This window comes from Photobacterium piscicola (genome assembly GCF_046058925.1).
Classification (GTDB): Bacteria; Pseudomonadota; Gammaproteobacteria; order Enterobacterales; family Vibrionaceae; genus Photobacterium; species Photobacterium piscicola.
Genome location: NZ_CP175534.1, coordinates 1,787,818 through 1,845,488, shown reverse-complemented (window position 1 = coordinate 1,845,488; position 57,671 = coordinate 1,787,818). Strand labels below are relative to the sequence as shown.

62 protein-coding genes and 1 pseudogene (2 of these 63 only partly in view) are annotated in these 57,671 nt (G+C 37.2%); 27 read left to right on the top strand and 36 right to left on the bottom strand.

Features of this window, described 5'->3' with window-relative positions; translation table 11 throughout:
* From ACJZU6_RS08845 to ACJZU6_RS08795, 11 genes are all read right to left on the bottom strand, one after another.
* Positions 1–226, bottom strand: partial view of a hypothetical protein gene (locus ACJZU6_RS08845; protein WP_036794941.1) — the start only. It extends 245 nt beyond the left edge of the window; only the first 226 of its 471 coding nucleotides appear in the window; its start codon is at positions 224–226; its stop codon lies off the left edge, out of view.
* Between the two features lie 17 nt (positions 227–243).
* On the bottom strand, positions 244–387 hold the full coding sequence (locus ACJZU6_RS08840; protein ID WP_408900109.1) for a hypothetical protein: 144 nt from the start codon (positions 385–387) through the stop codon (positions 244–246).
* Positions 388–448: 61 nt separating this feature from the next.
* The gene (locus tag ACJZU6_RS08835) at positions 449–838 is read right to left on the bottom strand and encodes a hypothetical protein (RefSeq protein WP_408900108.1); all 390 of its coding nucleotides are present in this window, start codon (positions 836–838) and stop codon (positions 449–451) included.
* Positions 825–1,361, bottom strand: a complete 537-nt coding sequence (locus tag ACJZU6_RS08830; RefSeq protein ID WP_408900107.1) for a lysozyme — start codon at positions 1,359–1,361, stop codon at positions 825–827. The genes ACJZU6_RS08835 and ACJZU6_RS08830 overlap by 14 nt, the downstream gene beginning before the upstream one ends.
* Positions 1,339–1,554, bottom strand: coding sequence for an HP1 family phage holin (locus ACJZU6_RS08825; RefSeq protein WP_065172720.1), 216 nt, complete (start codon positions 1,552–1,554; stop codon positions 1,339–1,341). The genes ACJZU6_RS08830 and ACJZU6_RS08825 overlap by 23 nt, the downstream gene beginning before the upstream one ends.
* A gap of 127 nt (positions 1,555–1,681) precedes the next feature.
* Positions 1,682–5,356, bottom strand: a complete 3,675-nt coding sequence (locus ACJZU6_RS08820; RefSeq protein ID WP_408900106.1) for an SIR2 family protein — start codon at positions 5,354–5,356, stop codon at positions 1,682–1,684.
* Between the two features lie 71 nt (positions 5,357–5,427).
* On the bottom strand, positions 5,428–6,015 hold the full coding sequence (locus ACJZU6_RS08815) for a hypothetical protein (RefSeq protein WP_408900105.1): 588 nt from the start codon (positions 6,013–6,015) through the stop codon (positions 5,428–5,430).
* A complete protein-coding gene (locus tag ACJZU6_RS08810; RefSeq protein WP_408900104.1) occupies positions 6,012–6,737 on the bottom strand; it encodes an ATP-binding protein in 726 nt (241 codons plus the stop codon). The genes ACJZU6_RS08815 and ACJZU6_RS08810 overlap by 4 nt, the downstream gene beginning before the upstream one ends.
* Positions 6,734–7,612, bottom strand: coding sequence for a hypothetical protein (locus ACJZU6_RS08805; protein WP_408900103.1), 879 nt, complete (start codon positions 7,610–7,612; stop codon positions 6,734–6,736). The genes ACJZU6_RS08810 and ACJZU6_RS08805 overlap by 4 nt, the downstream gene beginning before the upstream one ends.
* Positions 7,613–7,659: 47 nt before the next feature.
* Positions 7,660–8,229, bottom strand: coding sequence for a toxin YdaT family protein (locus ACJZU6_RS08800; protein ID WP_408900102.1), 570 nt, complete (start codon positions 8,227–8,229; stop codon positions 7,660–7,662).
* Between the two features lie 52 nt (positions 8,230–8,281).
* Entirely contained in the window at positions 8,282–8,509 is a 228-nt protein-coding gene (locus ACJZU6_RS08795; RefSeq protein WP_060999130.1) for a helix-turn-helix transcriptional regulator, read from the bottom strand.
* A 101-nt stretch (positions 8,510–8,610) separates the two neighbouring features.
* On the opposite strand from ACJZU6_RS08795, the gene ACJZU6_RS08790 reads away from it, so the two are divergent.
* The 5 genes from ACJZU6_RS08790 to ACJZU6_RS08770 all read left to right on the top strand — a co-directional run bounded on the left by ACJZU6_RS08790 (position 8,611) and on the right by ACJZU6_RS08770 (position 11,941).
* A complete protein-coding gene (locus tag ACJZU6_RS08790) occupies positions 8,611–9,279 on the top strand; it encodes a LexA family transcriptional regulator (RefSeq protein ID WP_060999132.1) in 669 nt (222 codons plus the stop codon).
* A gap of 165 nt (positions 9,280–9,444) precedes the next feature.
* Positions 9,445–9,645 carry a hypothetical protein gene (locus ACJZU6_RS08785; protein ID WP_408900101.1) on the top strand — a complete coding sequence of 67 codons (201 nt, stop codon included), beginning with the start codon at positions 9,445–9,447 and terminating at the stop codon, positions 9,643–9,645.
* A 13-nt stretch (positions 9,646–9,658) separates the two neighbouring features.
* The gene (locus ACJZU6_RS08780; RefSeq protein WP_408900100.1) at positions 9,659–10,042 is read left to right on the top strand and encodes a hypothetical protein; all 384 of its coding nucleotides are present in this window, start codon (positions 9,659–9,661) and stop codon (positions 10,040–10,042) included.
* Positions 10,043–10,052: 10 nt separating this feature from the next.
* On the top strand, positions 10,053–10,394 hold the full coding sequence (locus ACJZU6_RS08775; protein ID WP_082968126.1) for an AlpA family transcriptional regulator: 342 nt from the start codon (positions 10,053–10,055) through the stop codon (positions 10,392–10,394).
* Between the two features lie 182 nt (positions 10,395–10,576).
* Positions 10,577–11,941 (top strand): class I SAM-dependent methyltransferase, encoded by a 1,365-nt coding sequence (locus ACJZU6_RS08770; RefSeq protein WP_408900099.1) that lies wholly within the window; start codon positions 10,577–10,579, stop codon positions 11,939–11,941.
* 66 nt (positions 11,942–12,007) lie between these two features.
* Here ACJZU6_RS08770 and ACJZU6_RS08765 read toward each other — a convergent pair whose 3' ends face one another.
* From ACJZU6_RS08765 to ACJZU6_RS08755, 3 genes are all read right to left on the bottom strand, one after another.
* A complete protein-coding gene (locus ACJZU6_RS08765) occupies positions 12,008–12,829 on the bottom strand; it encodes a restriction endonuclease (protein WP_408900098.1) in 822 nt (273 codons plus the stop codon).
* A 443-nt stretch (positions 12,830–13,272) separates the two neighbouring features.
* Entirely contained in the window at positions 13,273–13,890 is a 618-nt protein-coding gene (locus ACJZU6_RS08760; protein WP_408900097.1) for an HNH endonuclease, read from the bottom strand.
* Between the two features lie 343 nt (positions 13,891–14,233).
* On the bottom strand, positions 14,234–15,397 hold the full coding sequence (locus tag ACJZU6_RS08755) for a tyrosine-type recombinase/integrase (protein ID WP_408900096.1): 1,164 nt from the start codon (positions 15,395–15,397) through the stop codon (positions 14,234–14,236).
* Between the two features lie 179 nt (positions 15,398–15,576).
* Between ACJZU6_RS08755 and sbcB the strand changes: the two genes are divergently transcribed.
* The 7 genes from sbcB (at position 15,577) to purT (ending at position 22,283) form a co-directional block, all read left to right on the top strand.
* A complete protein-coding gene (sbcB, locus tag ACJZU6_RS08750) occupies positions 15,577–16,998 on the top strand; it encodes an exodeoxyribonuclease I (RefSeq protein ID WP_408900095.1) in 1,422 nt (473 codons plus the stop codon).
* A 165-nt stretch (positions 16,999–17,163) separates the two neighbouring features.
* Positions 17,164–17,685 carry a hypothetical protein gene (locus tag ACJZU6_RS08745; protein WP_408900094.1) on the top strand — a complete coding sequence of 174 codons (522 nt, stop codon included), beginning with the start codon at positions 17,164–17,166 and terminating at the stop codon, positions 17,683–17,685.
* Between the two features lie 121 nt (positions 17,686–17,806).
* Complete coding sequence (locus ACJZU6_RS08740; protein ID WP_327762885.1) at positions 17,807–18,151, top strand: CidA/LrgA family protein; 345 nt, start codon at positions 17,807–17,809, stop codon at positions 18,149–18,151.
* Positions 18,148–18,834 (top strand): CidB/LrgB family autolysis modulator, encoded by a 687-nt coding sequence (locus ACJZU6_RS08735; protein ID WP_080157535.1) that lies wholly within the window; start codon positions 18,148–18,150, stop codon positions 18,832–18,834. Before ACJZU6_RS08740 ends, ACJZU6_RS08735 begins: the two co-directional genes overlap by 4 nt.
* Before the next feature lie 215 nt (positions 18,835–19,049).
* On the top strand, positions 19,050–19,937 hold the full coding sequence (cdd, locus tag ACJZU6_RS08730; protein ID WP_408900093.1) for a cytidine deaminase: 888 nt from the start codon (positions 19,050–19,052) through the stop codon (positions 19,935–19,937).
* A gap of 132 nt (positions 19,938–20,069) precedes the next feature.
* Entirely contained in the window at positions 20,070–20,945 is an 876-nt protein-coding gene (locus ACJZU6_RS08725; protein WP_408900092.1) for a DMT family transporter, read from the top strand.
* Positions 20,946–21,107: 162 nt separating this feature from the next.
* Positions 21,108–22,283, top strand: a complete 1,176-nt coding sequence (purT, locus tag ACJZU6_RS08720; RefSeq protein ID WP_408900091.1) for a formate-dependent phosphoribosylglycinamide formyltransferase — start codon at positions 21,108–21,110, stop codon at positions 22,281–22,283.
* 77 nt (positions 22,284–22,360) lie between these two features.
* Here purT and ACJZU6_RS08715 read toward each other — a convergent pair whose 3' ends face one another.
* The 3 genes from ACJZU6_RS08715 to ACJZU6_RS08705 all read right to left on the bottom strand — a co-directional run bounded on the left by ACJZU6_RS08715 (position 22,361) and on the right by ACJZU6_RS08705 (position 23,718).
* On the bottom strand, positions 22,361–22,999 hold the full coding sequence (locus ACJZU6_RS08715) for a thiopurine S-methyltransferase (protein ID WP_408900090.1): 639 nt from the start codon (positions 22,997–22,999) through the stop codon (positions 22,361–22,363).
* A gap of 65 nt (positions 23,000–23,064) precedes the next feature.
* Complete coding sequence (locus ACJZU6_RS08710) at positions 23,065–23,346, bottom strand: hypothetical protein (protein WP_408900089.1); 282 nt, start codon at positions 23,344–23,346, stop codon at positions 23,065–23,067.
* A 78-nt stretch (positions 23,347–23,424) separates the two neighbouring features.
* Complete coding sequence (locus ACJZU6_RS08705; RefSeq protein WP_005367981.1) at positions 23,425–23,718, bottom strand: hypothetical protein; 294 nt, start codon at positions 23,716–23,718, stop codon at positions 23,425–23,427.
* Positions 23,719–23,956: 238 nt separating this feature from the next.
* On the opposite strand from ACJZU6_RS08705, the gene ACJZU6_RS08700 reads away from it, so the two are divergent.
* The gene (locus ACJZU6_RS08700; RefSeq protein WP_408900088.1) at positions 23,957–24,364 is read left to right on the top strand and encodes a nitrous oxide-stimulated promoter family protein; all 408 of its coding nucleotides are present in this window, start codon (positions 23,957–23,959) and stop codon (positions 24,362–24,364) included.
* A 147-nt stretch (positions 24,365–24,511) separates the two neighbouring features.
* Here ACJZU6_RS08700 and ACJZU6_RS08695 read toward each other — a convergent pair whose 3' ends face one another.
* Both ACJZU6_RS08695 and ACJZU6_RS08690 read right to left on the bottom strand, forming a co-directional pair.
* Positions 24,512–24,880 (bottom strand): spore gernimation protein, encoded by a 369-nt coding sequence (locus ACJZU6_RS08695; RefSeq protein WP_080157549.1) that lies wholly within the window; start codon positions 24,878–24,880, stop codon positions 24,512–24,514.
* Positions 24,881–24,959: 79 nt separating this feature from the next.
* Complete coding sequence (locus ACJZU6_RS08690; RefSeq protein ID WP_408900087.1) at positions 24,960–25,649, bottom strand: pseudouridine synthase; 690 nt, start codon at positions 25,647–25,649, stop codon at positions 24,960–24,962.
* A gap of 347 nt (positions 25,650–25,996) precedes the next feature.
* Here ACJZU6_RS08690 and ACJZU6_RS08685 point away from each other — a divergent pair, with 347 nt between their 5' ends.
* Complete coding sequence (locus ACJZU6_RS08685) at positions 25,997–26,770, top strand: class I SAM-dependent methyltransferase (RefSeq protein WP_080157553.1); 774 nt, start codon at positions 25,997–25,999, stop codon at positions 26,768–26,770.
* 99 nt (positions 26,771–26,869) lie between these two features.
* Here ACJZU6_RS08685 and hpf read toward each other — a convergent pair whose 3' ends face one another.
* Positions 26,870–27,259, bottom strand: coding sequence for a ribosome hibernation-promoting factor, HPF/YfiA family (gene hpf, locus ACJZU6_RS08680; protein ID WP_045040496.1), 390 nt, complete (start codon positions 27,257–27,259; stop codon positions 26,870–26,872).
* A 487-nt stretch (positions 27,260–27,746) separates the two neighbouring features.
* Between hpf and ACJZU6_RS08675 the strand changes: the two genes are divergently transcribed.
* Positions 27,747–29,108: a phosphatidylserine decarboxylase family protein gene (locus ACJZU6_RS08675; protein ID WP_107277171.1), complete on the top strand. Its 1,362-nt coding sequence runs from the start codon at positions 27,747–27,749 to the stop codon at positions 29,106–29,108.
* A 50-nt stretch (positions 29,109–29,158) separates the two neighbouring features.
* Here ACJZU6_RS08675 and ACJZU6_RS08670 read toward each other — a convergent pair whose 3' ends face one another.
* Together ACJZU6_RS08670 and ACJZU6_RS08665 are read right to left on the bottom strand one after the other, a co-directional pair.
* Positions 29,159–29,533, bottom strand: coding sequence for a hypothetical protein (locus tag ACJZU6_RS08670; protein WP_080157556.1), 375 nt, complete (start codon positions 29,531–29,533; stop codon positions 29,159–29,161).
* Between the two features lie 112 nt (positions 29,534–29,645).
* The gene (locus ACJZU6_RS08665; RefSeq protein ID WP_080157558.1) at positions 29,646–30,167 is read right to left on the bottom strand and encodes a hypothetical protein; all 522 of its coding nucleotides are present in this window, start codon (positions 30,165–30,167) and stop codon (positions 29,646–29,648) included.
* Between the two features lie 557 nt (positions 30,168–30,724).
* Here ACJZU6_RS08665 and ACJZU6_RS08660 point away from each other — a divergent pair.
* The gene (locus tag ACJZU6_RS08660) at positions 30,725–30,952 is read left to right on the top strand and encodes a hypothetical protein (protein ID WP_080157559.1); all 228 of its coding nucleotides are present in this window, start codon (positions 30,725–30,727) and stop codon (positions 30,950–30,952) included.
* A gap of 59 nt (positions 30,953–31,011) precedes the next feature.
* Here the strand turns inward: ACJZU6_RS08660 and ACJZU6_RS08655 are convergent, their stop codons facing one another.
* A complete protein-coding gene (locus ACJZU6_RS08655; protein ID WP_080157561.1) occupies positions 31,012–31,608 on the bottom strand; it encodes a sugar O-acetyltransferase in 597 nt (198 codons plus the stop codon).
* A 215-nt stretch (positions 31,609–31,823) separates the two neighbouring features.
* Here ACJZU6_RS08655 and ACJZU6_RS08650 point away from each other — a divergent pair, with 215 nt between their 5' ends.
* Together ACJZU6_RS08650 and ACJZU6_RS08645 are read left to right on the top strand one after the other, a co-directional pair.
* Positions 31,824–32,963: a cytochrome-c peroxidase gene (locus ACJZU6_RS08650; protein ID WP_408900086.1), complete on the top strand. Its 1,140-nt coding sequence runs from the start codon at positions 31,824–31,826 to the stop codon at positions 32,961–32,963.
* 10 nt (positions 32,964–32,973) lie between these two features.
* Positions 32,974–33,462, top strand: coding sequence for a hypothetical protein (locus ACJZU6_RS08645; RefSeq protein ID WP_408900085.1), 489 nt, complete (start codon positions 32,974–32,976; stop codon positions 33,460–33,462).
* Between the two features lie 59 nt (positions 33,463–33,521).
* Here ACJZU6_RS08645 and ACJZU6_RS08640 read toward each other — a convergent pair whose 3' ends face one another.
* Positions 33,522–34,901 (bottom strand): lytic polysaccharide monooxygenase, encoded by a 1,380-nt coding sequence (locus tag ACJZU6_RS08640; protein ID WP_408900084.1) that lies wholly within the window; start codon positions 34,899–34,901, stop codon positions 33,522–33,524.
* Between the two features lie 484 nt (positions 34,902–35,385).
* Between ACJZU6_RS08640 and ACJZU6_RS08635 the strand changes: the two genes are divergently transcribed.
* From ACJZU6_RS08635 to ACJZU6_RS08625, 3 genes are all read left to right on the top strand, one after another.
* A complete protein-coding gene (locus ACJZU6_RS08635) occupies positions 35,386–36,036 on the top strand; it encodes a 2OG-Fe dioxygenase family protein (RefSeq protein WP_408900934.1) in 651 nt (216 codons plus the stop codon).
* The gene (locus tag ACJZU6_RS08630) at positions 36,026–37,270 is read left to right on the top strand and encodes a cysteine desulfurase-like protein (protein WP_080157570.1); all 1,245 of its coding nucleotides are present in this window, start codon (positions 36,026–36,028) and stop codon (positions 37,268–37,270) included. The genes ACJZU6_RS08635 and ACJZU6_RS08630 overlap by 11 nt, the downstream gene beginning before the upstream one ends.
* A gap of 217 nt (positions 37,271–37,487) precedes the next feature.
* Positions 37,488–38,060, top strand: a complete 573-nt coding sequence (locus ACJZU6_RS08625; RefSeq protein ID WP_080157571.1) for a DUF2913 family protein — start codon at positions 37,488–37,490, stop codon at positions 38,058–38,060.
* A 142-nt stretch (positions 38,061–38,202) separates the two neighbouring features.
* Here the strand turns inward: ACJZU6_RS08625 and ACJZU6_RS08620 are convergent, their stop codons facing one another.
* Both ACJZU6_RS08620 and ACJZU6_RS08615 read right to left on the bottom strand, forming a co-directional pair.
* Complete coding sequence (locus tag ACJZU6_RS08620) at positions 38,203–38,553, bottom strand: hypothetical protein (protein WP_080157572.1); 351 nt, start codon at positions 38,551–38,553, stop codon at positions 38,203–38,205.
* A 161-nt stretch (positions 38,554–38,714) separates the two neighbouring features.
* Positions 38,715–38,861: pseudogene (locus ACJZU6_RS08615) on the bottom strand (alpha/beta hydrolase); the annotation flags it as partial.
* Positions 38,862–39,272: 411 nt separating this feature from the next.
* Between ACJZU6_RS08615 and ACJZU6_RS08610 the strand changes: the two are divergent.
* Positions 39,273–39,743 (top strand): cell division inhibitor SulA, encoded by a 471-nt coding sequence (locus ACJZU6_RS08610; protein ID WP_235865899.1) that lies wholly within the window; start codon positions 39,273–39,275, stop codon positions 39,741–39,743.
* Between the two features lie 200 nt (positions 39,744–39,943).
* Positions 39,944–41,362, top strand: coding sequence for a basic amino acid/polyamine antiporter (locus ACJZU6_RS08605; protein ID WP_080157573.1), 1,419 nt, complete (start codon positions 39,944–39,946; stop codon positions 41,360–41,362).
* Positions 41,363–41,452: 90 nt separating this feature from the next.
* On the opposite strand, the gene ACJZU6_RS08600 is transcribed toward ACJZU6_RS08605, so the two are convergent.
* The 6 genes from ACJZU6_RS08600 to ACJZU6_RS08575 form a co-directional block, all read right to left on the bottom strand.
* Positions 41,453–42,778, bottom strand: coding sequence for a GGDEF domain-containing protein (locus tag ACJZU6_RS08600; RefSeq protein ID WP_080157574.1), 1,326 nt, complete (start codon positions 42,776–42,778; stop codon positions 41,453–41,455).
* Positions 42,779–42,988: 210 nt separating this feature from the next.
* Complete coding sequence (locus ACJZU6_RS08595; RefSeq protein WP_080157575.1) at positions 42,989–44,269, bottom strand: DEAD/DEAH box helicase; 1,281 nt, start codon at positions 44,267–44,269, stop codon at positions 42,989–42,991.
* A 140-nt stretch (positions 44,270–44,409) separates the two neighbouring features.
* The gene (nagK, locus tag ACJZU6_RS08590; protein ID WP_408900083.1) at positions 44,410–45,318 is read right to left on the bottom strand and encodes an N-acetylglucosamine kinase; all 909 of its coding nucleotides are present in this window, start codon (positions 45,316–45,318) and stop codon (positions 44,410–44,412) included.
* Positions 45,319–45,480: 162 nt separating this feature from the next.
* Positions 45,481–46,209, bottom strand: coding sequence for a tRNA-uridine aminocarboxypropyltransferase (locus ACJZU6_RS08585; protein WP_107276353.1), 729 nt, complete (start codon positions 46,207–46,209; stop codon positions 45,481–45,483).
* A 100-nt stretch (positions 46,210–46,309) separates the two neighbouring features.
* Entirely contained in the window at positions 46,310–47,335 is a 1,026-nt protein-coding gene (locus ACJZU6_RS08580) for a GGDEF domain-containing protein (protein WP_080157578.1), read from the bottom strand.
* The gene (locus ACJZU6_RS08575; RefSeq protein ID WP_080157579.1) at positions 47,332–48,312 is read right to left on the bottom strand and encodes a response regulator; all 981 of its coding nucleotides are present in this window, start codon (positions 48,310–48,312) and stop codon (positions 47,332–47,334) included. The genes ACJZU6_RS08580 and ACJZU6_RS08575 overlap by 4 nt, the downstream gene beginning before the upstream one ends.
* 309 nt (positions 48,313–48,621) lie before the next feature.
* On the opposite strand from ACJZU6_RS08575, the gene ACJZU6_RS08570 reads away from it, so the two are divergent.
* The 4 genes from ACJZU6_RS08570 to ACJZU6_RS08555 all read left to right on the top strand — a co-directional run bounded on the left by ACJZU6_RS08570 (position 48,622) and on the right by ACJZU6_RS08555 (position 52,995).
* The gene (locus ACJZU6_RS08570) at positions 48,622–48,978 is read left to right on the top strand and encodes a glutathione S-transferase N-terminal domain-containing protein (RefSeq protein ID WP_080157580.1); all 357 of its coding nucleotides are present in this window, start codon (positions 48,622–48,624) and stop codon (positions 48,976–48,978) included.
* Positions 48,979–49,147: 169 nt separating this feature from the next.
* Complete coding sequence (locus tag ACJZU6_RS08565) at positions 49,148–49,840, top strand: DUF3334 family protein (RefSeq protein WP_408900082.1); 693 nt, start codon at positions 49,148–49,150, stop codon at positions 49,838–49,840.
* 201 nt (positions 49,841–50,041) lie between these two features.
* Positions 50,042–51,064: an acyltransferase gene (locus tag ACJZU6_RS08560; RefSeq protein WP_408900081.1), complete on the top strand. Its 1,023-nt coding sequence runs from the start codon at positions 50,042–50,044 to the stop codon at positions 51,062–51,064.
* 272 nt (positions 51,065–51,336) lie between these two features.
* Positions 51,337–52,995 carry a chitinase gene (locus ACJZU6_RS08555; RefSeq protein WP_408900080.1) on the top strand — a complete coding sequence of 553 codons (1,659 nt, stop codon included), beginning with the start codon at positions 51,337–51,339 and terminating at the stop codon, positions 52,993–52,995.
* 122 nt (positions 52,996–53,117) lie between these two features.
* Here the strand turns inward: ACJZU6_RS08555 and ACJZU6_RS08550 are convergent, their stop codons facing one another.
* The 4 genes from ACJZU6_RS08550 to ACJZU6_RS08535 form a co-directional block, all read right to left on the bottom strand.
* On the bottom strand, positions 53,118–54,659 hold the full coding sequence (locus ACJZU6_RS08550) for a GTPase family protein (RefSeq protein ID WP_408900079.1): 1,542 nt from the start codon (positions 54,657–54,659) through the stop codon (positions 53,118–53,120).
* Positions 54,656–55,828: a GTPase gene (locus tag ACJZU6_RS08545; RefSeq protein ID WP_327766484.1), complete on the bottom strand. Its 1,173-nt coding sequence runs from the start codon at positions 55,826–55,828 to the stop codon at positions 54,656–54,658. Before ACJZU6_RS08545 ends, ACJZU6_RS08550 begins: the two co-directional genes overlap by 4 nt.
* A gap of 160 nt (positions 55,829–55,988) precedes the next feature.
* A complete protein-coding gene (locus ACJZU6_RS08540) occupies positions 55,989–56,678 on the bottom strand; it encodes a potassium channel family protein (protein WP_080157586.1) in 690 nt (229 codons plus the stop codon).
* A 13-nt stretch (positions 56,679–56,691) separates the two neighbouring features.
* Positions 56,692–57,671, bottom strand: the 3' portion of a protein-coding gene (locus tag ACJZU6_RS08535; protein ID WP_080157587.1) for a lipocalin-like domain-containing protein. The gene runs 130 nt beyond the window's last position; the window shows 980 of its 1,110 coding nt (coding positions 131–1,110); its start codon lies off the right edge, out of view; the stop codon is at positions 56,692–56,694.

Here is a 57,671-nt window from a genome sequence, read left to right as displayed (position 1 = left end):
GTAACTCAGCTGCAGTTTTAAACCCCATTAAATCGGGTGCATCTGATTCTTTACGCGGTTGTTGGCATAGGTACGGCGCGACTTGCACCACATCATAAAGTGGCGTGTTGCCCTTATAAGCGACAGGAGAAACCCCTGCCGCTTTTAAGTTCTTACGAATGGTTGAACGGTGTTTACCAAACTGTTCAAGTTCGGTGGTATTCCAAAAACGTTTTTCATTATTCATGGCACTCTCAATCGTGGTTATGGATCTCCCTCTGTAATGGGTAATGCCGCACAGTGTATTGGGTCATTATAACAACGGCGTAGGTTTTCAATTTGTGCCGCACACAGCGAGAAATGATGTAACCACACCGGATCACGTTTAGCGGCTTCACCCCAAGTCATGGGCGGTTTATGAAATGGTTGTTTACAGCTAATCAAATACGCTGCAGGTGGTTTGATGTATTCAATTTTGTATTGAGTGACCACTTGCGGGCTTGGTGTAGTACAACCACTGACCAGCGTTAGGGATAGGCAAATCAGCACACTTTTCATGAGCAATATCCTTATCGATTTGACGTTGTGCTTTTAACGCTCGTTGTTGCCATTGCTGACGTTGACGCTCGTTATGCTCGGCGGCTAATCGTTCTTGGTGAGATGCTTGCTCTAAACGGGTAATGGTAGATTGCATCGACTGATTAACCTTCACTAACTGATTTGATTGGGTTTGTTGCTCCACAACCAGTGCTTGAGCCGCTTCCAGCTTTTGCACTGTCTGTGAATACGTCCACGCCAATATCGATAATGCCGTTATTGCACCAACAGTCCCGATGAGCTTGAACTTACTGATAGCCATACAAGCAAACCTTTTGCTCTGCTAAACGGCGTTTCACGATGCCAGCACAGTGACTGCTATCAAGTCGGCAATCTTTACCATTCACAAATACCCAGCGTGGAAACTCATTACACGCAGCGGTTAACTGCCCTGCTTTAAGTTTCTTGAGATAGGTAGAACTGCGAAAGTTACCAGCCCCGAGGTTAAACACGAATGACACTGCCATATCGTATTGAGGGCCAGCAGCTAATGTCACTTGCCTATCAACCACCTTTTCCGCTGCGCTGATATCTTCAATGTACCAATCAGCAATGGTTTCGGTGGTTGCTTTGTCGCCTTGTTTTACTCCTGTGGTATGGCCTAACCCTGCAGTCCAACGGTCGGCACTGCATTGATAAGCGGATGATGAACACCCCTCTAAATTACTGATAAACGCTAATCCATCAGGGGTGGTTTTTAATTCGTGATGAGTACCAGCTACAACCGCCAGCACACTCGCGACCAAGCAGCCAATAACGCCACTAGTCTTCTTCAATTTGCTCATAGATTTTCTTCACCTCTGGATGGTTTTGCAGGGCTTTGAGGGTTCGATGTCGATAAAACCAGTTAATAAACGCGGTAAATATGGTGGCAAAAATAGAGATGAGCACCCCTATTTCGTTCATGGAAAGACCAGAGGCTACACCGGTTAAACCTGCCCAAAGGTAGGCAAACCAGCTAATAACTTTCTCTCTCATAGGCGAATTTCAGACATAAAAAAACCGCCTCAAAGGACGGTTATGGATTTAATGGAATCCTAAAACGACAAAACCCCACCGAGTAGGTGAGGTTCTGCAATGTGGGGATTTTGCCTAGATTATTAGTTTATGTCAATGTTAAACTACTTGTCTTATATGTTCTTTTTATATAGTCAGACTGCTTTTTAATATAACCTTGAATATCCATACCATCCAAAAAAGATATATCTGTATAGTCAAATGGTTCTAAATCACAACCAGAAAGCACTTTAAATTTATATGATAAATATCTATATGAATATTTTTCAGATAAGTTAACACCTAAATTATACTGTTCAATATATTTATCATTTAAGTTGTTTTTTTTCAAAAAGCACACATAATTATATAGGGCCTTCACATAAAAATATTTGATATGATAGATATCATTAAGAGCTGATTCATATTCTAATTTTATTTTATTTATATCATAACAAGTAACATCATCATTTAATTCTAAACAATGAGCTATCATTAATTTCTTCAAACCACGAGTAAACAAATTGACACTAACAATTGATTTTATTTCATTTAATGAATAAGGGGTAATAAAGTGTCGAGCAAACATTAATTCTATTTTATGCGTATAATTTAACGGATGTAATGTTTCTATAACTATATCTAATTCACGCTCTATCTCCTCCCCCATAACATTTAACGCTTCAAAATAATTACCATCTCTCCTACAAATACCCAACAATTCTTTATCAATAAATCCAGTATAAACAAATGCAGGCTTATATTTATCACTTTCAAATGTTCTCTGTTTAATGAGTGGCATTATCATTTCAATAGTATACCCTTCCATTAAATAAATACTAATAACAGTTTGTAATGTTATACGGTTAGCTTCTATTTTTAGGTCTATAGTGTTTACTTCATTTAATGGAACATACTGATTAACTAAGGATAAAGAGTCTTTGAAATTACAATTAAAATAAAGTGCTGATGCATAAAAAATTTCAATTGCCCTTAAATTTTCTTCCTTAACATTATCACTCCTAGCTCTCAATATTACTTTTTCTAATGTTGGGTTATAAACCTCAACAAAATTAAAAACATTAATGAATATATTAATATCCGTTAAGAAATATAAATAATCATCAAAAGTCAACCCTTTATCAATCAAGTCATATCCCATACCGACAGATAACATAATATTATTAATATTTTTTAATATCATATTCATACATCCACTATGATTGGATTCATGTTCATGATACCTATTAGCTGCTGTATTCATTAAAACTATACTATATTTAACCACTTCCAAGCGATAACTATTTATATTTTTACTTTTGGATGAATTATAATATGAATAACGATTAATAATTGATTGTAATTTCAACGATCCAGATTCATTTTCTAGTAATGATTTATTTACAAGTGACTTAATATCTTTATCTGTGATAACTTTAGACCTATTGGTTATGTCTCCTTGTGCATAAGATTTTTTAACCACTTTTTTAAAATTAGATAGATTAATGCCATCAGGGAAAAAAGATACTAATTCTAAAACTCTAACTTCACTTGGTGAAAGTGTTTTATATGAATATAAAATTGATGCAAGAATTGTTTTTTGTCGATTAATATTTACATCACTATTTTCATTGAAAATGTCATTATTTTCCATTTTAAATATATTCTCTTCCAATTCTTCTTTTAATTCATAAAAATCAATGCCAGAAGGAAGATTTGAAGCAATTAACTTAATTGCTAAAGCATTTCTATCAAGTAAGTTTTCTAATATATTAACCTTAATATATTTTTGTTCTTTTTTAGTTAAGAACTTATTGTTTGTATATTTATTAAAAAGGGCTAAAGCTTCATCCGAATCAAGAGACCTCAATGTATATTCTTCCTCCCATTCTTCACATAATAATTCTCTCGAAGTAATAACAACGGTGGAATATTCTGCAATCTTACTTATAAGCTCATTACATTGAAGTTTAATAGTGGCAGATTTGTTATCAATATTTAAAATAGCCTCATAATTATCTAGAATAATAAGCCTTGATTCTCCTGAATAATTATCTTTCAAATATTTAATTAGATCATCTATATTTTGAAGTGAAAATGAATATGATATTTTCTGTTTAAATAATTCAAATTCATTTATAAATTCACAGTCAATAAATGTAATCCCACTAGAAAATAGCCCTCTCTTAGATAGCTCAACAGCTAATTTTTTTATTATTATAGTCTTTCCTATACCACCACTTCCTTTTATTGTTAAAACTTGAGTTTTATCATTTATTCTTGACATCTCTCGGCTAATATTTGCCAAATCATTTTTTCGCCCAATAAAATTGGTAACTGTTGCTTTGTCAATATCGTTTAAATTAGATTCATTTAATATATAAATGTTATTTTTATTATCTGAAACAATATCTATGTTAAATTTAGATTCATTTAAAATTAAAGAGTTTTTATAAAAGTTCAATTTCCCTTTTTTAAAAAACTGATGATATATATGTGCTAATTCTTTAATAACGCTATCTTCTTTATCAATAGCCTTTATAAAAATCATTGGGATTTCGACGTTAGCATAACAAATATCGAGTGGAATATTATCAGTAATAATTATCACACCTTTAATTCTTTCAGGTAAACAATCAGCTAAAGTCTCTAAACTTAAATAATCACTACACGCACTATCATCTTCAATAAGAAATCCATTATTCGTCCATTTTGATAGTATAAAAACATAATCAGCATCCTCATAAAGATTATCAACATTACATGCTTTTATCTCCATTGGTGCTTTAAATTTCTTTAACTGCTTATATATAGCGTCATAACATTGAGGTTTATCCAAAGGATTAGATTCATATATTACAACTTTATCTTTTGTTTTTTCTTTTATTTTTTCTTTTATTTTTATATTATCACGCCTATATCCTGCAAAATTATTTATAGTATCAACCAAGGGCTTCCCAAAATCTAAAAAAAACAACAACTGAATATCAATCTTTGCTTTTTCTAATTTAAGCTTGATTTCTTCACTATCAGACTCTTTAACTAACGCATAATGTGGACCAGTATTTCCTCGAAATAAAGTATTTTGTTTTCCTATAGCAATAAGTAAATCGATATCACTCATTGAACAACCGACAAATAATAATGAATCTGTGGAAATAACATCACCAAGAGTAACTAACGCACTCTTATATATATCTTTTTCATTATTATCATTATATAACAAATGATAACTTTCTGGAGTTAATATAATATGCTCTGGGTCTTCAATATTACCATGAAGGTGCCACAACATATTTTTGTTATTATTAGTTTTAAAATCTCTCAAACTAATTTTATTTGAATTATCAAAAACTAACAGATTAGATGGTTGCTGATGAGCCCACTTCATACAGTTGTCATAATTTAACGTTATATGTCTTGAACTCAATTTCCACAATGCTTTATGTAATTCAGCACTTTCTAAATCTAATTCATTAAAATCAAGATCAAATTGTTTTTTTAAAAAATCATACCATAAGGCTCCATTCAGCCCCTCTTGAGCAATAGTCGCAGCTTGAAGAAGATTACCAATTGCAACAACTGAGCTTACTGCAGTTGCTATATCTTCTTTTCCTTCTAGTACTAATTGATCTGACGCTAGAATGAGAAGATCTTTCCATGACGGAAATACAGGTTCTGATTTTTTATTCCTTACAGACATTGAAACTCCAGCGCCAATAATTGGAACTAGTTTATTTTGTCTAATTTTCTCTTGAAGAGTTTCGGGTACAACTAAAGCCACAATTACACTCCTTTCATATATGCTCATACTTTAACATGAACATAGATGAATAAAATAAACAAACTACCGCTTTATATTCCTATTTCCTCTTTTTCAAGTTCTACCTGCTCTTCCATCGTCATCATTGCAATAGCTCTATTTTCTACTAACCAAACCACCAACTGATTCAACACTACGTTATAACGCTTAAATCGACTATAAGTCACTGGCAGAACTTGTGCGAAATAGGCAAAACGCGTTTCTTGAGTCCATACAATACGCCCCGCTTTACAACATTGGCATTTACAACGATTACGGTTCTTATCCACCACAATCGCACTACCATTACACTCTGGACATACTTGGCCATTCTGTTGAGTCGCTTCAGCAATCGCGGTCGTACATAACGCTGTTAACGCCTTTTCAGGGTAAACCCCACGCCAATCTTCCATTAAGCGTAATGTTTCGCCCCTGGTCGCTATTTGCAGCTGTTTAAGTGCATGAACATCTCTTAGCCCTTCAACAAACAGTACCAACCACCCTACTGGCGATTCATGCCAACATAACCCAACTACCGCCAATTGTTCTTCTGCAGACAATAACGCTTTACCACCACCAGACTGAGGATCATAGTTGATACCTTTAATCGCAAATTTACTCAACAGGGTTTCGATTCTCATGCTGGTTGTGTTCCTTTGTTAATTCTAAAACTTGACCAATTAAACGTTACCCACTTACCGTCTTCCATAATGCGGTCGACAGCTGCGCGGCCTAAGGTTGTTATAAGTTCATCACTCTGAAGGTTGGTAATCACCCCTGTTGGTTTTTCTAGGGTATAACGTTCATCAATGATGCGGTTTATCATTACTCGCTCGTTATTGCTGTTGTGCTGAACGCCCAATTCATCTATCACCAGCAAATCGACATTACTCAGAAAACGAATCAGTGCTGTTTCACTGGTTGCTGAGTCTTGGCGATAAGTATCACGAAATTTAAGCATCAATTCGGCAACGGTGATCACTACCACTGATCGGCGTTGCTGAAGTGCTTGATTGGCAATCGCACACGCTAAGTGGTTTTTACCTGTTCCTGATGTACCCGCAAAGATGAAACCACCACACGCACGCTCATTCAGTAAATTATCGACAAACATTTTTGATTCATTGAACGCATGTTGCTGACCCGCATTCTGAATCACGAAGTTATCAAAGCTACAGTGTTGGTGACGCTTTTTGATACCTGAGCGCCCTAATGCTTTTGATACTCGTGTTTGTTGGTTTTGCTCATAAAGATTCTTAGCGACCACATCGGCTTCACGCTGACGGATGGCTTGCATTTGCTCGTAAGTGTATGGCTTCACATGGGCTGGCATGGTTTGCGCTAAACGTTGCATGATGTTCATCGATAATCCTCCGGTGGACCATATTTGCCATCGCTGGCACCCATTCGTTGTGTGGCTGAGATTTGTTTGTTAGTACGCTCTGCTGCCCACTTGTTGGCATTGCGCATGCCGTTACGCCAAGCAGCTACCCAATCTAAATATTTACAATCACGGGCTTTCATCGCATCCGCCCACTGACAGGTTGCTGCTTGTGCATCCAGTGTAAAACCTTGTGCTGAGTACCACTGCTGCATCGACTCGGTGATGGTGAAATCATCTGCCAGTTCGGTTTTCAATTTACGCTGAACACGAACAGGCTTGGTGTTACGCTCCTGTGGTGCTGGTTGTGGTTGCTCAGTGATTTGAGAATCTTGATAAGCATCCTCGCAAGGGACTACAGGGTTATTGATCTGTTTTATCGGATCTGTATTGGATCTGTTAATGGATTCGGTAATTTTCCCGTTTCCTAGGTTTCGGTGAGATCCCCGAATGGATTCGGTAATATTCCCGTTTCCATTCGGTAAATTTACCGAATCGGAATGTTGACTAAAAAAGATGATTTCCATTAGCTTTGATTCATTGAATTTGTAGTGCACTGTCGGTACACCATTTGCCTTCTTACGGGCTGTTTCTAGGCAATCATTTAAGCGTGTTTTTAGCTTCTTCAATGCATAACGAACTTGGTCGACAGAGAAGCCTAATTCATCCGCCAATTGCTCATGACGCTTATAGAACCAACCATCTGTTCTGGTTGTACGTCCTGACCAAAACACTAACTGAGACAGCACTGCAGCTTGGTTTAAATCACCGTTACAAAAACGAATGTAAACACGCGGAATACTGATATTGGCTTCGTTACCTGATAGCTCGCGTATTGCGTTAAATAACCCTGACATACCGCCCCCGTACCTGTATTGATGTAATATTGATAACTTGATAACACTTATTCATGGCTGCCAACCTTGTGGTTTTTAGCGGCCATTAAGGTTTCTAAATAACCCAGTAAAGGTTTATGAGATCCTTCACTTTCTTGTACTTCACGGTAAGCAGCACGAAGCTGTTCTACGGTGGCGTTATCAGGTAGCAACAATAACGATGACAATGCTTCGGATGATTCTTTGTTAAACATCGCTAGTAGCTGATCACGTTTAGGTGTTTCACTCCCCGTTCCTATTACTGCTACGGAAAACCCAAGTGGATTTAAAAACGCATTAAGTGCATCAGAAGCTCGTTGTTTAGGTAAGGCAACCAAAATAGCCGGTAACAAATCCATCATGGTGGCTTTGGCTTCAATACTGGTTCGTTCTAAATAACGAAAAAAGTTTTGTTGGTTGTTCTTATCATCAGCCCCTACCGGTTTAAGCAATTGCTTTCGTTGGGCATCAACTTCAAACGGTAAATCCATATTGTGATATTGACGGGCAACTTTTTGAGCAATGAACTCTTTACTGACTTCAGTACGCCATCCCTCTACAGCGTTACGCATAACGCTTTTTAGGCTCTGAATTGACATGCGGGTTTTCCTTAACTGTATAAATAACCAGAAGATGGACAATCATCTATAATCAGATTGTTTCGTTACTATTTTGTTTAGGGTTAGGAAATACTTGCTCAAAGGTGCAATTTGCACCTAACTCATTGAGTGCATTCACGATCATCCAACAGGTTTTGAGGTTGGGTTTTCTAATTGATGCTTCAAAATTAGAGATTCGAGATGGACCACTATCTAATTTTCCAGCGAGTTCTGCTTGAGAAATATTAAGCAGTTTCCGTTGCTGTGCGATTTGATTCATTAAAGCTCCTTGGTTACCGTCAAGATACACATTTCGTGAATTATTATCAACTCAAAAATCACAAATTGTGTGTTGTTTAATTTTACGCTTCGTGATATTTTATGAATATGGATAAAAAGACTGAAGTAGGACTGCGTTTAAAGCAGCTCCGTATAAAACAAGGCATTAGCCAAAAAGACCTAGCCGAACTTTGTGGTTGGGGACCTTCGCGTATCAGTAACTATGAGTCTGGATTAAGAAGTATTAATTTAGATGATGCTGACATGTTGGCTAAACATTTAAGCATTAAGCCCTATCAGATTTTATTTGATGATGATGAGCTAACCAGTTTTGCCAATGTCACCACTATTGATATCCAACCGAACTATCAAAAATCATTCCCTGTTTTAAGTTCAATTCAAGCTGGTGCATGGACAGAAGCATGTGAGCCTTACTTGAAAGATGAAATAAGCGAATGGTACGGTACGACTGAGCGCACAAGCCCTAATTGTTTCTGGCTTCGTGTTCATGGTGATTCAATGACATCATCAAGTGGTATCAGTTTTCCAGAAGAAACACTGGTTCTTGTTGATGCCGAACGAGAAGCCCAAAACGGTTCATTGGTTGTAGCTAAATTAACTGATGTGAATGAAGCCACGTTCAAAAAATTAGTTATCGATGCAGGCCAACGATTCTTAAAACCGCTAAACCCTCAATACCCGACTTTACCCATTAACGGTAATTGCAAAATTATCGGGGTTGTTATTGATGCCAAACTAAAACTGTTTTGATCAGTAACACATAAACATGAACCGCCTTCCTGGCGGTTTTTTTATGCCTAAATTTTAATTTCACGATTTGTGTTGACATGGTAAACACGTTTTGTGTATCTTTGTGTTACACAAAACGTGAATTAAATACTTATCATAGCTTCATAATACAAGGATGAATGACCAATGTGTTCTCATTTCGATACTGCTCAAGGGGCAGTAAAACTCATGAAATCACGTAATAGTGATTGGCAAGAATGTTGGGAACTGTTGATCATTCCAAATCCAACAACTGGTTGGGGTGTCTCAAAATCTTATCCACTTGAAACCAACATCACCCAAGAACTTGTCGAGCAATTTGCTCATGAAGCTATTCACTTTCTATAACGTATCTCGACTTATGACTACCAATGATAAAAAACGTGAACAAGCACGTAAACGCGCCCAACGTTTGAGAGATAAACGCAAAACCAATGGCGTGACCAGTTTCCCTCTTCCATTAAATAATATGGAGATCGAACGGCTAAATGAGATCTGTAAATTCTTCTCTTATCCCAATACACCTTGTGATAACGCTGAAGCATTACAACTAATGATCCATCATATTTATGGTGAGATGGAACAAATCAAACAATCACTAGGTACTTGCCAACATTGTGGTGAGTCATTACCGGAAGGATGTGCAAAATTAAAGGCAGGAGGCTTATTTAAAGGTGATGCCCGTTGCTGGCACACCATAAATCGGGTTCGTCTTTCTAATTTTGTTAGTACAATATGCGAATAAGGAATCAAACATGTTCGATTACAACAGCTACCCTACTGTAAACATCTCATATACCACAGAAAACAGCTTAAACGTGACACCGTCACACTATAAAAGTAAACAGGAAAAGCAACTACCTGATTCACCGCCACCAGCAAAAACTTATGCTGAACTTAATGAGCAATCAACACATCTTTTAATTAGTCACGTTGAAGTTTTAGAGATGTTTCAAATAACAAGTCGAGCAACTATTTATAAGTGGCGACAAACACGCGGCTTCCCTGAACCAATTACATTGATGCCATTACGTTGGTTACGTTCTGCTGTTGAAGAATGGAAAGATAATACCAGTCGGTTTGGAAAGCGGTTTTAGATGCAGAGCGATCTTGGTGAAAGATCGCTTTGTTATTTATTACTGTTTAGATTAACTAATAATTATTTCAAATAAAGTCGCTATTAATCTTATTACATTTAACAAGACAGTTTTTATATTTCGATTTAATACATATAGTTATGATATTCTATTAAAAGGAATATTATTAAAAGCATAACTAGATGAAAAATAAAACTAATACACAAACACCACCTATAACAATAACATCAAAAGAATGTAATATTATTTTAAATAGTAGTTCTTCTCATCAAACTCAATCTCAACCAGTAATCTATTATGCTACACTTGATGTGAAAAATAGTAAGGCAACGCCTCTAGAATCTACAAATTTTCAATTATCCGATATTACAGTGATAGTAGGTGCCTTTTCTCTTGTCTTTGCTATTTGGAAGCATTCATCAGATAAAAAAAATGCTCGTACAAAAGCAGAAATAGATAAAATTCAAGAAAGAATAAGAACATTGTACGGCCCACTGAAAGAGCTTAGAGAAGAATCAAAAATGTTGTATGACATATTTGCTGTAGAGCTTAAAGACTCTTATTTTAAATCCAATGGCGAACATTTCAGAACACTAACTTATTTGCGTGAAAATAAAATCACAACACTTAAGCCCTATGACCAAGAAATACTCAAACAAATAGTTGATATTTCAAGGAAAAACATCACATTTATTGAAGATAATGGATGGGCCATAGATTCTTCAGCTTTATCTACCCTATTAGGAAATTTGTGTGCTCATTTTAGAACAATGGAAATTGCAGCTGAAGATAAAATGTTAGGTGCTTCTGATAAGCTTAAAGATATTGTATTTCCTTTAGAGACAGATGGTGCTATTGATAATGAGATAAAAAAAGCTCAAGCTCAAATTAATAATCTTCAACAAAAGGAGTTTACCTTCACTTACTGGTTAAAGAAAATGGTTAAGACAATGACTAAATGTAAAACAATTGAATACTACAATAAAAATGCAGATGCATATTATATGGCAACAAATAATATCGATATGTCAGAAAGCTACAAAATTTTCAGAGAATACTTACCAAGAGGTGCTCGAATTTTAGATGCCGGATGTGGAGTAGGAAGAGATACTCGCTTTTTCATCTCAAAAGGCTATAAAGTACAATCATTCGATAAATCCCAAAGAATGTGTGAGATTACCCGTAAATATCCTTTCGCTTATTGCGAGCAAATGTCATTTTTAGACGTCGATTTCTATGAAGAGTTTGATGCCATATGGGCTAATGCTTCGTTACTTCATGTCCCACAAAAACATTTAACAGAAGCTTTAACACGTTTAGTTCGATCTCTAAAAATTAATGGTTTTTTATTTGCGTCCTTTAAAACTCAAGATAATTATCAGAAAAAAGATCAACGTGAATTTTTCTTTTATACAAAGGATTGTCTAGAGAAAATAATTATAGATAATAGACTAAACCTAAAATTAATTAAGTCATGGAAATCATATAAAGATAATGACTTATCAAAAGAGTGTTTTGAGTCATATATTTGGAAACGTATTAATTAATATTCATTAGTATGACAAAGCCGGTATAAATTCCGGCTTAAAAAATAATATAGATATCCAGATAAACTAATCATCAGTAAAATAATCAGAATCAATTCTAAATGTTGAATATTTTTTTACAGTTGATATTCCAACATCATGCGTAAGCATTAAATCACACAATTCATCTCCGTTGATTAATACAATACTTTTCTGTTGTTTTTCTATATATATCTTAGCTGTTTTTGAAAAAACTGATGTTGTTATAAAAACACCTTTTTGAACATTATCCATAGCACCAACAAAACGCTGTAGATCTGGTCTTCCTATTGTTTTATCAGTATATCTTTTCGCTTGGATATATATTTTTCCTAACCCCAATTTATCTTCTTTAATAACACCATCGATCCCACCATCACCAGACGAACCTTTGACAATACCAGCTCCAGGAAAATTTCCTCCGTATCCCATAGCTAAAAGCAAATCAACAACTAATCGCTCAAAAAAAGCAGGGTCGGATAATAATATTTGTTCTAGCAATAAATTTTTAATATTTGTTCTATGTTCTAAATACGCATCTTGAAGCTTTTCTTCAGGTAACTTATCACTGAATAATTGAGCATGAGTATCTTTAGACGGTACTTTGTTACTCAAGTCTTTGTTTGTTAAAATAAAATACTTAGTGACTTTTCCATTCTTACTATCTATAACAAAATGCTTTGCTGGACTTGCTGAAGGGAAATCTAAACCATAACAATGTTTGCGTAGTTTACTATTTACAATTGCCTCTGGGTTTTTTGCTCCAAATTCATACAACTTACGATTAATAATCTCATTATAAATCTCTTTATACGTTAAAGGGATTTTCACAGCCAAAAGAACGCTTTTAATCGCTTCAACAATCGTCACACTACTTCCCTTTTATTTAAATAAAAAATCATACTACTATATTTAGTACAACCTATTTCAATCACGCTCAGTGTAACAAGTTGAAATTATTATATAACAGTGAATTAGAATAAAAAACTTTTACCTTTAAGGATAGTTACCTTCTGATATGACTTAACAATTTAATATTATATCATTTCAAATAATAAATTTAGCTTCTCAGCATACTACTCATATCTCCGTTGGTTTGGAAAGCAGTTTTAGAAGCAAAGTGATCTCGGTGATAGATCGTTTTTCTGTCTATATGGGTAGGCCTTAAAAAACCATAAAAATACCCTTATTTATTAAGGTAGTACACAAGATACAACAATCCAAACCAAACTCATTACGTCTTCAATATAAATATTAAGCTTAAACTGAAAATGTCAAACGTTGAGAATCATTTCTAAATTATTGTTATACGTTTATTCACGTTTTAACCTAGCAATAGAGTAATATAAACTTTCTATTTTCACACTATTACGATCACTCATATGAAGCTCTCTATGACAATTCGGGCATATTGCGACGCAGTTTTGAATAGTGTCACTCCCACCTTGTGATAAATACTTCACATGATGTACTTCAAGAAACCAACTTCCATCTGACAACTGAAAGGGCCCTCTTTTTAAGCATGATTCACAAGTACCTTCAGCATATGACAACACCCAATCACGAACTTTTCGAGAACGATGATAAACCGTTGTTTCTAAAGTGCCTAACCTTGGATTCAAATTACCTTCTGGCAGTTTCTCTTTTTGAGAGTGGTCACTGTCATCATATAATGTATAAGTATCAGACAATAAAAAATATACGTTTTTTCTATCCTTGTTTTTTTCAACACCGAAAAGCTTCAAAAAATCACCAGACGACTCATTATAACCCTGAGTATGTTTCCTTAAAGTTCTAGCTACTGCACCTTTCGGGTTTACCGCACCAAAATGATAAAGTTCCCATTTGACAATGTTGTCATATATTTCTTCTACTGTAAGAGGGGCGTTTATAGATAGAAGTACATCTGCTATTGCTTCTACAATCTTCATTCATATCTTCTCCTATCAGCTAAAAGTATATGATGCTGCATTAGGATATGAGCACGACCTTTAGCCTTTAAGTTCATTAACCATTGAAATATAGATTATCATCCCCAACATCTTAGATAGCAACTATAAACATAAATTAGGTAACTATATGAATGCGAAATTATTATTTTCAGGTTTTGGCATTTTAGTTAGCGTATTCTACATACTCTCTCGATTGCATTTTTTATAAAAAAATAGCACCAAACTAAAAAGCAATACTTAGGAAAGGTCTTTTGACTAGGAGCATTTATGTATTAGTAGCCATAACCAACACGGCTTAAATAAAATGAATCATCAACCAAACCTACTTCAAATAACTATCCAGCTTCTCAGCATACAGCTCGTACCCTTCTAGCTGGTCTTTCAACCAATCGTGTTTGTTATAAACCGCTAATACCCCACCCAATTCATGGCCAAGCATCTTCTCTACTACATGCGGCATTACCCCTAGTTCTGATGCACCGGTAGATAATGAGCGTCTAAAATCATGAGTACGCCAATCTTCAATCGGTAAACTATCTCTAATACGTCGAATATAACGGTTCGCAGCTGAAATGGTTATCGGCTTATCAAGATCGCCACCAGGGAAAAGCACATCATCATAAGTAGCCATTACTCGTTCTAATATCGCCCTTGCTTTAGTAGGTATTGGACGTCTTATTGGCGTATTGGTTTTACTGAGTTCTTTCGGCACCGTCCATATACCCGCTTCCATATCAAAGTGGCTCCGACGCGCAAGGCGCAACTCAGAAAGACGACTCCCCCACAGCATGGTTAGTTGATGCAACGCCTTATTGGATGAGCTGGCGCGGCTGCGTTCGATAGCCAACCAAATCATGCTGAGTTCTGAAAACGTTGGTACTCGAGTACCAACTTCTGGTGCTTTACCTACATGTTGTCTTTTAATTCGGTCTAAGTCTGTTTTTTCAATAATGAACTTACTCTTACAGAAGTTTAAACAGGCTCTTAGCTTGGTAAATAGTGAATTAGCAGTTTTGGGTTTATCAAGGCTAATAGTATCTAACCATTGCATCCACTCTCTGGCTGGTATCGTTTCAACATTACGTTCAGGGAACGCACCAATAAGATAATTCTTAGCAAAAGAGCGATAAAGTGCCTGAGTACCCGCTTTTAATTGAGGGACATAATGTTTAAGCCAGTACGCGACACAATCATCTAAAGTGATAAATTCAAGCTCACCCGTTATAGCAATGTTGGGATTTCGACCAGATTCTCTCAATTCCATCATTAATTTATGCTTTCGCCTTGCCTCTTTAAGGCTAGTTACGGGATACTTACCTATACGAATTCTTAGGCTTTTTTTATTAAAGCGGCAACGGTAATGAAAATAGATTTTAGCTTGAGGTGTTATGCGGACAACGAGCCCTTCACCATCACTAATTTCAGCTTTACCGTCATAAGTGTCTTGCTTTGATATAAGATTAAGTTGTCGGTCTGTCAGGCTCATTACGCTATTCCTTTAAATTAGGACACAGGCTCGGATTTTAGGACACGCATTCGGACATTAATGCAAATCCCACGCTGAATTCAATTGGAATTAACTACTGTATATACACACAGTATATCACGAAAAGCCATAGTTATAACAATTACTTAATACAACACACATGGCTTCTGGAAAATACTATGAACAAGAAAAACGAGCCAACACTATACTGGATTGATTACGAAACCTTTGGTGCCAGTCCAGCGAATGATCGCCCTTGCCAGTTTGCAGGGGTGCGTACCGATATGGAGATGAACATCATCGGTGAGCCTTTGGTGATCTATTGTAAGCCACCAGCCGATTACCTACCTTCACCTGAAGCCTGTTTGATTACAGGTATTACACCACAAGAGGCAATGGAGAAGGGTTTATCAGAGCCTGAGTTTATTGCGCAAATTCATGCTGAGCTATCAAAGCCAAATACCTGTGTCATTGGTTATAACAATGTGCGCTTTGATGATGAAGTGACCCGTTATACGTTATACCGTAACTTTTATGACCCTTATGGCTGGGCGTGGCAAAATGGTAACTCTCGTTGGGATTTACTCGATATCATGCGTACTTGTTATGCATTGCGCCCTGATGGCATTAACTGGCCGACAGATGATGAAGGTCGTCCGAGCTTTAAGCTTGAGAAACTCTCTATCGCCAATGGTATCGAACACGCGAATGCCCATGATGCCATGGCTGATGTGTACGCCACGATTGAGCTGGCGAAGATTTTAAAGCACAACCAACCTAAGCTGTTTGATTACCTGTTTGAGTTGCGTCATAAGCGTAAATTACAAGATCTGATTGATATTGTTGATCTCACCCCTATTGTGCATGTATCGGGTATGTTCGGTACTGAATGTGGCAATACCAGTTGGATCGTACCGATGGCGTGGCATCCCGATAATAAAAATGCGGTGATCTGCGTTAACCTTGCCCAAGATCCAACCCCATTAATTGAGCTTGATGCTGATCAACTGCGTGAGCGTTTATACACTAAGCGTATCGATCTTGGTCCTGATGAGTTACCCGTCCCGATTAAAGAAGTGCATTTAAACAAGTGTCCTGTGCTTGCCCCTGCCAAAACATTAAAAGCAGAAGATGCAGCGCGACTCGGTATTGATCGTGAGTTATGCCTTAAAAATTTGGCGTTATTAAAGCAGCACCCTGAAATACGGGCTAAATTGCTGGAAATGTTCAGTGTTAAACGTGAATACGCCAATAGTGATAACGTTGATACCATGCTTTACGATGGTTTCTTCTCCACCGCTGATCGCTCAACGATGGATATTATTCGTGAAACAGAGGTTGAGTCACTGGCTACATTGGAAATCAATGTTGAAGATGAGCGTATTAAACCGCTGTTGTTCCGCTATCGTGCGCGTAACTACCCATTAACACTCACCTATCAAGAACAACAACGTTGGAAGCATCATTGCCAAGATTTCTTTGAAGAGAACATGACCAAATACATGGAGAACTTTGAAGCAGCGGCGCTCGATTGTCAGTCAAATGAGCACAAAATGAAGATCATGAAATCACTATATGACTATATTAGTAAATTGATGTAATTCATAGTGTTACATATTTAAAAATACAATAAGCTCATCACAGGAATCTTGTGATGGGCTTTTTTATTATTAATGAGATCTGTTATTTGATGATTATCGTAATTCCGTCAACACTTAATGCTATCGAGTGAGGTTGTGTTCGAAGGGCTTACAAGTAGGTGGATAATGACAACGAAAACGGCAATAAAATGCTATCGCTTTGAAGGTATTGATTTTATTCCTGAAGATAGGCTACTTCGATGGCATGATAATCAACAAACTTTGTTAACTAATGACGAATCCCGTTTTTTAGCCTCTCTTTGCCATCTTGCGGGAGAAGTTGTCAGTATTGAATCGGTCTATCGTTATACCTTCACCTACCCCAATGCATACGAGGATAGCGGAGATCATCATTATGATCTCAATATTCTATTATTATCACTGTCTAAAAAATTACTTCGCAATGGCAAAATGGCGATACCTATCTATATTATCCCTAGTTATGGCTTTCGCGTGTCATTACCCAATACCGCAGCAGTGCGTAATGAAACACCTGTATTAAAAAAAGCACCGTCATGGTCAAACATTACAAAAAAGCACACAATAAAACCGTTCCCTTTGGGAATAAAGACTAATTACGCAACTATTTGCACCTTAATAATCATTACATTTACACTACTGCTTGGTGGGTACATTTTGACAATATAGCAACATTAATGCTTGTTTTATCAACAGAAACCAATATAGTTCATTAACCGCCATTAATTAGTGTGACAATTATCATGTTTATTTGTATGATGATTGGAAATATTTAAGAGTCATACCACCCATGAATTATATACGCTCATTTGCTATCGTCATGATCTGTTTCTTTTTAGGACAAGGCATTCAGCACTGGTCTGGATTACCGGTTCCTGGCAGTATCATCGGCTTATTTATTCTTTTTATTGCTCTTGTCACTGGCATTTGTCGTGCAGAGTGGGTTGAAAGTACCTGTAATTTATTAATTAAACACATGGCATTGTTATTTGTACCTGTTGGTGTTGGTTTAATGAATTATTTAGGTGTCATTGAAAATAACGCAGCGATCATTTTTGCAAGTACCCTTGGCAGCACCATTATTGTATTAATTGTTATTGGCCTAGCGGTACACCATAAGGAGAAACAGTCATGATTTGGTTGGTGGCAACCTTAGTCTGCTTTTATGTTGCACGTTATTTAGCAATGAAAATTAAAAATCCTTTTTTCAACCCTCTTTTAATCACGCTTATTGTTATGATTTTGGCCTTAAAATGGTTGGAAGTGCCTTATCAGACCTATTTTGCACAAAATGAAGTGATTAACTATTTATTGGGTCCTGCGGTTGTTGCATTAGCTTTCCCGCTATATCAACAAATTGGGCTTATTCGCAGTAAGTGGAAAACCATTTTAACCTCTTGTTTTGTCGGTAGCGTGTTATCAATGACCTTTGGTACTGCGATTGCTTTTTCAATGGGTGCGGATGCTCAACTTGCAGCAAGTATTTTACCTAAATCTATCACTACCCCTCTTGCAATGGCGGCTTCTCAGCAAATTGGAGGGATTCCTGCGATTACCTCTGCAATGGTGATTATTGTGGGGTTATTTGGTGCGGTATTAGGTTATCCGATCATGAAATTATTCCGCGTGAAACATCCACTAGCAAAAGGCTTGTCAATTGGTACGGTGTCACATGCATTAGGTACAGCAAAAGCCGTAGAAGAAAACTATCAAGAAGGTGCATTTAGTTCTTTAGCTTTGGTTATTTGCGGCATTATGACCACCTTATTAGCCCCACTGATGTTTCCTCTACTATTACGTATTTTTGGACATGCTTGATCAGCAATAGCACAATTGAGCACAAAGCATACAAAACGGTCAATTTTTACTAAGTCATTGAAATGTTGTATGCTTTGTTACAGAAACAAGTGTGACGCCACTCTCAGTAATGTAATAGGTGTAATGGCAAAACCAACAGTGTGATCAAGATCACTTCTAACTCATTGTGATTCACATAGAATGTTTTGCCATAAACAATGAAGGAGTAACACCCAATGTACGCACGTGTTATAAAAGCATTAAGCTTATTACCTGCTGAATTGGCGTCAGCTTTAAAGCCTATTATCGAAGATTCAAATTTCGACTCAACGATCAGTCCTGAGCAATTCGAATGTTTATTATCAACAACGCACATGACTGATACTGAACTTCGCTTGGCCCTCCTTCCTCTTGCTGCTTCCTATGCTGTAGTCCCTATTTCTAATTTCTATGTTGGTGCAATTGTACGTGGCACATCTGGCCGCTTATATTTTGGTGCTAATATGGAATTTGAAAACGCAAGCATGGCTTGTACTATTCATGCTGAACAATCTGCCATTAGCCATGCATGGATCAAGGGCGAAGTGGGCATTAAAGATGTCACTATTAACTACAGTCCTTGTGGTCACTGTCGTCAGTTTATGAATGAATTAACATCAGCGAACGACATGATGATTCAACTGCCACAACGCGAACCAATGACACTGCAACAATATTTACCTGATTCATTCGGCCCGCTAGATTTAGGGGTTAAAGATGGTCTATTAAGTGATTTTGATAATGGCATTCGCATTGAAGAAGGTTCAGAGCTTGCGATTAGCGCCTGTAATGCCGCTAACCGTTCTCATGCTCCTTACTCAAAGAACTTCAGTGGTGTTGCATTAAAAGCACAAGATGGCCGTATCTTTGAAGGTATGTATGCAGAAAATGCAGCCTTCAACCCAAGCTTACCTCCTCTGCAAGTTGCATTAATTAATATGAATATGTCTAACTATTCATTGTCTGAAATTGCAGAAGCGGCACTGGTAGAAAGTGCAGAAAGTAAAATTAGTCAACTTGCACGTACACAAGCATTATTAGAAGCACTGAATCCTGATATTCAACTAACATATGTTGCTTATTAAGTCGGTAATTGATTTGAATATTCGAAAAAGACCGCCTCACTGGCGGTTTTTTATTATCTAAACTTGATCAATGTTGGCTATCAAACATCAAAAGCGTATTATCTCGCCACCTATTATTAGAAGCCAATGACAATGTCTCAAACACACAATCCTTTGAAAGGAGCAGCATGGATGCTCACGGCTGGGCTCGCGTTTGCTATCGTAAACAGTTTAGCTCAGTACCTTAGTATCAAACTGCATGTTCCTTCCACGTCTGTTGCGTTGATCCAATACTTTATTGCATTAATCGCTATGTTTCCTTGGCTACGTACATTAGGTATTCGTCAATCGCTTAAAACCAACCACTTTTGGTTACACTGCTTACGGGTGTTTTTTGCGGTTATCGGTATCCAGTTATGGCTATGGGCATTAGCCTACCCTGTCCCTATTTGGCAAGGTATTGCGCTACTAATGATTTCCCCACTATTTGCAACAATCGGTTCAGGGCTCATTCTAAAAGAAACTGTCGGTAAAGCGCGTTGGTTGGCAACATTAGGCGGTTTTGTTGGTGCCATGATTATTCTTGAGCCATGGTCTGAAGATTTTAACATCGCGACATTATTGCCTGTAGGTGCGGCTTTTTTCTGGGCGGCTTATTCATTGATGGTGAAGAAACAATCTAGCCATGAATCACCAACCACGATTGTGATGTACCTGCTCATTCTAATGACACCGTTCAATCTTATTTTAGCTGCGCCTGACTTTACGATGCCAACAGTGAGTTTTAGCTGGTGGTTATTAATTATTGCGGGCTTATTGACAGGCTTAGCACAATGGGCAATCGCTAAAGCCTATGCCGTAGCTGATGCTTCTTTTGTACAACCTTTTGATCACGCAAAATTACCTTTAAACGTATTAGGTGGATGGTTAGTCTTTGGTTGGACACCACCCGGGCGATTATGGCTTGGCGCTGGAATTATTATTCTTTCAGTTGCTTTTATTACCCACTGGGAAAATCGCAAAAAATAATCATTTAAACCGCTTATGATAAGCGGTTTTTTTTCGCTTTCCGTTCTTCAATTATGAGATTCCTATCAAACACCCACCAAAAGCAAACGATTGCGCAAACATCAAAATAAGGTATGATTAACGGCAGATTTCACCTTTAATGACAAATCGTAAGGAATTTCAATGTTTGGTACAGCTGCTTGTTCTGATGCAACCCGTGTATTACTGCTTGGCTCTGGTGAGTTAGGCAAAGAAGTTGCTATTGAGTGTCAACGTCTTGGTCTTGAAGTGATTGCTGTTGATCGTTATGAGAATGCACCAGCAATGCAGGTAGCCCACCGTAGCCATGTGATTGATATGTTAGATGGTGATGCACTTAAAGGTATTATTGCCCTTGAACAACCCCACTTTGTTGTCCCTGAAATTGAAGCAATTGCGACAGATACTTTAGTTGAACTTGAAAGCCAAGGTGTCAATGTCGTCCCCACCGCTAACGCGACTAAACTGACTATGAACCGTGAAGGTATTCGTCGTCTTGCCGCTGAAACCTTAGCTATTCCAACCTCGCCTTATGAATTTTCTGATCAATATGCCGATTTTGAAGCCTCAGTGCATCGCATTGGCATGCCGTGTGTTGTAAAGCCGATCATGAGTTCATCAGGCAAAGGTCAAAGCGTGATTAAAACTGCCGCAGACATTGAATCAGCATGGCAATACGCACAAGAAGGGGGACGTGCAGGTGCAGGCCGAGTGATTGTTGAAGGCTTTGTCGATTTTGATTATGAAATCACCCTACTCACAGTGCGCGCGGTTGATGGAGTACATTTCTGCGCACCAATTGGTCATCGCCAAGAAGATGGCGACTACCGCGAGTCGTGGCAACCACAGCAAATGTCAAAAGCAGCCTTAAAAGCGGCTGAGGATGTTGCTCAGAAGGTTGTGAATGAATTAGGCGGTTATGGCCTATTTGGGGTCGAATTGTTCGTTAAAGGCGATACAGTGCTGTTTAGCGAGGTATCCCCTCGCCCGCACGATACTGGAATGGTAACCCTGATCTCTCAAGAGTTATCTGAATTTGCATTGCATGTCCGTGCCTTTTTAGGCATGCCAATTACCACGATTACACAGTATGGCGCATCAGCTTCTGCGGTTATTCTTGCTGAAGGTATTTCTACCAATATTCGATTTGATAATTTAACCGCTGCGTTATCTCGCCCACAAACGCAAATAAGACTGTTTGGCAAACCTGAAATCAATGGTCGCCGCCGTCTTGGAGTTGCGCTTACACGCCGTGATAACATTGATACAGCTATCACTGATGCCATTGCTACAGCAGCAGACGTTAACATCATTCTGTAGCCTTAGCGGCGCAATTAAAGACAATAAAGGCGTCACATAGACGCCTTTGTTTTTCCAACTACGCTATTACTCGTTTATTAAACGTCAATTAGCCATACTTCTTCAGCAAAACGCTCAACACCACGCTGACGACGAGGATGGGTGGCATCCGCTTCATCACGCTCTAAGTGGGTTATTTTACAACCACTGAATAACGCTTCTATTTCAGTTCTAGGCACTGAGAATGGAGGCCCATCCATTTGTGGTTGTGGATAATCTAAGGTTACTAATAAAATACGCCCACCAGGTTTAACCAACTGCAATAAACGTTCAACATAACGTTCACGCATTGATTGTGGCATCGCAACCAATGCCGCACGATCATATACCACATCAACCGGTGCAATAGGAACGGTAAAATAGTCCCCTTGGTAGATTGTGATCTCATCAAATGAATACACGTGCTCACAGCCGATCCCAGTGACTAATGGCGTGTAAAGATTCTCAGCAAAAAAGGCTTTTACTGCAATATCGCTAAGTTCAATTCCAACCACATCGTTATGGCGTGCAGCGAGCCAAACCAAGTCTTCAGATTTGCCACACATTGGTACTAACACGCGATCATCACGTTGAGCATTCACCTGTGACCAGTATTTTATTAATAATGGATTAACGTCAGTTAAGTGAAAACCAATTCGATCTTCAGCCCAACGGCTATGCCAAAATTCAGCGTCCATGTATTACCTTCTTTCTTTATATATTTTTTATTTGATGCTAGTTGACCATAAGTCGCTATTGAGACTCAAGGGTTAAGTGCAGATGAAGTAGGAAAAACAGGAAGTGCAGGAAGTGCAGGAAGTGCAGGAAGTGCAGGAAGTGCAGGAAGTGCAGGAAGTGCAGGAAGTGCAGGAAGTGCAGGAAGTGCAGGAAGTGCAGGAAGTGCAGGAAGTGCAGGAAGTGCAGGAAGTGCAGGAAGTGAGAATAAACAAGCTAAACAAGCTAAACAAGCTAATGCAGGTAAATATGTTGCTTTATAATAATCAACAAAAAAGGGATGCCATAGCATCCCCTTTTTATTGACCACGCTGATAGCTAGATCAAAAATCTGTTTTTCAATTTTTCTATCGGAGAGTCATTGAATAACGATTGGAAGCCACTCAGGTTATGAAATTCTGAATAGTTTAATCGAATCACGACGAACCGTTACGCCACGGAAAGTTACTGGCTCTAACAACGTCATTAGTTGCTTAGAAACAAAAAACTTACCGCCATAGCTACGATCACCGCCACGATTAACCCAATCAGCAAATTCATCAGCCAGACTGAACATTGAGTTACCGACTAATAAAACTAGAACTTTAGCAACTTCGCTATCATTCTGACGGTTAAACTCTGCGTCACGAACTTTCTTACGATATTCGTCGACAATTCTTTCAAGGCACTCAAATCTGCTCATATACACCACCATAAAAATCGAGGCGTGGATACTACTGCTCAACTCCCGTTAAATCAAGCCATCTCAGCATGTTTCTTGTGTTTCATCATTAAATTTTTCACTTTAATAACATTATTAATACTTATCACTAAAAAAATTCGTCTTTATCTTCATTTTTTGTCATTTTGATAAAGTTTTATTTAAAATACATCTTTATACGAGTTAGAATAATTCCTTTTACTCATAGTGGTCATAAAACATGAATAAAGAAACTGACTTTCGTCTATTAGGTCGGCTTGACAGTGAATTTAAGACGATAACCGCAATGATTGATATTTATTGTGCAAAACATCATCAAATCAATACTCTAAAATTTCAACGATGTAATAATTGTGACCAATTTAGAGCTTACGTAAAACAGCGACTTGATCGCTGTCCTTATGGAGAAAATAAACCCAGTTGTAAGCAATGCCCTATCCATTGTTATAAGCCACAACAAAAAATTATGTCACAAACGATTATGCGCTATTCAGGCCCTAAAATGATCGTTAAGCATCCAATAATGGCCATTAAGCACTTAATTCATGATAAAAAAACGATACCTGAACGTAACAAAGAAATGCTCTCTAACCATCAAAAAAGAAAAGCGTTACTAGACAAGAAATAAAAGAGACAAACGCCCGCTAATAATCATTTCTTTGTCATTGATGATGATATTTAAAAGCCAAGATATTTTATGATAAGTGTGGAGATAAGACAGAGGCAGTCCTTATGTGTCTAAAGACTGCTTCAGAAATAGCGCGAGGAAAGCTATTTAGTTACGGTAAAAATCAATCACTTCAATTTTTACTGGGGTATTCTTTTTCGTTAGTTCAACTGTAAATTGATCTTCATCGACCACTTTAGCATCTTTAGCGCCTTCACCCACAACGCTCACCCCTTCAATTTTGGTGTAAAGCTTAGTGTAATCATAATGCATAGTGACCGTTACTTTAGTCGGCGCTGTCGTTGATAGTTCAAAAGTACAAATACCAGTTGGACAGAATACATCAATATCATCAGGTGATGTGACCGATACAGTATCAACATTTTTAACAGGCGTTGCTGTAACCGTCGGCTCACTACACCCTGCTAATAACATTGTTGCTGCCACCACAATAAAACCTAATTGACTTTTTTTCACAGATTAATCCTCATTTGATTATATATGTCGTCATACCTATCTAACGTAAGCGCTTCACAACATATATTGAATGTATTCATTATGGGTTGAGATCGTTAATTTCATCAACCGTTAAATAACGCCATTGACCTTCATCAACATCTAACGTTACGCAACCAATGCTCTCACGATGCAAACCTACCACTTTGTTACCAATACTGGCAAACATGCGTTTCACTTGATGAAATTTACCTTCAGTGATCGTTAATAGCACTTGTTTATCATCAACGATAGTTAATATTGCTGGCGCAGTTAACTGCGGTTCACCTTGCAACTTAATTCCTTTAGCAAACAATGTCTTGGCACTTATATCTATCGATTTCCGAAGGTGTACGCGATACACTTTTGGGCATAATTTATTAGGCGAAGTAATATTAAATGACCATCGACCATCATCAGTAATCAAGACTAATCCTGTGGTATCTGCATCTAATCGCCCCACAATATGCAGTTCTTGTGGTCGTTCTATATCAATATAATTGAAAAGTGATGGGTAAACTTCGTCAATATTAGAACAAATTGTTTGCGCAGGTTTATTCATTAATAGATAACGAAATGGGCGAGGGAAAAGTTGCTTACCTGAAAATATTACTTCATTATTTTCATGAACTTGAGCTGAAATATCAGAGATCACGTTGCCGTTAACCTTAATATCACCCTCTTCAATATGAGCAATAGCTTGTGCTTTCGTCAATGCTGTACTTTTACAAATAAATTTATCAAGACGCATAAAAACATCGCTATTTATAAAGCGATTATTATCCTTGTCCGTCAGCAATAAGCAACTGTTAGACGGATATTTAATCTCTCACTATGAAACCTTTATGATAACGATTATTCATATTTACTTACATCACACAGCACTTAAACAGTACTCTGCTGCATTAATCTCGAACACTTAATTTTCCACCCATCTAAATATACCCACACAGAATAAAATGCGATCTATCTCAATAATTTTATTAATTTACAAAATATTGTTTGTCGCAATAATAAAGCTAGGCTAATATCGCGCAACTTTGGTAATACTGCAATTACCATAACCAAGATAATCTCTTTATAATCATTAGGTTAATAATGTCTTATAACGCTTTATACACTGATTTGTCTGGCTACTATGATTTAATGTGTGCTGATATTGATTACCAAGAACAAAGTAATTGTGTCCGTAGACTCCACCAGCTATTTGGCAATCAAGGCACACGTTACCTTGATCTTGCTTGTGGTACTGGTCCTCATGTTGAACATTTTATTGGTTATGGTTATCAAGCAAGTGGCTTAGATATTAATCAACCAATGCTGAACATTGCTCAACAGCGTTGCCCTCAAGCAACATTTGTTCAGCACGATATGTGTAACTTTACTGTTGATGCTCCATTAGACTTAATTACTTGTTTCTTATATTCGCTGCATTACAACGCCAATATTGAAAAGCTGATGCAATGTATTGAAAGTGCATATAATGCCTTAGCTCAAGATGGTGTTTTTTGTTTCAATGCCGTTGATAAAGATAAAATCGATAACAACTCTTTTGTTCGCCATACAACTGAATTTGAAGACAGCCATTTTATGTTTCAATCAGGCTGGAATTACTGTGGTGAAGGAGAGCATCAACAATTACAACTTCACATTGAAAAAACAAGTGACAATGTAACGCAATCTTGGCGTGATAATCACCCAATGGTGGCAATCAACTATGCTCAATTACAGCAGTTATTAGCACCCTTTTTTGATGTGACCATGTTTGAACATAGCTACGACAAAATAGTGCCTTGGAATGGCCGTTCTGGTAATGCTATTTTTGTGTGTGTTAAAAAAGAAAACGTCATCATCAATCAACAAGCCGCATAAAAAAACCTCGATCAATATAACTTGATCGAGGCTTCATTTGCTTAACTAATAATAATATTACTGTGCCGTATTGTTATAATACAGCACGTTAAAGCGCTATTATTTTTCGTTTTCAGCAATAACTACATCGGCAGCAGCTTCTGCTGACGCTTCTTCTTCTTTAAGGAAGTTTTCTTTGTCACGTTCATTTAATTCAGAACGGTGAGCAAGTGGCTTCTCTTTTTTCTTGATGATTTGGCGTTCTAAACGAGCAAATGCAGCGCTTAGTGCTTCGCTTAATTCTTTTTCATCAGCAGATGCTTCAATATCACCTACGCTAGTCTTAACCGCAATCTCGACAATAAATTGACGGCCTGGTTCTAGCTTCATAAATACATTACGGCTATGGAAAGCCACTTGGAATTTATCAAATTTAGCAAACTCAGATTCAATATGAGCTTCCATGTAGTCAGGTAATTCAAAACCTTTAGCAGTTACTTTTAAAGTCATTTTTTTATCCACCAATAATTTATTAAGTTATTTATTGTTTGTGCTATTAAGATGAACCTAAATTAAAAAACAAAACGTGACATAGATCACACTTCCAAATCATAGCTATTGAACATATATTTAATAAAACCTGTTAAATCAACTACAAACAATCACAAATAGTGTAAAAAACAATCACAAATAAAATAACTGTTCATTAAAAACACCATTTATCTATCTTTCTATCTCCTTGGTTTTTCCGAAAAAAAATATTTAAATAAAATTAGATCTAAATGATTGATCTGGTCTATGTTTTATCTCACTAATGTTTAAATCTTATTTAATTACCTATTTATAATAATTGATTACGTAAATTTGAGTTTTAATCTTTAGGTTTTAGATAATGACTTAAATAGATAGTACGGCTAATGTGATTGCATCATATATATTTAATATGTGATTTATGCTTTAGCGTTTTTAAATTTAAATTATCATTTGGTATAGAATTATGAATCAGACATACCCTCTATTAAAAGGCAATTGGCTTCCTAAAAATAAAGCCCATGTTGCAGCTTGGATTAAAGATTTAAAAACTCGTACGCATTTAACATCTAATACTATTGCTCAGCCTATTATCGATTTTAAAGAATTGGTAGAGAATGACCCTACGCTACTACGCCTTTCACAAGATATGTTTAGTGAAGCTAAAAGCCACAAAGAATTAACGCCTTTAGAAACACCAGAGGTGAATGACTTTGATGAATTTTTAGTTTTACTGAATCATATAATGACGCAAGCACCAGAGTGCACTGAGTTTTTAGATCCTAAAACAGGCGCACTTGAACCATGTGGTTTAATTGGTTTCCCTATTAATGCGCTACTTGATTGGCCAATGGCAACAGATTCAGGTTATGCGTTCTTTGCAAACGAACTTGTTAACCAACAATTTAAGAAAATTCTGACTTACTGGAGTTTATACCTTTCATCTCCAGCATCACGCTCAGTATTAATTGAAAACCATCCAGATCGCACACCAAAAGTCTTTGGTTGGTTAAGTGATAACGCCCAAAAAGAAATGGTCACTGTCGCTTGTCAGGCAGAAGCCAGTGATTCAGAAAATCATGATAAGCCGTTTGAGCATTTCTTTAACTGTGATCCAACAGATCAACACTATGGTTTTAAATCATGGGATGACTTCTTTACTCGTACATTTAAAGACGGCGTAAGACCTATTGCTGAAGGTGATGATGTTATTGCTAACGCCTGTGAGTCAGCACCATTACAGGTTGTTACCAATGTCGCTAAATCTTCAAATTTCTGGCTTAAAGGTCAACCCTATTCATTAGAAAACATGATGGATTTTGATCCACTAGCTGAACAATTTGTTGGCGGTACAGTTTATCAAGCATTCCTTAGTGCATTAAGCTACCACCGCTGGAACAGTCCAGTAACGGGTACTGTTAAAAAGACTTACATGGTTAACGGCTCATATTACTTAGGTAACCGTTACCAAGGCTTTAATAACCCAGACGGTGCCGACGATAGTGCGCCTAACAATTCACAACCATTCTTAACTGCGGTTGCGACACGTGCTGTTATCTTTATTGAATCAGATAACCCTAACATTGGCTTAATGTGCTTTATTGCTATTGGTATGGCTGAAGTGTCTTCTTGTGCTGTGACTGTTGAAGAAGGCCAACATATTAATAAAGGTGATGAACTTGGTATGTTCCACTTTGGTGGTTCTACACACTGCCTAATCTTCAAACCAGAAGTAGAGCTAGAGTTTGATTTCCACAATACAGCACCAGGTCTTGATGCAACCAACATTCCAGTATGTTCTCGTATTGCGACAGTAAAGAATAAATAGTACTGCTAATAAGACAAATACTAAGGCAGCCTCATTTCAGGCTGCTTTTTTTATGCTTTAACTTGCCAACCCGAACGCGTTTTAATAAAGATGACTTGCTGTTGGTTGCTACTGATATCCCCTGCTTTATATCGTCCATATTCCATAGACAATGCATGCAAGCCTAAACCTGAGTCTTGAGTATCTTTACTGATCACATGGTTTTCTTGATTTTGAATAAATCGAATGTCGTAACTCACTTCAGCGACATATTGATCATATTTTTTATAACCACTAACTTTAACGAAATTATCAACAGTTAAGATTGAACTCGCTTTTGAGGACTGTGCTGCGGAATAAAAGGCGTGTTCTAATATGGTGTCATTAGGTATTTCTGTACACCCAGCGAGAAAAGGAATCATCGCTATACCTATATGTTTGTTCATACCAACATCCTTTGTCATTAACAATAAGAAACAGATATCATATTAAGTGACGTTATCTATAATGACAAAGGAAAAACAGCGTTATACTCATTTTCTGTGTTACAGACACCATTTATAATGCAGCAACACGACGGGTTTCTTTTACCCAATGGTTTATCAATTTACCGATAGCTTCTGTATTTGCGTATTGGTGCCTATCACCCATGATCTCGACACAACTTATATTATGCTTACCCGCAACGGCTGCTGCGATTTCAGCGTATGATCCAAAAGGATCGTGGTTTTCTTGAATAATCAATACCGGCTGACCTTTTTCATCCAGTGCTGGCAATAAATCATGTTCGGATTCAGAAAATAGACTCCATGCCACACCAATCAAGACTAACCGATCCCAGCTAATGGTATTTTGTGCTTTAAGGGTAATTAATGTCCCTATCGATTTAGTAATCACTACATCAAAATGCCCTGATGGTAAATAAGTTAGTTCTTTATCAACGCTAAAAGCTTGTTCATTGTCCCATGCTGCAAAACGATGCATTTCGACTTGCTCTTGACGCCACTGCGTTGCTGATAATATTTTAAATAACCACGATTCAGTAATTGGCATTTTTCCCGGTATCGCTAAAATCTTCATTATTTATCCTTAGTTAGACTTACCATACAAAAAACTAATAATATAATAGTCTTGTTTATCCATTAAGGAGTCACTCAAAAACGCAATATAATTGTTAATTGACATCTATCAATAAATGACCATATAGAGGGAATTATAACTAGATAATTTGTAATTTAAGTATTTCAGAATAGAATTTAAAAACTACTGAATATTGTTTTTATAATATAAGTACGATATATGTTTTTTATTTATGCTATATAAATTAAACCACAATATAAATTGTCCACTAGTTTGATCACACAAAAACAATTTAAAATACAATTAAGCATACTAAATTGATTATATTTTTCATTTCAGACCTGATTGATAATTTATTAGAATGAAATATCTCCATATATTCTGATTCCTTATGCATTATTTTAAATGATATATAAGAAAAATATTTAAATACTATTTTTGTGATTATAAACCTTTAAATATAGACTGTAGTTGTCTACAATTCGCGAGTCACACTTGGTGATTGTTAATACCCATAAGCATTACCTTAAAAATATAGATATCAAAGGATTAATTTCATGAGTAACATGCCTCTTAATGGTGTTTATCGTGCTGTTTTTAAAGCAAATATAGTAATGAGCCAGTCATTACTACAAGATCGATTTCAAATTAGAAAAGATCAGCGACATATCACATTAGAAAAAGTAAAAATGCTCGATAAAAATAGTCAAATAGAGCCAATATTAACCGGTGACTCTTCTGATATTTATAAAAAAATTCAAGAAATAATATTCTCGATTCAATAACAGATCGTATTTTTATATTATGCAGATCTTATTTATATTTATAACTACCATTAATTTGTTTAATACCTTTTCTCTTTATAAAAATAAATTTTATCATGCTCATTAATTTCACGACTAACATTACACGGGTTTCCCATCGCAACCACATTGCTTGGAATATCCCTTGTCACAATACTACCTGCACCAATGACAGTATTATCACCAATTGAGATACCGGGTAAAATTACACACTGAGCACCGATCCAAACATTATTTCCAATTGTCACCGGAATATTAAATTGTGTTACCTGCTGACGTCGCAGGGGATCAATAGGATGCCCTGCTGTTGCTATAGTCACATTCGGACCAATCATGACATCATTACCAATATAAATATGAGTATCATCAACCAAGGTTAAATTGAAATTCACGTACACATTTCGACCCAAATGGGTGTGTTTACCCCAATTTGCATGCAAAGGCGGCTCGATATAACATCCCTCACCTACTTCAGCAAACAATTGCTGCATCAGTTGAGTACGTTTTTCTATTTCAGAAGGTCGAGTATGATTAAAATCATAAAGCACTTCTAAACATGCTAATTGTCGTTCTGCAAGAGCATCATCACAAGCATAAACTTGTTGGCTATGTAATTTATCTTCAGGATTAACTATCATTATTTAATTTATCACCTTAATATTGTTAAATTAAAACTAACACAGCCGAGCTTGATTGCTCTAATAATACTGGTGTAATTAGTATCAAAAATAGAGAAAGATCACTCAATTCTTTTTCCGCATTTTTTGTTGCAACTTGATACATAAAATCACATGCGAACCCCACCTATCTCAATTACAATCAGCCCTTCTTTTCGCAAAATTTAATATAGATCATGGGTGTTACCTTTCATACTGTTCCAATGTTATTGTTAAGTCTGCTCTTAGTTTTATCATCACCTTTATACGCGGCTCAAAAGATCATCGATGACACTCGACTTACCGCAACACAGACACTAGGGCGTTATCTATTTAATGATAATCGACTCTCTAAAACAGGAAATCGCAGCTGCGCCTTATGTCATGCTCCCGATTTAGGCTGGACAAACCGCTTTGCTAAAGTTCCAGATATTCACGGTAACCCAACCACATTAAATACGCCGTCACTCCTAAATAGCGTCATGCTAACGACATTCATGCAACGTCAACCATATTTAACAACGTTAGAAGATGCGATTACATTACCATTATTTTCACTACATCCACCTGAAATGGGAATGACCGATGCATTATTACTGACACGATTACAACAAGCATCAGCTTTATATAAACCTCTTTTTAAGGCCAGTTTTGGAGATAGCCGCATAACCACAACCAGAGTGCTCACCGCTCTTAGTCATTATGTCGCCACGATTAGTGATACTAATACGGCCTATAAGGCATTTCTTGATGGTGACAATACAGCCCTTAATGATCAGCAACAACAAGGGTTGGCATTATTTACCAGTCAACGACTTAACTGCTTTCAATGCCATAGCGGATCACTATTAAATCAGCCTCTTATCCATAATTCACTCTATTACAACACCGGTCTTTATGGTATTAAAAACAATGCTGGTGATTATGGCTATCCTCAGCATGAAATGGGATTACGTTACTTTACTCAACAAACATTTGATGATGGTAAATTCCGTATTCCATCGTTGATCAATGTCACTAATACAGGTCCATGGGGACATGATGGCAGTTTTCATCATCTTGGAGCCGTTCTCGATAGTTATGCAGCGGGCGGTCGAGTGATCACTATTGGTCCAAATAAAGGCGACGGGCGTCAACATCCAAATAAAGATCCTCATTTGCAAGGCTTCACATTAACAACAACAGAAAAACAGGCATTATTGGCTTTTTTTTCAAGTTTAAATACGCGAGATATGAGTCATGACTTTGCGCATCAAAGCCCTTTTTGCCAAATTGTTCCACTAAAAACTAAGCAAGACTTACCTAATTGTATTGCCCCTTTTCCACTCCAAAAATAAGCATAATATAATGAAAAAAACACTGTCAGTGTTGCTCTTACTCATCACTAGTTCATCTGCAATTGCAACACCACAACGTCCCTCTGAGGCTGAAATTCAAGGACGAAATACCTATTTTATTACACCTTATAAAACGATCTGTAATGTTGATCTTCAATATCAAGAAACAGCAAATACAGCAGAAGAAGCAATCCAACTAGAACAAATTTTTGAGACATCATTAGGTTATGCATTAACCCTTAATGCTAAAGGTCAAGCTTATGTTCAATTAGCCATTAAAGAATGGAATGAAAAGATGGTTTTTGCGACAGATCCTAATATTACATTCACCATTAGGGATGCCGACATAAAAGGTCAATATATTACTAACAACTATTGTCTTGAGAAAAATCTCGTTTTACATCATGTTAATACCCATGAATGGGGAAGTTATATCGTAAAACTACAAGGCAAACCGCATCAAGCTATTACTTTTCGCATCGTTAAAGAACAAGAGTAATAAAAACGAACAAGGCCTGCACAGTGGCAGGCCTTTATAAATATTGTTACGCGGGACGACTATAGCTTACGCCATACACCCCACTCGCCAGTTGTTCCTGGCTCTTCACCAACGGTATTCCAATGTGCTTTCCACTGAATACCATTATGAATAGCAACATCATTTTCATTATATGTTTTAGCAACAGACCAAGCTGAAACGTCAGGGATTTCACCTTCCGTTAGTATTTGTGTCCATACATTTGCCTTACCCGGTTCTTCACCTTGTGTCCACCAGCCCGCTTTCCAATTTTTATTGTTATGTATTACGCTATCACCTGCAATATAGGTTGCAGACTTACTCCAGCTACCTTCAGGTAACTCAGGATCTGGTAATTCAGGATCCACAACCGGCGGTAATGGCTCAAGATCTTTGAAAATACTTAACGCAAAACCGTACTTTTCAGCTTCTACCCATACTTGGTTGGCATGAATATTCTTAGTATTAAATTCATATTTAGCGGCAGCTTGGCTCCAAACACCAATAAATAATTTATCTGATGCTAACGCGTTGACTTGCTCTGCTAATGTTTGAGCCCATGTCGCTTGATTCGCAGCAGTGATCACTAAACGCTGATCAACCACTTCAGCACCTGTAACCGGAGCCATTAATCGGAAACGCACCGTATCACCAATGACTGGCGCAAAACCAGGCTTAATAAAGAAACCTGATATAGGGAATAAGTCACCTTCCACAACAGGTGGTGGCGGTGTTATCTCACCATTACCTTGTTTAATCGTAATATCACTACAGTTATAGAAGCCTTCACCTGCAGGATCAATTCGCTGCCAGCGAGAGAATAAAACGACCTTTTCACCCATACGATCTGTCGGTAATTTCACTTTAAAGTTATAAGTATCATAAGGTGTTGCTTCTGTTGGTTCAACATTACCTACTTCATCAACAAGCTCTAAATCATCCCATGTTAATGGCTGTGATTTATCATAATTAGGTTTAGTAATGTAGAACTGCCAAAATGATGGATTATGTGTCGCAGTAGCAACCCATTTGAAATCAAACTCACCGTTAGCATCAACAATCACTTCTGTTTGTTGCCATTCGTTATGCGGAATATCTAGCCCCGCTTTTTTCTGATCGCCACCAGCACATAATAAACCATCGACGACTTGTTTTTTTACCGCTTCAATATTGTTGTAATCAGCCGTTAATGCCGCATTCTCATTTTTTTGTGTAAATGGAAAGGCGTTTGATTTATCCCATAGTGCCTGACATGCAGCATTAGGAATTTTATTTTGCCAATAACCACCATCACGATCACAAACTTCAGTACGTGATGGTGGGAAGTCAGCCCAACCATGCGCACTAACACTACCAATAACGGCAAAATTTGTTGCAATAAGCGCGACGGCTAATGATATTTTGTTTAATTTTAAAGGCATGTTGATCTCTTTTATTAATAAAAGCAGCGTCTATCTATTGAGCGTATAGAAAATAACAGTGCTATCGTTTTCATATTTATGCGCGGAATATACGGAACTCATGCAATTGATAAGAAATTGATTTACCCATAATATATATAAGTAAAAATTATATTCATCACAAGCCCATGATATACAACGAGTAAAAAAACAGCCTTTAAAATAAAAGACACACATTGTTACACATGCGAATTTTTACATGCATCTAATTTATCCTTCGTGTCTTATTTACTTCAGAAGATGCTCCGTCTACTCACTCTCATTTATCAATTTACACACCACAAACACGTTACTTTGCTACAACATTAAAGTTTATTAATTAACTTTTTTGTAGATGTAAATTCCATAGTTATCTTTTTACATGCTTATATAGTCGATTAAATTTGTAATATTCAGTTTTATAGACAACCTTAATTATAAGTAGCAAAGTAACAGGAGAAGTATGATGAACACGCCATTAATGTGTAACCTACAACTAACACAACTGAGTGATCATGCCGTGACTGAACTTGCTCCCTCATTTCAATATTTACCTCACACTTCACATGCTGATGGAGAATACCGTTTACGTCGCTATTCCATTGTTCAAATGCATAACGGGAAAATAGAACATTTACCCCCTACAGATTTTGTACAATCTAACGATATAAATCATTTTCAAGGCAACGTTGTACGACACTTTGAAGCATTAGATGAAGCTCTTATTCATTGCGATGGTATGTTAGAAATGTGCGAGTTATTTCAGAGTGCTAATGCCTTACCAGATGATCAACCGATTGAAATCCACCAAATGCGCATTGCCGTACTCAACGGTGAAACGCCGACTTCTCCTGAAGGTATTCATCAAGATGGATTTGAGCATATTGCCGTGATCGGTATTGATCGCCACAATATTAAAGGAGGTGAATTCTTAGTTTATAAAGATAAAACAGCATCACCTTTTCTCTGTACTACCTTGCAACATGGCGAAATGGCAATTTTAGCTGATGATATTTTATGGCATAACGCTCACCCAATTAAGGCGATAAAAAAACACCAACAAGGTTATTGGGATGTATTCGTACTCACCACTAAGGAGATCAAACATGACATTTGATCCCATGATGGTGCGACCTCTCTTTCCCGCTCTCAATCAGCATATTAATCAGCAGCCGGTATTATTTTTTGACGGTCCAGGCGGATCACAGGTTACTCAATCTGTTCTAGATGCAATGAGTCACTATTTAGGTCATTACAATTCAAACTTAGGCGGGGCTTTTTTCTCTAGTGTTGAAACATCGGCGTTAATGGCAACCGCGCGTCATACTGCACAAACATTTGTTAATGCACCATCAGCAAGCAACATGATATTTGGCGCAAATATGACCACACTGACGTTTCAATTAAGTCGTGCAATCAGTCGTGATTGGCAAAAAGGCGATGAAGTGATTGTTACCGCACTCGATCATTATTCCAATGTTTCAAGTTGGCAACAAGCAGCTGAAGATAAAGGAGCGACTGTACATCAAGTACGAATCAACAAAACTAACTGTGATGTAGATTATGAGCATTTCGATGCCCTACTCACACCTCGAACTAAGTTAGTCGCAGTAACGTACGCTTCAAACGTGACAGGATCACTTATTGATGTGCAACGCATTATTACAGCAGCTCATGCCGTCGGTGCCAAGGTATATGTGGATGCTGTGCATTATGCACCACACCGACTAATTGATGTACAAGCTTTAGGTTGTGACTTTTTAGTCTGTTCAGCCTATAAATTCTTTGGTCCTCACCTCGGTATTGCTTATATCGCACCACAATGGGTACAATCATTACGCCCTTATAAAGTAGAACCCGCGCCTAATGATGGGCCAGCACGTTTTGAAACAGGTACGCAAAATTTTGAAAGTTTAGCGGGTTTTATTGCTGCCGTTGATTATTTAGCCGCTTATAGTCGAACTTTAGACACACAAGCATTGTCATTACGCCAGCATCTACGTCGAAGTTTTGACGCTTACCAAACCTATGAACAAACACTAAGCCACTACTTTATTAATAAATTACATCGTTATAATAATGTACAACTATTTGGCCTACCGCATGAGCAACATCGCACGCCCACCTTTGCTATTCGTATTAACGGCATCCAACCAGCAGACGTTGCAATCGCATTAGGAAAACAAAATATCTGCGTCTGGCATGGTCATTTTTATGCTCAAGGTTTATGTGAACAATTAAACCTTATCGATAATGGTGGTGTTATCCGTATTGGGTGCATGCATTACAATACCTTTGACGAAATTGACACCTTATTTAAGGCTCTTGATTGTGACTTAACCCTCAAATAAACTAGCCACCAGATATAAAAGCCCATAAACACACAACATGTCATCTAGGTCTATTAGCGAAACAAAGTATGCTTAATTAGATTAAAAGGTGTAATATCACGCAATGAAACAAATGATTGCGCTAATTTCTATAATTTACAATTAACGCATTTATCTATTATCTTACATCAGTAATAGTATGATATTATTATCAAACCCGCTCCAACTCGGTACACCAATGAACCAGTCTCAACAGCTACTCGATATTAGTACGAATGCCTTACTGCATCTAGAATTCAAAAAACTTGATAAGCGGCTAACACAGACTGAGCAAAACAACCTACTTGTTCAGTACCTAAAGAAAATTATCAAGAATGATAGATATCGTACGGTTAAGAAATCAACCAAAAGTTGGTTATTGCGCGGAAGAAAAACTGGCGCATGTCTAGAATCTATACTTAATAATGATCGTGAGCGGATATTACAAACTAGCTCAACAGACCTTTATCGTTTTGTTGATCTTATTGAAGACATTGAAGCTCAATTGCATACACAAGTGCAATATTCATTAGCACACAATATCAACCTTAAAGCACGCTTTGGTAAAGTATTAGTGTGTGTGGTTGATGAAGACTTAACATCTAGTTTTGATGATGATGGGCTAATGATCAAATCAACTCAGATTTTATTTATTGGCAGTAATGAACATAAAGATATATTTTCTGCTGCAATTGACCAAAGTGGTTATTTCCAATCTGTAATTGCATATGAAGATGAAAGTCACCTTCGCGTTGAATTGTTTAGACTATAAAATCACATCACATTGTTGTGTTATAAAAATACCAATGAGTAAATTTTGATAATTTACTCATTGGTTAATAAATAGCTTAAGTTGATCACCATTCAAAAAGTATGATCCCTTCTTGATAATAACCATATCCTTTATTGGAAACTTATTTTAGTAGCATTTCTCTTGCTGCAACAAAAGATACTTCTTCTAATAAATAATCAACGTTATCACAAGCATCATTAACCATTAACTTGGTTGTTATTTGTTTTACAACATAACATTTAGCAGGCACTTGAGCTTGTTCATGGGTATCATTAAAGAAACGTAAATCATTGATAGATAAAGAAACTGCTAACTGACTATCAATATCAATTTCCACAGATAGAACATCACCAACTTTTGGTAAATAAGATAAGCTATCACCTGTAATATACTTTCTTACTGGTAGAATATTTTGATCTGATTGTAAATCAACGAAATTAACCATTAATGAAATCATTGGATTATTTAACATTGTATTACCTTATTTAATTGTTTTTTTTATTATATCTATTTAAAAATAATACGATGCACTCTAAAACATAATTATTATTTTCCATAAACTAACGGTAATTTACGGATATCTTTTCGTGTATCAAATTTTTAATACCGCCTTTAGATACGGCAACATCACTATTATCTTTTAATTTCGTTAGCTAAATTCAATATACAACGTTTAGCAGACTGACTCACACCAGCCAATTGAGAAAACCCATGTATTACGCCTAAATAACGCTCGCAATATGCCTCTACCCCTTGAGATAACAGTAACTTAAATAGCTTTCTATCATGAAACTTTGACAGCTATAACAAGACATACACTTCTCCTATTTTATTAGTACCGTCTTAAATAGAATAAGCCACGCTGATAAAAATCCAACTTTAAGTACTGTATAAATCATCAAATACTTACTAAAACCACTGTATAGCTTGAACGTGAGATAGTGCATATTTTTGTAATGTAACTTTATTATTTTCTAAAACCCATTTAATAAGTGTAGATTAAAAACATACTGACATAGAAATATAACACTTAAAAACAGCAACTTAAATCAATACACCCTCAACGAAAATCTATTCTAAGACTTATATTCAACAACCAAATATCGATAAATAATGCTTGCATCCGAATTCATTTAAAACTACTGTATGTACATACAGCATGTATATATAACCACTGTCGGAGATGGCACCATGAAATCACTAATGCATACTCAAGGATCTACTACAGCTTCTGATGTTTATAAAGCAACATTGACTTCTCATGTAGGTATTTGCCAATCTCCGCCAAGGATCGTTCCAATTGAAGTAAGTTATAGCGAGCAACAACAAGCACAATTAGCTTATTTCTTACGCTTGCTAAAACAAGCAAATCAAGAAAATCGCTGGATAATGTTTATTGGACAAGATGCATTATTAGATAAACGTTTATTAATAAATGCAGGCATTGATATTAATAAAGTGCTATTACTTAAAAATATGAAAAACCAAAGTAAACATTTACTAATGGTTAAAGCATTAGAGATGGGAAATTGTTCTGCCGTTATTGTTTCCGGTGAAATTGAAACATTTAACACCCCATTAATTACAATGGCAGCTGAACAAAGTAAAACTTTAGCTTTTGTGCTAAATCAAAACGTTAAAGCACAATTAACATTCCATTGAGTTAATTAGTAAACGATAATGTTATTATTAAGTTGCAATAACTTCAATATTACATAAAGTTAATAATGATATACAAACAAAAAAAGTATTTTTATTTAAAGTTATATTTAATTAATTATTAAAAATAGTAAAAATAGCTTTTACGCATAATAAAAATACATATAATCAAGGAAATTCAAATTTAAATACTAGGTTTCAGAATGGATAATAAGCTCGGATTTGGTGCATTAACTGCATTTGTAATCGGCTCAATGATAGGCGCGGGAGTGTTCAGTTTGCCACAAAATATGGCTGCTGTTGCAAGTCCTGCTGCCGTCATGATTGGCTGGACCATTACGGGTGTTGGCATGATTTTCCTTGCAATGTCTTTTCAAATTTTATCATTATTAAAACCCAATATTAATAGTGGCGTGTTTGGCTATGCACAAGCAGGCTTTGGTGACTTCGTTGGTTTTTGTTCTGCATGGGGTTACTGGCTAAGTGCGATGCTCGCTAACGTTTCTTACTTAGTGATTGTATTTAGTACTCTAGGTATGTTTTTTGATAAACCCGGTCATATTATTTTTGGCATGGGTAATACATGGCAATCTATTGTTGGAGCTTCGGTTTTATTATGGCTTGTATATGCTTCGGTAAGACGTGGGGTACAAACTGCCGCGACCATTAACACTATAACAACAGTTGCTAAATTAATTCCACTTGTACTATTTATCTTCGTTACCTTAATTGCCTTTAAATGGCACACATTTACATTTGATTTTACAGGCTTAGAATTTGGCCCTCAGCATGACCTACTAAGCCAAGTTAAAGGTACCATGCTAATCACTGTATGGGTGTTTATTGGTGTAGAAGGTGCGGTTATCGTATCCTCTCGTGCACGTAATCGTCGTGACATTGGTCGAGCAACGATTCTAGGCCTACTAACGGCACTTGTTATTTATGTGTTCGTTACCCTACTTTCTATGGGTGTTATTTCTACTCCTGAGCTCGCGAAATTTCAAAACCCATCAATGGCAATTGTACTAGAACATGTTATTGGTCCATGGGGCTCCATTATTATTGGTTGTGGTTTACTTGTTTCCGTAAGTGGTGCGTTTTTAAGTTGGACGGTTTTAGCAACAGAAGCACCTTTACTTGCCGCACAAAATAATATGTTTCCAAAGTCTTATGCAAAAGAAAATAGTGCAGGTACATCGATTAAAGCGCTTAACCTGACCATTATTTGTATTCAAATTTCATTGTTTGCAGTGATTTACGCTGGTGGTACTTATAATTCACTACTGATTATTGCATCTGAAATGATCTTAGTGCCTTATTTCCTTGTTGCTGCATATACCCTAAAACTGGCGATCAAAAACAAAAATCGCGGCATGCTGTTGTTTATTGGCTTAGGTGCAACGATTTACGGTATTTGGTTACTTTATGCATCGGGTTTAAGTCACTTATTATTAGCATCTTTATTGTATTTGCCTGGGCTGTATTTCTTTATTAAAGCAAAGAAAGAGCTCAACCAACCTTACTTTGTAGGTAAAGAGCGTATTTTTGTAGTGCTATTAGTAATATTAGCTATATTTGCTATTTATATGGTTGCTACTGGGCATATCGTACTAGAAAGCTAATTTCTGATAGAGCCTAAAAAGCCGTGTATGTTATATGCTTTTTATAATTAAAAGCATATAACATACACGGCTTTTCATTTGGATATTTAATTATTTAAGTTGTTGATGTTCCCAACTAATTTCAATTCGGTTCCGTCCCATTTTTTTCGCTTTTAGTAACGCAAAATCGGCCCGTTTGATCAAATCTTCGCAAGACTCATCAACTAACTCAGCTACACCTAAACTGCATGTTAAGCTAAATTCCTGATCAAACCCCCACGCTTTTGTCATGATTGTTTCTCGAATCTGCTCTGCTATTTCAACTGCAACACTCATATTCGTTTCAGGACAGAAAATAACAAACTCTTCCCCTCCCCAACGCACAAATACATCAGAACGGCGAGTTAAGCCCTCAACTGTCGCTGCAAACTTAATTAAAACCTCATCACCAAAGCTATGACCATATCTATCATTAACCTCTTTAAAATGATCAAGATCGATAAAAATCATTGAGAAAGGGATCTTATTTAATTGTGTCTGAAGAACAATACCTTCTAGCCATTCAATAACTGTGTGCCTATTTCTAATACGAGTTAATGAATCAGTACAAGCCAAATGTTCAAATTTTAAACTTTTATTATAAAGTACGCGATTTGCATCTCGTAAACGTTGGCTACGTTCTTCTGATGTTTTAATCTTCTGGCTAAGAACAAAACGATCAACCAAAATAACAATGGTGGCGGTTGCTACCCATAATAATAATAGTAACTTCACTAACGATGATTCGCAGATCCAAGTACCATAAAAGACTAAGCGGTTTAATTTAATTGCATAGTATGACTCTTTGACATAACTTCCCGTCGCAATTTCAATGATTGAAATATTATCAAATTGTCGACTCGACTTATCAACAGGAATATTATTCTCCGCGATCCACCACGATAAAACTTGGAATGAATTTAATGGGAAAATTTTCAAACCTTCATTAACACCAGGCGTATATTCAATCGCATTAAATTTTAATGATAATGGATCATTAATATTAGAATACATAGGATCAAAATTGCGTAAATAAATACGAATGCGTTCCCCTTCAAGTGGACTTGCATAATCAATATCAAGCCCAACGGAATCATAAGAACTTAAATCAAAACCAGCATCAATAGAGTCTGTTAATGCAACCGCAATTTCACAAAATGGCCATTTAGCTTTATTAACCAAATTACACTCTAATAACACATTGTGATTATTAATATTTAACTTTGTGATCGATGCTCCATTTTGACTTGAATCGTCAATAATTCTATAGGTGCTATTTTTAGGCGTAACTATATATTCCTTTTTTGCGCCACCAAGAAGAAACCAGCTATAGCTAGCAATAGTAAAACAAACTAAAAACAAGATGATTAATCGAAGCCACTTATTTAACCCCGTCATAAATCCCTCAAAACACCAGAGCTTATAAAAATAAAAGCAAAACATTACGACTAAAAACGACAAATTAACAGACAATTTTAGCTTAAACAACTAATTTAATTACTGATTTATGCTTATAATCAAACATTTTTTAAATTGATTGCATAATAATAAAAAACACCGCTTTAGAGGCGGTGTTTTAGTACATTTGAGTTCGTAATAACTTTTTATTTAACGACGGCGTTGGGTGTTTTTCCCACGGTTTTGATGTACCTTACTTTTTGCTTTGGCCCGACGTTTTTCAGCAGATGCTCCGCGATGAACAGAGACTGTTTCAATTAAGCTAGGATCAGGTTCATAACCTTCAAGCCATTGTTGTGGTAAACGGGTATTTAATAGCTCTTCAATCGCTTTTAATGCCCACTCTTCATCTAAACTCATTAGCGTGATCGCGTGGCCAGTATTACCAGCACGCCCTGTACGACCAATGCGGTGTACATAATCTTCAGCATTAAACGGTAAATCAAAGTTAACAACATATTCTAACTGCTGAATGTCTAATCCACGAGCAGCAACATCTGTTGCAACAAGCACACGTACCTTACCGGCTTTAAAATCATCAAGCGCACGTTGACGCGCGCCTTGACTTTTATCACCATTAATAGACACCGCTTTAATACCATCTAAACCTAAACTTTTAGCTAATTGATCTGAGCCTTGCTTCGTTTTAGTAAAGACTAATACTTGTTGCCAATTACGTGAACCAATCAGATATGCCAATAATTCTGATTTTCTCTTTTTGTCAACGGGATACACCATTTGCTGCACAGTATCTGCTGCAATATTATCCGGTGTCACTTCCACCATCTTAGGGTCAGTTAAAATACTAAAAGCTAATTTTTTAACTTGCTTTGAAAAGGTTGCAGAGAAGAATAAAGTCTGACGCTCAGCCGGCATACGCTTCATGATACGGTTAATATCAATAATAAAACCCATATCAAGCATGCGATCAGCTTCATCAAGTACAAATGTTTCTACATTCGCAAGTGATACATTACCAACAAAAACATGGTCAAGTAAACGTCCAGGTGTCGCGATAAGAATATCAACACCTGCTCTTAATGCTTTAATTTGCACATTCATACTAGTGCCGCCATAAGCAACCGCGACTTTCAAATCACTGTACTTACTGTACGCAATAAAGCTATCGTAAACTTGTTGTGCTAATTCACGTGTCGGTGTAATCACCAACGCACGAATTTTTGCACCTTGTTGAGGCTTTATTTCTTCAGCGCCCATTTCAGTCAATGACGGCAATGTCATTAAACGCTGTAAAATAGGAAGTGCAAATGCGGCTGTTTTACCGGTACCCGTTTGAGCCCCAGCCATTACATCATCCCCTGCTAGCGCTAATGGAATGGCTTGTAATTGCACATCCGTTGGTTTTTCATAACCTAATTCTGCGACAACTTGCAGTAATTTAGGGTGAAGGCCAAGGGTTTCAAACGACATAGTGTATTCCTTGCAATAAATACGCTTATACCAATATAGCGGCATAAGAAAACAAGCGCGGATTTTAACACAAAAAAAAAGTACTTCACTATGAAGTACTTTTAGTTACGCAATAAATATTCGTTACAGATCAATAATGGCTATTTAATGTTAAGGAAAGCAGCACCACGTACGCCACCAGCATCACCATGTTTTGCTTTCACAATTTTAGGTGCTTGTGAAACAGACAATAAATATTTAGGTAAACGCTTTGGCAATTCTTCATAAATCAAATCAAAATTAGATAAACCACCACCTAACACCACCACATGAGGATCAACACCACTAAATAAGTTTGCAAAGCACATTGCAAGTACTTCCATGAAACGATCAACGTGCTGTTGTGCTTTTTCATCACCCGCAGCATTACGTTCGATAATTTCAATCGCTTTTAGTTTCTCGCCATAATAATGTGCATAGATTTGTTCAAATCCACGGCCTGATAGATAATTATCAATACACCCTTTTTGACCGCAACCACAATCAAATAATGGTGCGTTCTCTCCCATATGTAACCATGCATCTAACGGTAAGCGCATATGCCCAAACTCACCACCAACATGATTCAAACCAGAAAAAACTTTACCATCAAAAACCATTCCACCACCAAAGCCAGTACCTAAAATAAGGCCAAGCACTGATGGTGAATGTTGATGCTCATCATCCCATGCTTCAGAAAGAGCGAAGCAGTTAGCATCATTATCTAAGCTAACACTATGACCCAGTTTGGCTTCCAAATCTTTACGCAGTGTTCGGCCTTTAGCGGCAGGTATATTTGATGTCAATACAGTACCGTCGCGTGCATCTTCAATACCAGGAATACCAATACCGACTGAACCTTCACAGCCAAATTTCACATCAGCTGCGGTAATAATAGAAACAATAGTATTAATAAGTGTATCGTAATCGCCACTCGGTGTCGGCACACGTTCTGTTGCTACGCGCTCTAGTTTTTCATTAAATGCACCAAATTCAATTTTAGTTCCGCCTACATCAAAGCCGTAGTACATCCTATTCTCCTACAAATAATGTTTAACCACACCGTGAGTTCATAACTCTTTAAATATACTGAAAATTATCCACATTTATGCCAAAAATGACTGTGATCTACGACCAATTCATCAATTATTGTTTAAATGAGGTTTAATATTATCTAACTGACATCACATCTTTTATAGTGTGTTTTCATCAGTTGACATGAATTTTTCCAATAGCGATAACGATGATTGCTCTGGTAATGTGCGATTCATTTTACCCGCGATGTAATTTTCACGAAAAACATCAAACCATAAATCTAATAGCTCGGCATTATAATGCTCGCCAAATAAATCGATAATACGTGCTGCAACTTCAGCCGTACCTAATTGATTTTCCTTTGATGCTTCACGCATTTTATATCGAGATGGCTTATCTGGATTAATGGATAATAATGGGAAGCGATCAAGATACGGGCTCTTACGGAACATTTTTTTCGCTTCTGCCCAACTACCATCAAGCATAATAAATAATGGACGTTTACCCGCTTCAAGCGTTACTGCTGTCACTTCTCTTTCTGGCGCATATTCAGCAGGAAAAACGACATAAGGTTGCCATTGAGGATCATCAAGTAATGCCAGCATTTCAGCGTTAGGCTCAGTACGCGACCAAATATAAGCAAAAGTATCTTCAAATACATCAGCAATTAAACGGCCAGTATTACTTGGTTTTAAAATCTCATCATCAAACATGACCAATAAAAACGCGGCATTTGATGTCGCTAATGGACGATGTTCACAAATACACAAATGCGTACGTAACATGCATTGACGGCAGCGTTGGACTTTACAGCCACGAGCAAGAAAAGGACGAGTTGAACGTGCAAGACGTTCCTCATAAAGAGTATGTATAGCATGAATGCGCATAGCGACTAACCTAAAAACAGGAAAACGCGTGCATGTTACCGAAACCCCCACGAAACATACAGTCATTATCCGTATTATAAGATTGCCAACTCGCTTTTGTTTATTTTATCGGCATATGCTCATGGCAATCCGATAAAATAAACTCGCCTTTGCTGTTTTTATAACAATTATCGCTATTAATAATGGTGGTGGTATTACGGCCTCTTTTCTTTGACTCATATAATGCTAAGTCAGATTTTTCTAACCATGATTTATAATCAGTTAGCGTCGAATCCCACTCACAGACACCTAAGCTGATCGTGACTTTAACAACGCCACGCTGATCATCAAATACCGTTTCTCGTTCAATACGATTGCGCAATCGTTCGGTAAAATACCCAGCGAGTTCAGCAGGTGTTCCTGGTAGAATAATACCAAATTCTTCACCGCCATAACGGCCTGCGATATCGGTTTGGCGTTTAGTTCGGCGTAACACATCAGCGATAACTTTAATAACACCATCACCCGCAACATGGCCATAAGTATCATTAACTCGTTTAAAATGGTCAATATCAAACATAATCAACGTGGCTGGTATTTGTGTCTGATGACAATAATCAAAAGCATCCGCTAAACAATTTTCCCAATGGCCGCGATTGTAAAGCTGAGTTAGTCGATCTGTAATGCTTAAATGTGTTAGTTGTTTATTTGACTCATGGAGATGGTTTTTATTTTTGGCTATATCAGTAACATCAGTGATTGTTAAACAAATATGGTTATATTCTCCAGAAAGAGAACGTAACGGTGTTAACGTCATATTCTGAAACATGATATCTGAACTGCCCGAAATAGGACAAAAATTCAAAAAACGAAATACCCATGGTCGATCTTCCCATGCTGAAAATGATCGCATTCGTAATTTAAACGTCGATTGTATTTTGCTCTGTAACCACGACTCGGGTAAATCAGGTACAACCTCAAACAAGGATTTTCCCATTATTTGAACACTGGAAATACCACTATAAGCTTGCATAAAGGTATTCCATGCACAAACATTATAGTTTTCATCTAATATCACAACGCCAGCATCAAAATTATCTAATACTTGCATTGTTAAATGAAAATCAGCTAAAGATATTTCGTTCAATGTAATGATTCCATCACTTTATTATTAATAATTGCTAGAGAATGATTATCCATAATAAATAAGACTTCACACTCAACATCTAGTATTTCTGCTTTATAAGTATATTCAATTGTAAAAAAGGTCTGAGTATCGCAATGTGTATGATGCAAGTTCATGTACTCTTCTAACACGATCGGCTGCCGAACAGAAAATGGAATCGAAATTTGTTCTGATAGCGCGACTAAAAAAGAACAGACCATTAAATTGGCAATATCAATCACGACTTCATTTTTATATTCATCCGTTTGGCTAAATCCCAGCTTCTGTCCAAATAAATGTACATCTTTACCGTGTAATTCAACCAACGCCTCACCGTGAATGCCACCGCCCACAAAACGTTGTGTAATGGCAATTAATTCATGATCATTACGAATATCTGCAATCGCCATGGATAGATCGCTGCTTTTCATAAATGCAACACTTGGCAATGGCATTCTTATAAAATCACCAAGGTGATCAGAAATAATTGCAGCCCCTCGACCTAATGCAATATTGGCAAGCTCGCGCATGATCTCAATTGAATTATTTTCTAAATGAGTATCAACAACAATAGACGGAGCATTATCAAAAACTAGCCCTAATCGTTGCGACAGTTCTATTAACTCATCATGATTAAATGGCTTAGATAAAAAATAATCCGCACCTAACGCTAAACTTCTTTCCACGGCAGTTAATTGTACGTCAGCAGATAAAACAATAATCGTGGTGTTATAGTCACGGACAGGTAAGGACTTCATGACACTAAAACCATCCATTACTGGCATGGTTAAATCTAAAAACATAATATCAATATCAGTGCTTTTTAAACAATCAAGCCCCTCTTTTCCATTTTCAGCATAGAAGAAAGTGGCATTACTGCATGACTGTAGCAATCGTGTAATAGATTTATGTACTAAGACTGAATCGTCACAAATGAGAATATTTATTTTGTTAATCATCAGACTAATCACTTACCCATTGAACTTCACATTAGTATAAAGCAAAGCAACATTATGCAGTAATGTAAAATTATGCATTCAGTGACATACATCTAAATATTGATCTTAGTTCCAATCAATAACCACTAAAAGAAAAAGGTAATTGTCTTTTTTAATCGTCAACATTGATGATTTATCGATATGTACTGTTTCATATTTAATTACTGCTCAATAATAAATCAAATATATGGCGGACAGGATAGTTACCCACTGACGATTTTATAATAGAATCTCAGCATAACTTTATAATATCAGCCATTGGAAAATAATATGAAAGCGCTTCGTTGGTTCGTCGGTAAAATTATTCTCATACTCAATTCCCTTTTTTCACCACGCGGTATGCAACGCTCAGCCACTGCTCAACAGGAAGTTGATGCTGCTGTCGCTAATATGCAGCTATATCAATTTGAAACATGCCCTTTTTGCGTAAAAGTACGTCGTCATGCAAAACGCCTTAATATACCGCTTGCAACCCGTGATGCAAAAACGTCACCTTGGGGCCAAGAATTATTAGAACAAGGAGGCAAACGTAAGGTTCCTTGTCTACGTATTGAAGAAGATGGGCAAGTAACTTGGATGTATGAATCAAATGACATTATGGCGTATTTAGATAAGCGCTTTGCTTAATATTACCAATAATCCACACAATAAAATCAAATAACCATTTAAGTCCTTAACGTATAAGCCGATAGCTCTTATTGCACTTTAAAGTTGTAGTATAAAAGAGGTATCACTATCGGCTTTTAACTACTGAATTTTTATTTATTGATTACAAATACGTTTTACAGGGCTGCATATGCGCAAGAATCATACGATAACTACCGACGATATTTTAATTAAATTATGCCACTCTCTGGCTGATGTATTATCACGAGCAACAGAAAGCCACATAAAATATTCGCCGATGGTACAAAAGATCAATAAAACAAGCTTAAAACCGGATATTGGTTGCTTTGTTTTATTTGATGGTGGCTTCACAGGGTTAGTCGTAACTAATTTCTCCGCCGCAGCAGCAATGGAACTTTATCAAAACTACATGATTCGAATGGGCTTTCCTGACACAGATATTGCTATTCATCATACCGCTGATGATGTTGCTAATATTTTAGGTGAGTTAATGAATCAAGTTGTTGGTGATTTTACAGGTAAGATTGGCAGAGAATTAAAAATATCAATTACCCAAAACCAGCCGAAAATGCTCGCTCTGCATAAACAAATCATCCTTTCTGTTGATACTAATCTTGATCGCCCTCAAGTACGTCGTGTTAGTTTTACAACAGAAAAGAATAATATTTTCTATCTTGAGCTCGCGATGGATAAAACTGAATTTATTCAATTAGAAGACTTTGAGATTGATGAGCAAGATCCAGATACTATTTTTGAAACGGCTTATGATGCTCAACAACAACAAAAACCCATCACTTCTGTCAACAAAAATGCAGTAAGCCCCTATGACAATCAAGATTTGCTGGATCAACTTGGGCTATAAAAACAGCTTTAATTTAAATAGTTAGGTAACTCTACCCCCGTATTGTTACCTCTTTATCTTCCTTACATGATTAAAATATTTACTTTTATTGATCATAAATTTAATTCTGTGATCAATAACGTAATTCACTATCATAATACAATTTACAAAATCCTTAATTCCATATAATTTCGACCCACTTTCGTTTGTGAGTTTATCGTCATGCCTCAACACCGTATAGCCAGCTTTGAATTTGGTCGAATTATTGCCACGATTGCCATTATTGCTTTGCATAGCCAAATATTCATGCAGGCACCTTTATTTGATGGCCAACCTTTGTTAGGCATGGGGCTCAATCAAATTAGTCGGTTTGCTGTACCGTTATTTTTTATTATGGCGGGTTATTTTATTCAACCACGTTTAACCGCCGAGCGTGTCCCTTATCTCTGGCGTTATGCACGTCCATTACTCATCATGTGGGTCTTATGGAGTATTATTTACCTTATTTTGCCGTTTAACTTTCACCTTGTGACCTCTGAGGGATATGTTGCTGAGCGTACCTTCTATTGGCAAAAACTGCTCACCACCCCTTTAAATACCTTGTTTGAAGGTGGATTAGTGCATCTTTGGTATATTCCAGGGCTACTCAGTGGCTTAACTATCATTACCGTTTTACTGCGTTTGAAGTTATCTCGGTTGATTATTCCCGTTGCTACTCTGTTATTTATTTTTGGCTTAATGGCTGGTAGCTATGCTCAAATAACAGAATTAAGTTCACCGATATTTACGCGTAATGGTCCATTTTTTAGCACCTTCATGATCATGCTTGGATTTGAAATTCGCCGTCGTAATATCAGTATTAGTCTCAAATACAGCATTATTATGATGATCGTTGGATTTTGTCTATTTATCGGTGAAGCAAACTACCTTTCACTGCAAGAAAATGGTTCTTTTTTCCATGACTTTCTCTTTGGCACCCCGTTATGGGCATTAGGTATTTTCTTTATTTTATTAGCCAAACCTAACTTAGGTGACTATAAAATCATTCACTCATTAAGCAAAGATGTTCTGGGTATATACCTCTGCCATTTACTTATTGTGATTTATTACCTCAATATCATCAGTATTTTGAATATTAACCCGATCATTGCCAGTGTGTTTGCAGTACCTGTGGTGTTAACTGTGTCAATCATCATTGTTCGATGCCTGCGTAAAATTCCAATGACAAGATGTCTAGTACGCTAGCCAATACTTAATATTCTAATTAAAAGTCCTTATTATCATCTAATTATAAGGACTTTTTTATCTTCATCATCACCGCACTCCTTGCCTATTCTCAACTGATAGTATTGATAAAGATCGCCATAAACATCATTTTCAATGCAAAAAATGTTTAGGACCACACTTAAATTCCACACGCCAACACGCTTTTAAAAGTCAGTGATTGCATAATATTGCCGCATGCCGATAACCTTATTATCAACTATCGTGCACTATAATAATAAAGGTATGAATGAATGGCTAAACTACACCCTCTCTCCATCCTAATTGGCAGCCTATTTGCCGCAAACAGTTATGCTATGACGCCTCAACCCGACCCTGATACTACAGGTGGTTATGTCATTGAACGTGCGGAAATTGTTGCAGCTGAAAATGCTAAAACAATGGACCCAATGTACGATGTTTGGGCACAAGCTTTAGCAACGGCTTCAAATACCGTTGTTGAAGCTATTCTTCCAGGGCTAAGCACTAACCCTGATAATGTAAAACGGGTTGAGCGTGTTTTTCCTGAAACTGAATGGAATTACCTTACTCAAATGGCTGCCCCTGAATATACCTATACCCGCTTTTTACGTGCGATAGGAAAATTTCCTGCGTTCTGTGGCGATTATACTGATGGCCGCGATGCTGATGCTATCTGTAAGAAATCTATCGTCACTGCTTTTGCTCATTTTGCCCAGGAAACGGGCGGCCACATTAGCATTGAAAACGTCTCTGATAACCCGTTAGGACTTGAAGAATGGCAACAAGCATTAGTTCATGTACGTGAAATGGGCTGGTCTGAAGGTCAACCGGGTTATACCACAGGCTGTGGTCAAGATGATTGGCAAAATAAACGCTGGCCTTGTGCGGAAGGACAAGGTTACTTTGGTCGTGGCGCAAAACAACTCTCATACCACTTTAACTATGGTGCTTTTTCTGAGGTGATGTTTAATGGTGATGCAACAGTACTATTGAATAATCCAGGGTTAGTTGCTGATTCTTGGTTAAATTTAGCATCTGCTATCTGGTTCTTCTTAACGCCACAAGCCCCTAAACCTGCCATGTTACATGTGATTGACCGCACATGGGTCCCTTCCCAACGTGAAACAGATGCAGGCATCGGTTATGGTTTTGGCACCACTATTAATGTTATTAATGGTGGTATTGAATGTGGTGAACAAAACAAAGATAAAGGTCAACCCGTTAACCGTATTCGTTACTGGGAAGGTTTAGTTGAAAACTACCAAATTCCTGTAAAGAGTGATGAAACTAACACCTGCTGGCAACAAACACCTTATGGTAGTTTGAATCTAAATGGTGCAACCGATGTGCTTTATACAAACTGGGATGCAAATTGGAAATACTATCCTGATCGTCCAGGTGGTGTTTCGTTTGAATGTGAGCTAGTTGGTTTCCAAACCGCTTATTCTGCTTTAGTTGCAGGCGATTATGAAAAATGTGTAACCAATTTCTATGGTTCACATGCGAACTGGCCCGCGGTGCGTGTGGTTGATAAATTAGACCCTGACACGGGTGGCGGCACCACAGATCCAACAGACCCACCGATTGATGGCGTGGCGAATTGGGACGAAAACAAAGTCTACAGTGGCGGTGAGCAAGCCACATATAAAGGCGCTATTTATGAAGCGCAATGGTGGACACAAAGTAACCAGCCTGATTTAGGCGGCCCATGGAAGTTAATCAAAGCTGCAACATCTACAGATGATGCAATAACACCACCAACAGATGATAAGCCATCAATCTCTTTACCAACAGATGTAACAACGTGGAGTACTACTGCCGTTTATGGTGGTAATGATAAAGTCAGCTTCCAAAACAAAACTTATCAAGCAAAATGGTGGAGCCAAGGCAATACACCAACAGCAGGTGATCCGTGGACATTGCTACCTTAACACGTGCCTTAACAATATTATTAAGTTAAGCCACTGATTATTATTGCTCAATAAAAATGGCTTTGACGGGGAAATTAAACCCTATCAAGGCCATTTTTTATCACAAACAAGGATAACAATAACTACTTAGTTGCTGCATCAAATACTAGTTTACCTAAACGATATAACCGTTTTGCTTGCTCGGTATAATCAATAGTTTCACCTTGAGCGCGACGACGGTTTAACTGAGTATTGATCCCATCTTGATACACCTGCTGTAACTGTGATTGTAAGCTATCAAGATTATAAGGAATACGATCGCTACTCACGGAAAACGGCAAAATATACTCAGCCTGCATTACCTCTCGGTTATACTTCACTGCATCACTAATAATTTGCCCTTTATCCGTTTGTGGTGACTCAAGATCATACGGTGGCAACCATTCATCAACAGGTTTAAGTTTATCGACTTGGTTAACCAACATGATCAATTTAGGCGCTTTTCTTTGCTGATTTTGAGGTTGCTTATAAAACGAATCAAAAGCACTTTTTAGGGTAACATCTAATTGACGTGATGATTGATTAGCTTTCAATACCCAAATAACCACATCACTTTCGGTCATTTGTTTTAGTAATTTCTTCTCAATTTCAGCACTGCCATCAATGCCGGGTAAATCAATCAGATTGATTAAATCGAGCCCGTCAACTTCACATTTATAGGTTGTGGCTTTATCTGTTGATGGTAACGCGCTTACTTCAGCCGCAATCTCACCCAATAACCCATTAATAACCGATGACTTACCCGCACTCACTTGACCAACAACAGCTACCCGCAATGGTTCTACGGCAATGGCGGTTGCTTGCTGATCGTGGTCTTGTAGTTGGCTATGTGGCACCGCTGCATCATCAAGCTTAAAACGACCACTGTATAAATCAATAGCAACTGAAGCGACTTCTTGTAATAACGTCGCTTTTAGTTTGCTTTGTACCTCAGCACTAACATCATCAAACAACTTACCAACAACCAAACCGCGTACTTCGGCTAACCAGCCTGTTGGCGTTGCTATACGGAATAATCGATAAACATCATAAGCACTTTTTGCATACCCCATTTTATCTTTAATCGCGTAACCTTGTTTAAGGCTCGTTAAGGTGATCTTCTCAGAAAAAGGAACATGTTGTTGTAGAAAGTGACGATAACGACGACTTACCTCTTCAACCATCATTAAAAATTCAGGCGCAGTAAACGCTAATTTTTGCGATCTCGATTGTTGATGATACTGCGCAGCAACATCAGCCACCAAAACATAAGCATGGGCTTGTAGGCTTTCCCATGCAGAGTCATCTGCTAGCTGCTTATCAATAACTAGTGTCATTTGTTGCCACACTTGCTGATCGTGCTCACTCCATTGTGGATTGGCAGCAACATGTAATGGTGCAATATCATCCATAACAGCATCTGCAACCACCCGTTTACGGCGCAACCACCAATAAGGAAGAAAAGCCACTAAACAACCACCAGCAATAATGGCAAAAAATAACAGCCATTGTCCTTGTTGAATCAGATCAACAACACCAAACCCCGCCAATACTATGATGGGCAAACACACCGCTAACATCAGTAACGGAAACAAACCTTCAGAGAGTTGATTAATTAACTGATAACTTTTGCTCACCCGTTTCATGCATGATCCTTTTTCGGTGATGATTTACTCAATTGTTGTCGATCAGCAACCTGCTTGACGGTCGTAAATGCTTGTTGATAAGCCAATTTAATTTGGTCTTTTGAAATCGACTCACCTTTACTGCGATGATATAAATACATACAAGCCGCACGGCCAATCGCATAAGTCGATGAAAAACTCATCGCCGCCGCCGTCGCACTGCCCACCGTTTGACCGTATGCCGGAATAAATTTAACTAACTGGTTAAGCCCCAATTTAGATAAATATTGCAACAAAAAACCCGATCCCAGCATGCCCACAAATTCTGCGTAATCTTTTTTATTCCAACTGACACCATATTGATTCGCAAGACTATGCAACATCTTGCCTTGAATAGCTGGTACACTGAATAACCCAACAGCAGGAATAGCATCACTGGCTCCCGCAACGCCTGCATACCACAAAACTTCTTGACGTAATTGATAAAAATTTTGTTCTTCACGGTTAGTATGCGCTTGTTGATTTGATAATAAACTCAACATCGGAAGTGCATCCGTTAAGGCATGATGTAATATATCAATACCAATAAACTGTGCTTCATCTGGAATGAGATCAACCACAATCGGCTGGTAGATAGTTGCCGTTTCTGATTGCCATTGTGCAGGTTTAATGCCCCACACGTCCATTACCCGTTGATGATTATATTCAATCGCACGCTGGCGTTCTTGAGTATCAACAATACTGTTCACCGCAGTATGGATAACCAATAAATGTTTGATCATACCACTGCGTTTAATCTGTTTTAATGCCGCCAATAAACCTGATTGTTCAGGCTCTTCCGCTTTCATCACCACCATTAATGCATGGCTTTTACCACTACACATTGCAATGTCTTCAGTGGGATCGTAATCCGCTTCACCTAATCCTCGTGTATCTAAAAAACACACTAATGGATTTTCTGCTGGATAGAGATAATGGTGAGCAGTACGAGTACAAGGTTGAAAACCATTACCAATCTCAACCAAACTACTACCTGTGAGCGTTTGAATAAGGGTTGATTTTCCCGCCCCTGTTTTACCTAATAACCATAATGTTGGAATATGTTTCTGCCATTCATCAAACGCAGGAGCCAAATCAGGGTTAACTGAGGGATTTATATATTGGTAAACTTTCTTAAAGAAGCGATTCATATCACCTTCACACCACAAAATAATAAACCAGTGACATAGTAAATTTATATATATCACTATTTAGTCAGTCTTAGCAAAATAGCACTAAATGAAAAAAGAGAATAACCTTAATGATTATTCTCTTATTTATAATGCAATGTTCGCTATCTCTGGCTACAGATTAGTCATCGAGATGATCAATAAAATATTGCTCGCGACTTGAGCTGACTAAGCTTGATACCACAATCGCCATATAAAATACGCCAACAATCGCTTCAAGGTAAGCGAAGACCTTAGCAATTGGCATTATTGGCAAAATATCACCATATCCCAAGGTGGTTAAGGTAACAAAACTAAAGTAAGCAGCATCAGCAAAATTCTCATGCCATGCTCCTTTATTGAGGCCTTGAAATGATCCCGGTAAGAAATGGATAAGAATTAAATACCCTATGGCCCACATTAAACCAAGCAATAAAAACAATGCCATTGAGCCAATGATTTTGTTGCTATTAATTGAACCGGTAAAGAGTATTTGACGCATAATTGAACGAAAAGTCCCATAAAAGAAAATAAACATCAATAACAGCATGATAATTTCAATTTCTTCAATGCCTAATACCGTTCGAGTGATCACAGCAATCAACCATGCAACCACTAATGACGATAAAAAACGGAACCAATTTTTATCAAAGCGTAAGCTTAATAAGCAAATGCCAAAAGTGATAAACGTAAAAACTTCTAGTATATATTGCAAAAAACCGGACGTAATAACCTTATCTAAAGATGCACTAATCAATAAAAAAACCAATGCTAAGGTTAAGTAGAAAAAATTATTTTGATTATTTATCCGTTGGGCTTTTTTACTCAACATTTATCCATATTCCTTATTTATTTTCATAACCAGTGAGTTCCATAAATCCTTTACCACCTTGTGTGCCTGTGACATTAATCGGGCCTTCCCAATAAGGAAATATAAAAGGTAACCATTGATCTTGGCGTACAACACTGGTTTGGAGTTTTAGTCCTTGTGATGGCACTTCAATTAACCAGTTAAGTGGAAATGAAATACCACTCACCTTGTAAAAATGCATCGGTTTCATTCGAATTTGATTATTATCTAGCTCTACCACTCGACCATCAGGCCACGATCGCGAGCCAATAAAATAGGGTCTTTGGCCTTCTTCACGCAATTGCGACACCATCAGAGCACTGCCATCGTCAAGGTGGATCGCAAACCAATCCCAACCTTGTTGTTTGGCACTAAGCATACTACTGCTCCATTCACGATCAAACCAACCACGGCCACTCACTTTATATGGTTTACCGTCCAGTGTGATCGTCCCATCAAGGTCTAAGAAGGGAACACTATAATAATAAGAAGCGATACCCAATAATGGATGTTTTTGGCTATATCCTTTATCGCCCTGTAAAATAATGGCACCTTTTTGCTTGATATTTAATCGTGCAGACATGTCATCATCTGAAAACTTCAGTCGTCCAGGAAATGGATCACTGGTCGCAGCACGCCATGACCAATTATCTAACCACGCACGAAACGGTTTAAGATCAACCCCTGCTTGACCAATGCCACCACGCGCAAACCTTTCTGTTGCCCAAGTTTTCTCTTTCGTATTTATAACAGCATGTGCCATATACATTTGTGGGGTCTTCCAACCACTCAAATCTTCATCATTGGTCGCCATGCGAAATAACGTCCACTGCACCGCAATTTCTTTTCCTGTTTCTGTTTTAAGATTAGCGGTTAAATACCACCACTCAGCGAGATATTCAGGGTGTTCGCCATGATCTTGAGGAAACGTTATCGGCTCTCCTTTTATCACTGGCTCAAACACAAAATCTTTAG

Bases quoted from the DNA above. Each gene is read 5' to 3' on its own strand.
- ACJZU6_RS08840 (WP_408900109.1), bottom strand. From the start codon at position 387: ATGACTTGGGGTGAAGCCGCTAAACGTGATCCGGTGTGGTTACATCAT.
- ACJZU6_RS08835 (WP_408900108.1), bottom strand. From the start codon at position 838: ATGGCTATCAGTAAGTTCAAGCTCATCGGGACTGTTGGTGCAATAACG.
- ACJZU6_RS08830 (WP_408900107.1), bottom strand. From the start codon at position 1,361: ATGAGCAAATTGAAGAAGACTAGTGGCGTTATTGGCTGCTTGGTCGCG.
- ACJZU6_RS08825 (WP_065172720.1), bottom strand. From the start codon at position 1,554: ATGAGAGAGAAAGTTATTAGCTGGTTTGCCTACCTTTGGGCAGGTTTA.
- ACJZU6_RS08815 (WP_408900105.1), bottom strand. From the start codon at position 6,015: ATGAGAATCGAAACCCTGTTGAGTAAATTTGCGATTAAAGGTATCAAC.
- ACJZU6_RS08810 (WP_408900104.1), bottom strand. From the start codon at position 6,737: ATGAACATCATGCAACGTTTAGCGCAAACCATGCCAGCCCATGTGAAG.
- ACJZU6_RS08805 (WP_408900103.1), bottom strand. From the start codon at position 7,612: ATGTCAGGGTTATTTAACGCAATACGCGAGCTATCAGGTAACGAAGCC.
- ACJZU6_RS08800 (WP_408900102.1), bottom strand. From the start codon at position 8,229: ATGTCAATTCAGAGCCTAAAAAGCGTTATGCGTAACGCTGTAGAGGGA.
- ACJZU6_RS08795 (WP_060999130.1), bottom strand. From the start codon at position 8,509: ATGAATCAAATCGCACAGCAACGGAAACTGCTTAATATTTCTCAAGCA.
- ACJZU6_RS08790 (WP_060999132.1), top strand. From the start codon at position 8,611: ATGAATATGGATAAAAAGACTGAAGTAGGACTGCGTTTAAAGCAGCTC.
- ACJZU6_RS08785 (WP_408900101.1), top strand. From the start codon at position 9,445: ATGTGTTCTCATTTCGATACTGCTCAAGGGGCAGTAAAACTCATGAAA.
- ACJZU6_RS08780 (WP_408900100.1), top strand. From the start codon at position 9,659: ATGACTACCAATGATAAAAAACGTGAACAAGCACGTAAACGCGCCCAA.
- ACJZU6_RS08775 (WP_082968126.1), top strand. From the start codon at position 10,053: ATGTTCGATTACAACAGCTACCCTACTGTAAACATCTCATATACCACA.
- ACJZU6_RS08770 (WP_408900099.1), top strand. From the start codon at position 10,577: ATGAAAAATAAAACTAATACACAAACACCACCTATAACAATAACATCA.
- ACJZU6_RS08760 (WP_408900097.1), bottom strand. From the start codon at position 13,890: ATGAAGATTGTAGAAGCAATAGCAGATGTACTTCTATCTATAAACGCC.
- ACJZU6_RS08755 (WP_408900096.1), bottom strand. From the start codon at position 15,397: ATGAGCCTGACAGACCGACAACTTAATCTTATATCAAAGCAAGACACT.
- sbcB (WP_408900095.1), top strand. From the start codon at position 15,577: ATGAACAAGAAAAACGAGCCAACACTATACTGGATTGATTACGAAACC.
- ACJZU6_RS08745 (WP_408900094.1), top strand. From the start codon at position 17,164: ATGACAACGAAAACGGCAATAAAATGCTATCGCTTTGAAGGTATTGAT.
- ACJZU6_RS08740 (WP_327762885.1), top strand. From the start codon at position 17,807: ATGAATTATATACGCTCATTTGCTATCGTCATGATCTGTTTCTTTTTA.
- ACJZU6_RS08735 (WP_080157535.1), top strand. From the start codon at position 18,148: ATGATTTGGTTGGTGGCAACCTTAGTCTGCTTTTATGTTGCACGTTAT.
- cdd (WP_408900093.1), top strand. From the start codon at position 19,050: ATGTACGCACGTGTTATAAAAGCATTAAGCTTATTACCTGCTGAATTG.
- ACJZU6_RS08725 (WP_408900092.1), top strand. From the start codon at position 20,070: ATGTCTCAAACACACAATCCTTTGAAAGGAGCAGCATGGATGCTCACG.
- purT (WP_408900091.1), top strand. From the start codon at position 21,108: ATGTTTGGTACAGCTGCTTGTTCTGATGCAACCCGTGTATTACTGCTT.
- ACJZU6_RS08715 (WP_408900090.1), bottom strand. From the start codon at position 22,999: ATGGACGCTGAATTTTGGCATAGCCGTTGGGCTGAAGATCGAATTGGT.
- ACJZU6_RS08705 (WP_005367981.1), bottom strand. From the start codon at position 23,718: ATGAGCAGATTTGAGTGCCTTGAAAGAATTGTCGACGAATATCGTAAG.
- ACJZU6_RS08700 (WP_408900088.1), top strand. From the start codon at position 23,957: ATGAATAAAGAAACTGACTTTCGTCTATTAGGTCGGCTTGACAGTGAA.
- ACJZU6_RS08690 (WP_408900087.1), bottom strand. From the start codon at position 25,649: ATGCGTCTTGATAAATTTATTTGTAAAAGTACAGCATTGACGAAAGCA.
- ACJZU6_RS08685 (WP_080157553.1), top strand. From the start codon at position 25,997: ATGTCTTATAACGCTTTATACACTGATTTGTCTGGCTACTATGATTTA.
- hpf (WP_045040496.1), bottom strand. From the start codon at position 27,259: ATGACTTTAAAAGTAACTGCTAAAGGTTTTGAATTACCTGACTACATG.
- ACJZU6_RS08675 (WP_107277171.1), top strand. From the start codon at position 27,747: ATGAATCAGACATACCCTCTATTAAAAGGCAATTGGCTTCCTAAAAAT.
- ACJZU6_RS08670 (WP_080157556.1), bottom strand. From the start codon at position 29,533: ATGAACAAACATATAGGTATAGCGATGATTCCTTTTCTCGCTGGGTGT.
- ACJZU6_RS08665 (WP_080157558.1), bottom strand. From the start codon at position 30,167: ATGAAGATTTTAGCGATACCGGGAAAAATGCCAATTACTGAATCGTGG.
- ACJZU6_RS08660 (WP_080157559.1), top strand. From the start codon at position 30,725: ATGAGTAACATGCCTCTTAATGGTGTTTATCGTGCTGTTTTTAAAGCA.
- ACJZU6_RS08655 (WP_080157561.1), bottom strand. From the start codon at position 31,608: ATGATAGTTAATCCTGAAGATAAATTACATAGCCAACAAGTTTATGCT.
- ACJZU6_RS08650 (WP_408900086.1), top strand. From the start codon at position 31,824: ATGGGTGTTACCTTTCATACTGTTCCAATGTTATTGTTAAGTCTGCTC.
- ACJZU6_RS08645 (WP_408900085.1), top strand. From the start codon at position 32,974: ATGAAAAAAACACTGTCAGTGTTGCTCTTACTCATCACTAGTTCATCT.
- ACJZU6_RS08640 (WP_408900084.1), bottom strand. From the start codon at position 34,901: ATGCCTTTAAAATTAAACAAAATATCATTAGCCGTCGCGCTTATTGCA.
- ACJZU6_RS08635 (WP_408900934.1), top strand. From the start codon at position 35,386: ATGAACACGCCATTAATGTGTAACCTACAACTAACACAACTGAGTGAT.
- ACJZU6_RS08630 (WP_080157570.1), top strand. From the start codon at position 36,026: ATGACATTTGATCCCATGATGGTGCGACCTCTCTTTCCCGCTCTCAAT.
- ACJZU6_RS08625 (WP_080157571.1), top strand. From the start codon at position 37,488: ATGAACCAGTCTCAACAGCTACTCGATATTAGTACGAATGCCTTACTG.
- ACJZU6_RS08620 (WP_080157572.1), bottom strand. From the start codon at position 38,553: ATGTTAAATAATCCAATGATTTCATTAATGGTTAATTTCGTTGATTTA.
- ACJZU6_RS08610 (WP_235865899.1), top strand. From the start codon at position 39,273: ATGAAATCACTAATGCATACTCAAGGATCTACTACAGCTTCTGATGTT.
- ACJZU6_RS08605 (WP_080157573.1), top strand. From the start codon at position 39,944: ATGGATAATAAGCTCGGATTTGGTGCATTAACTGCATTTGTAATCGGC.
- ACJZU6_RS08600 (WP_080157574.1), bottom strand. From the start codon at position 42,778: ATGACGGGGTTAAATAAGTGGCTTCGATTAATCATCTTGTTTTTAGTT.
- ACJZU6_RS08595 (WP_080157575.1), bottom strand. From the start codon at position 44,269: ATGTCGTTTGAAACCCTTGGCCTTCACCCTAAATTACTGCAAGTTGTC.
- nagK (WP_408900083.1), bottom strand. From the start codon at position 45,318: ATGTACTACGGCTTTGATGTAGGCGGAACTAAAATTGAATTTGGTGCA.
- ACJZU6_RS08585 (WP_107276353.1), bottom strand. From the start codon at position 46,209: ATGCGCATTCATGCTATACATACTCTTTATGAGGAACGTCTTGCACGT.
- ACJZU6_RS08575 (WP_080157579.1), bottom strand. From the start codon at position 48,312: ATGATTAACAAAATAAATATTCTCATTTGTGACGATTCAGTCTTAGTA.
- ACJZU6_RS08570 (WP_080157580.1), top strand. From the start codon at position 48,622: ATGAAAGCGCTTCGTTGGTTCGTCGGTAAAATTATTCTCATACTCAAT.
- ACJZU6_RS08565 (WP_408900082.1), top strand. From the start codon at position 49,148: ATGCGCAAGAATCATACGATAACTACCGACGATATTTTAATTAAATTA.
- ACJZU6_RS08560 (WP_408900081.1), top strand. From the start codon at position 50,042: ATGCCTCAACACCGTATAGCCAGCTTTGAATTTGGTCGAATTATTGCC.
- ACJZU6_RS08555 (WP_408900080.1), top strand. From the start codon at position 51,337: ATGGCTAAACTACACCCTCTCTCCATCCTAATTGGCAGCCTATTTGCC.
- ACJZU6_RS08550 (WP_408900079.1), bottom strand. From the start codon at position 54,659: ATGAAACGGGTGAGCAAAAGTTATCAGTTAATTAATCAACTCTCTGAA.
- ACJZU6_RS08545 (WP_327766484.1), bottom strand. From the start codon at position 55,828: ATGAATCGCTTCTTTAAGAAAGTTTACCAATATATAAATCCCTCAGTT.
- ACJZU6_RS08540 (WP_080157586.1), bottom strand. From the start codon at position 56,678: ATGTTGAGTAAAAAAGCCCAACGGATAAATAATCAAAATAATTTTTTC.